Origin of the sequence: Nocardia sp. CA-151230 (genome assembly GCF_050942175.1) — a bacterium.
Taxonomy (GTDB): domain Bacteria; phylum Actinomycetota; class Actinomycetes; order Mycobacteriales; family Mycobacteriaceae; genus Nocardia.
Window position 1 is genome coordinate 6,643,459 of record NZ_CP192061.1, and the last position, 54,126, is coordinate 6,697,584.

General features: G+C 68.4%; 60 protein-coding genes and 1 tRNA gene (2 of these 61 cut by a window edge). 20 read left to right on the plus strand and 41 right to left on the minus strand.

Annotated elements, in window-relative coordinates; genetic code table 11:
- From ACQP1O_RS31315 to ACQP1O_RS31360, 10 genes are all read right to left on the minus strand, one after another.
- A protein-coding gene (locus ACQP1O_RS31315; protein WP_433561990.1) for a lysophospholipid acyltransferase family protein crosses the window boundary here: on the minus strand, positions 1 to 493 show its 5' portion. Its footprint begins 233 nt before the window's first position; 493 of the gene's 726 nt are visible here — the first part of the coding sequence; its start codon is at positions 491 to 493; its stop codon lies off the left edge, out of view.
- 173 nt (positions 494 to 666) lie between these two features.
- The gene (locus ACQP1O_RS31320) at positions 667 to 1,662 is read right to left on the minus strand and encodes an ROK family glucokinase (RefSeq protein ID WP_433561991.1); all 996 of its coding nucleotides are present in this window, start codon (positions 1,660 to 1,662) and stop codon (positions 667 to 669) included.
- On the minus strand, positions 1,659 to 2,561 hold the full coding sequence (locus ACQP1O_RS31325; RefSeq protein ID WP_433561992.1) for a hypothetical protein: 903 nt from the start codon (positions 2,559 to 2,561) through the stop codon (positions 1,659 to 1,661). Before ACQP1O_RS31325 ends, ACQP1O_RS31320 begins: the two co-directional genes overlap by 4 nt.
- Complete coding sequence (locus ACQP1O_RS31330) at positions 2,558 to 3,883, minus strand: ArsA family ATPase (protein WP_433567860.1); 1,326 nt, start codon at positions 3,881 to 3,883, stop codon at positions 2,558 to 2,560. The genes ACQP1O_RS31325 and ACQP1O_RS31330 overlap by 4 nt, the downstream gene beginning before the upstream one ends.
- Before the next feature lie 47 nt (positions 3,884 to 3,930).
- Positions 3,931 to 4,368 carry an SRPBCC family protein gene (locus ACQP1O_RS31335; protein WP_433561993.1) on the minus strand — a complete coding sequence of 146 codons (438 nt, stop codon included), beginning with the start codon at positions 4,366 to 4,368 and terminating at the stop codon, positions 3,931 to 3,933.
- 19 nt (positions 4,369 to 4,387) lie between these two features.
- Positions 4,388 to 4,780 (minus strand): polyketide cyclase / dehydrase and lipid transport, encoded by a 393-nt coding sequence (locus ACQP1O_RS31340; RefSeq protein WP_364616259.1) that lies wholly within the window; start codon positions 4,778 to 4,780, stop codon positions 4,388 to 4,390.
- A 173-nt stretch (positions 4,781 to 4,953) separates the two neighbouring features.
- The gene (locus tag ACQP1O_RS31345; protein ID WP_433561994.1) at positions 4,954 to 6,108 is read right to left on the minus strand and encodes a glycosyltransferase family 4 protein; all 1,155 of its coding nucleotides are present in this window, start codon (positions 6,106 to 6,108) and stop codon (positions 4,954 to 4,956) included.
- A 72-nt stretch (positions 6,109 to 6,180) separates the two neighbouring features.
- On the minus strand, positions 6,181 to 7,191 hold the full coding sequence (locus ACQP1O_RS31350; RefSeq protein WP_433561995.1) for a peptidase MA family metallohydrolase: 1,011 nt from the start codon (positions 7,189 to 7,191) through the stop codon (positions 6,181 to 6,183).
- Between the two features lie 111 nt (positions 7,192 to 7,302).
- A complete protein-coding gene (locus ACQP1O_RS31355; protein ID WP_433561996.1) occupies positions 7,303 to 8,337 on the minus strand; it encodes an NlpC/P60 family protein in 1,035 nt (344 codons plus the stop codon).
- 227 nt (positions 8,338 to 8,564) lie between these two features.
- Entirely contained in the window at positions 8,565 to 9,191 is a 627-nt protein-coding gene (locus ACQP1O_RS31360; RefSeq protein ID WP_433561997.1) for a C40 family peptidase, read from the minus strand.
- Positions 9,192 to 9,860: 669 nt separating this feature from the next.
- On the opposite strand from ACQP1O_RS31360, the gene ACQP1O_RS31365 reads away from it, so the two are divergent.
- Positions 9,861 to 11,600, plus strand: coding sequence for a DEDD exonuclease domain-containing protein (locus tag ACQP1O_RS31365; RefSeq protein WP_433561998.1), 1,740 nt, complete (start codon positions 9,861 to 9,863; stop codon positions 11,598 to 11,600).
- Positions 11,601 to 11,709: 109 nt separating this feature from the next.
- A complete protein-coding gene (locus ACQP1O_RS31370; RefSeq protein WP_433561999.1) occupies positions 11,710 to 12,330 on the plus strand; it encodes a class I SAM-dependent methyltransferase in 621 nt (206 codons plus the stop codon).
- Between the two features lie 24 nt (positions 12,331 to 12,354).
- Here the strand turns inward: ACQP1O_RS31370 and ACQP1O_RS31375 are convergent, their stop codons facing one another.
- The 5 genes from ACQP1O_RS31375 to ctaE form a co-directional block, all read right to left on the minus strand.
- Positions 12,355 to 13,311 carry an AraC family transcriptional regulator ligand-binding domain-containing protein gene (locus ACQP1O_RS31375; protein ID WP_433562000.1) on the minus strand — a complete coding sequence of 319 codons (957 nt, stop codon included), beginning with the start codon at positions 13,309 to 13,311 and terminating at the stop codon, positions 12,355 to 12,357.
- A gap of 113 nt (positions 13,312 to 13,424) precedes the next feature.
- A complete protein-coding gene (qcrB, locus tag ACQP1O_RS31380; protein ID WP_433562001.1) occupies positions 13,425 to 15,044 on the minus strand; it encodes a cytochrome bc1 complex cytochrome b subunit in 1,620 nt (539 codons plus the stop codon).
- On the minus strand, positions 15,041 to 16,189 hold the full coding sequence (qcrA, locus tag ACQP1O_RS31385) for a cytochrome bc1 complex Rieske iron-sulfur subunit (protein ID WP_364616283.1): 1,149 nt from the start codon (positions 16,187 to 16,189) through the stop codon (positions 15,041 to 15,043). Before qcrA ends, qcrB begins: the two co-directional genes overlap by 4 nt.
- Positions 16,186 to 17,046 carry a cytochrome bc1 complex diheme cytochrome c subunit gene (gene qcrC / locus ACQP1O_RS31390; RefSeq protein WP_433562002.1) on the minus strand — a complete coding sequence of 287 codons (861 nt, stop codon included), beginning with the start codon at positions 17,044 to 17,046 and terminating at the stop codon, positions 16,186 to 16,188. Before qcrC ends, qcrA begins: the two co-directional genes overlap by 4 nt.
- 82 nt (positions 17,047 to 17,128) lie before the next feature.
- On the minus strand, positions 17,129 to 17,740 hold the full coding sequence (ctaE, locus tag ACQP1O_RS31395; RefSeq protein ID WP_083868641.1) for an aa3-type cytochrome oxidase subunit III: 612 nt from the start codon (positions 17,738 to 17,740) through the stop codon (positions 17,129 to 17,131).
- A 168-nt stretch (positions 17,741 to 17,908) separates the two neighbouring features.
- Here ctaE and ACQP1O_RS31400 point away from each other — a divergent pair, with 168 nt between their 5' ends.
- Both ACQP1O_RS31400 and trpD read left to right on the plus strand, forming a co-directional pair.
- Entirely contained in the window at positions 17,909 to 18,331 is a 423-nt protein-coding gene (locus ACQP1O_RS31400) for a hypothetical protein (protein WP_433562003.1), read from the plus strand.
- Between the two features lie 69 nt (positions 18,332 to 18,400).
- A complete protein-coding gene (gene trpD, locus ACQP1O_RS31405) occupies positions 18,401 to 19,456 on the plus strand; it encodes an anthranilate phosphoribosyltransferase (protein ID WP_433562004.1) in 1,056 nt (351 codons plus the stop codon).
- Positions 19,457 to 19,470: 14 nt separating this feature from the next.
- Here trpD and ACQP1O_RS31410 read toward each other — a convergent pair whose 3' ends face one another.
- Positions 19,471 to 20,043, minus strand: coding sequence for a phosphoribosylanthranilate isomerase (locus ACQP1O_RS31410; protein WP_433562005.1), 573 nt, complete (start codon positions 20,041 to 20,043; stop codon positions 19,471 to 19,473).
- A gap of 89 nt (positions 20,044 to 20,132) precedes the next feature.
- Here ACQP1O_RS31410 and ACQP1O_RS31415 point away from each other — a divergent pair, with 89 nt between their 5' ends.
- Positions 20,133 to 20,441 carry a hypothetical protein gene (locus ACQP1O_RS31415; protein ID WP_433562006.1) on the plus strand — a complete coding sequence of 103 codons (309 nt, stop codon included), beginning with the start codon at positions 20,133 to 20,135 and terminating at the stop codon, positions 20,439 to 20,441.
- Between the two features lie 9 nt (positions 20,442 to 20,450).
- Here the strand turns inward: ACQP1O_RS31415 and ACQP1O_RS31420 are convergent, their stop codons facing one another.
- Together ACQP1O_RS31420 and ACQP1O_RS31425 are read right to left on the minus strand one after the other, a co-directional pair.
- Positions 20,451 to 20,726, minus strand: a complete 276-nt coding sequence (locus ACQP1O_RS31420; RefSeq protein ID WP_040856541.1) for an Lrp/AsnC family transcriptional regulator — start codon at positions 20,724 to 20,726, stop codon at positions 20,451 to 20,453.
- A gap of 66 nt (positions 20,727 to 20,792) precedes the next feature.
- A complete protein-coding gene (locus ACQP1O_RS31425) occupies positions 20,793 to 21,263 on the minus strand; it encodes a MarR family winged helix-turn-helix transcriptional regulator (RefSeq protein ID WP_433562007.1) in 471 nt (156 codons plus the stop codon).
- 86 nt (positions 21,264 to 21,349) lie between these two features.
- Between ACQP1O_RS31425 and ACQP1O_RS31430 the strand changes: the two genes are divergently transcribed.
- Complete coding sequence (locus tag ACQP1O_RS31430; RefSeq protein WP_433562008.1) at positions 21,350 to 22,201, plus strand: NAD(P)H-binding protein; 852 nt, start codon at positions 21,350 to 21,352, stop codon at positions 22,199 to 22,201.
- A 46-nt stretch (positions 22,202 to 22,247) separates the two neighbouring features.
- Here ACQP1O_RS31430 and ACQP1O_RS31435 read toward each other — a convergent pair.
- Positions 22,248 to 22,322: transfer RNA gene (locus ACQP1O_RS31435), tRNA-Asp, on the minus strand.
- A gap of 207 nt (positions 22,323 to 22,529) precedes the next feature.
- Positions 22,530 to 22,994: a carboxymuconolactone decarboxylase family protein gene (locus tag ACQP1O_RS31440; protein ID WP_433562009.1), complete on the minus strand. Its 465-nt coding sequence runs from the start codon at positions 22,992 to 22,994 to the stop codon at positions 22,530 to 22,532.
- A gap of 299 nt (positions 22,995 to 23,293) precedes the next feature.
- Between ACQP1O_RS31440 and ACQP1O_RS31445 the strand changes: the two genes are divergently transcribed.
- Complete coding sequence (locus tag ACQP1O_RS31445; RefSeq protein WP_433562010.1) at positions 23,294 to 24,058, plus strand: YdcF family protein; 765 nt, start codon at positions 23,294 to 23,296, stop codon at positions 24,056 to 24,058.
- 72 nt (positions 24,059 to 24,130) lie between these two features.
- Here ACQP1O_RS31445 and ACQP1O_RS31450 read toward each other — a convergent pair whose 3' ends face one another.
- The 5 genes from ACQP1O_RS31450 to ACQP1O_RS31470 form a co-directional block, all read right to left on the minus strand.
- Positions 24,131 to 24,583, minus strand: a complete 453-nt coding sequence (locus ACQP1O_RS31450) for a MaoC family dehydratase (RefSeq protein WP_433562011.1) — start codon at positions 24,581 to 24,583, stop codon at positions 24,131 to 24,133.
- A gap of 15 nt (positions 24,584 to 24,598) precedes the next feature.
- Complete coding sequence (locus ACQP1O_RS31455) at positions 24,599 to 26,083, minus strand: long-chain-fatty-acid--CoA ligase (protein ID WP_433562012.1); 1,485 nt, start codon at positions 26,081 to 26,083, stop codon at positions 24,599 to 24,601.
- 24 nt (positions 26,084 to 26,107) lie between these two features.
- Positions 26,108 to 27,265 carry an acyl-CoA dehydrogenase family protein gene (locus tag ACQP1O_RS31460; protein WP_433562013.1) on the minus strand — a complete coding sequence of 386 codons (1,158 nt, stop codon included), beginning with the start codon at positions 27,263 to 27,265 and terminating at the stop codon, positions 26,108 to 26,110.
- Between the two features lie 73 nt (positions 27,266 to 27,338).
- A complete protein-coding gene (gene fabG / locus ACQP1O_RS31465; protein ID WP_433562014.1) occupies positions 27,339 to 28,088 on the minus strand; it encodes a 3-oxoacyl-ACP reductase FabG in 750 nt (249 codons plus the stop codon).
- A gap of 29 nt (positions 28,089 to 28,117) precedes the next feature.
- Positions 28,118 to 29,269: an acyl-CoA dehydrogenase family protein gene (locus tag ACQP1O_RS31470; protein WP_433562015.1), complete on the minus strand. Its 1,152-nt coding sequence runs from the start codon at positions 29,267 to 29,269 to the stop codon at positions 28,118 to 28,120.
- 142 nt (positions 29,270 to 29,411) lie between these two features.
- On the opposite strand from ACQP1O_RS31470, the gene ACQP1O_RS31475 reads away from it, so the two are divergent.
- The 3 genes from ACQP1O_RS31475 (at position 29,412) to ACQP1O_RS31485 (ending at position 31,560) form a co-directional block, all read left to right on the plus strand.
- The gene (locus ACQP1O_RS31475; protein ID WP_433562016.1) at positions 29,412 to 30,083 is read left to right on the plus strand and encodes a TetR/AcrR family transcriptional regulator; all 672 of its coding nucleotides are present in this window, start codon (positions 29,412 to 29,414) and stop codon (positions 30,081 to 30,083) included.
- Positions 30,084 to 30,180: 97 nt separating this feature from the next.
- Complete coding sequence (locus tag ACQP1O_RS31480; protein ID WP_433562017.1) at positions 30,181 to 31,260, plus strand: alkaline phosphatase family protein; 1,080 nt, start codon at positions 30,181 to 30,183, stop codon at positions 31,258 to 31,260.
- Between the two features lie 144 nt (positions 31,261 to 31,404).
- Positions 31,405 to 31,560: a hypothetical protein gene (locus ACQP1O_RS31485; protein WP_433562018.1), complete on the plus strand. Its 156-nt coding sequence runs from the start codon at positions 31,405 to 31,407 to the stop codon at positions 31,558 to 31,560.
- A gap of 16 nt (positions 31,561 to 31,576) precedes the next feature.
- Here ACQP1O_RS31485 and ACQP1O_RS31490 read toward each other — a convergent pair whose 3' ends face one another.
- Entirely contained in the window at positions 31,577 to 31,990 is a 414-nt protein-coding gene (locus ACQP1O_RS31490; RefSeq protein ID WP_433562019.1) for a VOC family protein, read from the minus strand.
- Positions 31,991 to 32,139: 149 nt separating this feature from the next.
- Positions 32,140 to 32,742, minus strand: coding sequence for a dihydrofolate reductase family protein (locus ACQP1O_RS31495; protein WP_433562020.1), 603 nt, complete (start codon positions 32,740 to 32,742; stop codon positions 32,140 to 32,142).
- A gap of 245 nt (positions 32,743 to 32,987) precedes the next feature.
- On the opposite strand from ACQP1O_RS31495, the gene ACQP1O_RS31500 reads away from it, so the two are divergent.
- Entirely contained in the window at positions 32,988 to 33,131 is a 144-nt protein-coding gene (locus ACQP1O_RS31500; protein WP_433562021.1) for a hypothetical protein, read from the plus strand.
- 51 nt (positions 33,132 to 33,182) lie between these two features.
- On the opposite strand, the gene ACQP1O_RS31505 is transcribed toward ACQP1O_RS31500, so the two are convergent.
- Positions 33,183 to 33,884, minus strand: coding sequence for a helix-turn-helix transcriptional regulator (locus tag ACQP1O_RS31505; RefSeq protein WP_433562022.1), 702 nt, complete (start codon positions 33,882 to 33,884; stop codon positions 33,183 to 33,185).
- Between the two features lie 128 nt (positions 33,885 to 34,012).
- Between ACQP1O_RS31505 and ACQP1O_RS31510 the strand changes: the two genes are divergently transcribed.
- Positions 34,013 to 34,543 (plus strand): DUF2231 domain-containing protein, encoded by a 531-nt coding sequence (locus ACQP1O_RS31510; RefSeq protein ID WP_433562023.1) that lies wholly within the window; start codon positions 34,013 to 34,015, stop codon positions 34,541 to 34,543.
- A 33-nt stretch (positions 34,544 to 34,576) separates the two neighbouring features.
- Positions 34,577 to 34,996, plus strand: a complete 420-nt coding sequence (locus ACQP1O_RS31515) for a hypothetical protein (protein WP_433562024.1) — start codon at positions 34,577 to 34,579, stop codon at positions 34,994 to 34,996.
- A 77-nt stretch (positions 34,997 to 35,073) separates the two neighbouring features.
- On the opposite strand, the gene ACQP1O_RS31520 is transcribed toward ACQP1O_RS31515, so the two are convergent.
- The 4 genes from ACQP1O_RS31520 to ACQP1O_RS31535 form a co-directional block, all read right to left on the minus strand.
- On the minus strand, positions 35,074 to 36,429 hold the full coding sequence (locus ACQP1O_RS31520) for a TIGR03118 family protein (protein ID WP_433562025.1): 1,356 nt from the start codon (positions 36,427 to 36,429) through the stop codon (positions 35,074 to 35,076).
- Positions 36,430 to 36,515: 86 nt separating this feature from the next.
- Positions 36,516 to 37,016 (minus strand): nuclear transport factor 2 family protein, encoded by a 501-nt coding sequence (locus ACQP1O_RS31525; protein WP_433562026.1) that lies wholly within the window; start codon positions 37,014 to 37,016, stop codon positions 36,516 to 36,518.
- A gap of 13 nt (positions 37,017 to 37,029) precedes the next feature.
- Positions 37,030 to 37,863 (minus strand): TIGR03619 family F420-dependent LLM class oxidoreductase, encoded by an 834-nt coding sequence (locus ACQP1O_RS31530; protein ID WP_433567861.1) that lies wholly within the window; start codon positions 37,861 to 37,863, stop codon positions 37,030 to 37,032.
- A gap of 2 nt (positions 37,864 to 37,865) precedes the next feature.
- Positions 37,866 to 38,678: an SDR family NAD(P)-dependent oxidoreductase gene (locus ACQP1O_RS31535; RefSeq protein ID WP_433562027.1), complete on the minus strand. Its 813-nt coding sequence runs from the start codon at positions 38,676 to 38,678 to the stop codon at positions 37,866 to 37,868.
- Between the two features lie 105 nt (positions 38,679 to 38,783).
- On the opposite strand from ACQP1O_RS31535, the gene ACQP1O_RS31540 reads away from it, so the two are divergent.
- The 3 genes from ACQP1O_RS31540 to ACQP1O_RS31550 all read left to right on the plus strand — a co-directional run bounded on the left by ACQP1O_RS31540 (position 38,784) and on the right by ACQP1O_RS31550 (position 41,127).
- Complete coding sequence (locus tag ACQP1O_RS31540; RefSeq protein WP_433562028.1) at positions 38,784 to 39,392, plus strand: TetR family transcriptional regulator; 609 nt, start codon at positions 38,784 to 38,786, stop codon at positions 39,390 to 39,392.
- 306 nt (positions 39,393 to 39,698) lie between these two features.
- Positions 39,699 to 40,835: a Rieske 2Fe-2S domain-containing protein gene (locus ACQP1O_RS31545; RefSeq protein ID WP_433562029.1), complete on the plus strand. Its 1,137-nt coding sequence runs from the start codon at positions 39,699 to 39,701 to the stop codon at positions 40,833 to 40,835.
- A gap of 16 nt (positions 40,836 to 40,851) precedes the next feature.
- On the plus strand, positions 40,852 to 41,127 hold the full coding sequence (locus tag ACQP1O_RS31550; protein ID WP_433562030.1) for a ferredoxin: 276 nt from the start codon (positions 40,852 to 40,854) through the stop codon (positions 41,125 to 41,127).
- Here ACQP1O_RS31550 and ACQP1O_RS31555 read toward each other — a convergent pair.
- Entirely contained in the window at positions 41,117 to 41,923 is an 807-nt protein-coding gene (locus ACQP1O_RS31555; protein WP_433562031.1) for an IclR family transcriptional regulator, read from the minus strand. The genes ACQP1O_RS31550 and ACQP1O_RS31555 overlap by 11 nt on opposite strands.
- A gap of 190 nt (positions 41,924 to 42,113) precedes the next feature.
- On the opposite strand from ACQP1O_RS31555, the gene ACQP1O_RS31560 reads away from it, so the two are divergent.
- A complete protein-coding gene (locus tag ACQP1O_RS31560; RefSeq protein WP_433562032.1) occupies positions 42,114 to 42,746 on the plus strand; it encodes a TetR/AcrR family transcriptional regulator in 633 nt (210 codons plus the stop codon).
- A 70-nt stretch (positions 42,747 to 42,816) separates the two neighbouring features.
- On the opposite strand, the gene ACQP1O_RS31565 is transcribed toward ACQP1O_RS31560, so the two are convergent.
- The 5 genes from ACQP1O_RS31565 to cysD are packed head-to-tail and all read right to left on the minus strand — an operon-like array spanning position 42,817 to position 48,726.
- Positions 42,817 to 43,950 (minus strand): sulfotransferase family protein, encoded by a 1,134-nt coding sequence (locus tag ACQP1O_RS31565; RefSeq protein ID WP_433562033.1) that lies wholly within the window; start codon positions 43,948 to 43,950, stop codon positions 42,817 to 42,819.
- Positions 43,951 to 43,968: 18 nt separating this feature from the next.
- Positions 43,969 to 44,766: an SDR family oxidoreductase gene (locus tag ACQP1O_RS31570; RefSeq protein WP_433562034.1), complete on the minus strand. Its 798-nt coding sequence runs from the start codon at positions 44,764 to 44,766 to the stop codon at positions 43,969 to 43,971.
- Complete coding sequence (locus ACQP1O_RS31575; protein ID WP_433562035.1) at positions 44,763 to 45,959, minus strand: hypothetical protein; 1,197 nt, start codon at positions 45,957 to 45,959, stop codon at positions 44,763 to 44,765. Before ACQP1O_RS31575 ends, ACQP1O_RS31570 begins: the two co-directional genes overlap by 4 nt.
- Entirely contained in the window at positions 45,959 to 47,821 is a 1,863-nt protein-coding gene (gene cysC, locus ACQP1O_RS31580; RefSeq protein WP_433562036.1) for an adenylyl-sulfate kinase, read from the minus strand. Before cysC ends, ACQP1O_RS31575 begins: the two co-directional genes overlap by 1 nt.
- Positions 47,821 to 48,726: a sulfate adenylyltransferase subunit CysD gene (cysD, locus tag ACQP1O_RS31585; protein WP_433562037.1), complete on the minus strand. Its 906-nt coding sequence runs from the start codon at positions 48,724 to 48,726 to the stop codon at positions 47,821 to 47,823. The genes cysC and cysD overlap by 1 nt, the downstream gene beginning before the upstream one ends.
- 305 nt (positions 48,727 to 49,031) lie before the next feature.
- Here cysD and ACQP1O_RS31590 point away from each other — a divergent pair, with 305 nt between their 5' ends.
- The gene (locus ACQP1O_RS31590) at positions 49,032 to 49,919 is read left to right on the plus strand and encodes an IclR family transcriptional regulator (RefSeq protein ID WP_433562038.1); all 888 of its coding nucleotides are present in this window, start codon (positions 49,032 to 49,034) and stop codon (positions 49,917 to 49,919) included.
- Positions 49,920 to 50,115: 196 nt separating this feature from the next.
- On the opposite strand, the gene ACQP1O_RS31595 is transcribed toward ACQP1O_RS31590, so the two are convergent.
- Complete coding sequence (locus ACQP1O_RS31595; RefSeq protein ID WP_433562039.1) at positions 50,116 to 51,288, minus strand: FAD-dependent oxidoreductase; 1,173 nt, start codon at positions 51,286 to 51,288, stop codon at positions 50,116 to 50,118.
- A 112-nt stretch (positions 51,289 to 51,400) separates the two neighbouring features.
- Entirely contained in the window at positions 51,401 to 52,228 is an 828-nt protein-coding gene (locus ACQP1O_RS31600; RefSeq protein ID WP_433562040.1) for a helix-turn-helix domain-containing protein, read from the minus strand.
- An 85-nt stretch (positions 52,229 to 52,313) separates the two neighbouring features.
- Between ACQP1O_RS31600 and ACQP1O_RS31605 the strand changes: the two genes are divergently transcribed.
- On the plus strand, positions 52,314 to 53,063 hold the full coding sequence (locus ACQP1O_RS31605) for an SDR family oxidoreductase (protein ID WP_433562041.1): 750 nt from the start codon (positions 52,314 to 52,316) through the stop codon (positions 53,061 to 53,063).
- Between the two features lie 3 nt (positions 53,064 to 53,066).
- Here ACQP1O_RS31605 and ACQP1O_RS31610 read toward each other — a convergent pair whose 3' ends face one another.
- On the minus strand, positions 53,067 to 53,420 hold the full coding sequence (locus tag ACQP1O_RS31610) for a hypothetical protein (RefSeq protein ID WP_433562042.1): 354 nt from the start codon (positions 53,418 to 53,420) through the stop codon (positions 53,067 to 53,069).
- Between the two features lie 243 nt (positions 53,421 to 53,663).
- Between ACQP1O_RS31610 and ACQP1O_RS31615 the strand changes: the two genes are divergently transcribed.
- Positions 53,664 to 54,126, plus strand: the 5' end (the start) of a protein-coding gene (locus ACQP1O_RS31615) for an RNA-guided endonuclease InsQ/TnpB family protein (RefSeq protein WP_433562043.1). It continues 680 nt past the right edge of the window; 463 of the gene's 1,143 nt are visible here — the first part of the coding sequence; it begins with the start codon at positions 53,664 to 53,666; its stop codon lies beyond the right edge, outside the window.

The window sequence follows — 54,126 nt, forward strand, 5'->3', positions numbered from 1 at the left end:
AGCGGAACGGACCGGGCGGGCACACCTCGTCGGTACCGATCAGGGCAACCGGGATCACCGGTACTCCGGTCTCCAGGGCGAGGCGTGCCACACCGGTCTTGCCTTTGTAGAGGCGGCCGTCCGGGGAGCGGGTGCCTTCGGGGTACAGGCCCACCAGGCGACCCTCGTCCAGCAGCTTGCGCGCGGTATTGAGGGCGCTCTCGGCGGCGTCCGCACCGGAGCGGTCGATCGGGTACTGACCGGCACCGGAGAAGAACCATTTCTGCAACCGGCCCTTGAGACCGGGCGTGGTGAAGTATTCGGCCTTGGCCAGATAGGTGATCCGGCGCGGGCTCATCAACGGGGTGAAGAGCCAATCGGTGAACGACAAGTGATTGCCGGCCAGAATCGCTGCGCCCTTGGCGGGAATGTTCTCGACGCCCTCAACCTGGGGTCGGTTGACGAGATGCATCCATGGACCCGGGAACACATACTTCAGCAGCCAGTAGAACATCGCGTCCTTTCCCCTGTTTTCGATACCCGGGACCGGCCTCGTTGCGGGCACCACCACTCGCTTGCCTACCCTACCGCTGAGTCCGCACGGTAACCAACCGGCAGTGGCGCGATTCTCCAATCACGGGACTTTGGTCCCACGCAGCGGAATCCGCGCTCCGATGAGCAGCGCGGTCAGCGGCGCGCCGACATCGCGTCCGAGGGCGACGGGACCGCCGCGCGGGCCAGTTCGGCCGCGCCGATCATGCCCGCCGCCTCACCGAGTTGAGCGGTGCGGATGCGGGCCAGCCGGCGGTGCCGGGCACCTGTGATGGAGGTCGCGTAGTGCTCGCGGGCATCATCGAGGAACAGTGGGGCCGAACTACTCACGCCGCCCGCCACCACGATCAGGTCCGGGTCGAAGATATCGCTCACGAAGGCCAGGCCCAGGCCGAGCCAGCGCGCGAAATCGGCCATCACGTCGAGGGCTACCAGATCGCCGTCCTGCGCCGCACCCGCCACCCGGCGACCGGTCAGCGAGCCCGGATCGCGCCCGGACTCCCGGGCCAGCACCGTGGAGCGCTGCGGATCGGTGGCCAGCAGCTCGATCGCGGTGTCCACCAGAGCCGTTCCGCTGCAATACCTTTCCCAGCAGCCGCGCTTGCCGCACGCGCAGGCGCGGCCGCTGGGCACCACCTGCAGATGCCCGAGTTCCGGTGCGACACCGAAGCTTCCGCGATACAGCTGGCCGTTGATGAGCAGCGCCGCGCCGATGCCGGTGCCGATGGCCACCAGTACCACATTGCGGCCGCCCGCCGCCGCACCGAAGCGATACTCCGCCCACAGCGCGGCATTCGCGTCGTGCTCGAGGATCACCGGCAGGCCGAGACGGTCGGTGAGCCGCTGCGCGACCGGGGCGTCCTCCCACGGCAGATGCGGGGCGAAACGCACGGTGGCGCGGTCCTCGTCGACGAAACCCGCCACCGCGAGACCGACCGCGCCGATGGCATGGCGAGAGCACAGGTCACGCACCGCCCGGGCCAGACCGTCCTCGAGGGCGCGGGCGGAATGCGGGGTCGGCGCGGCCACGGTGTCGAGCACCTCGCCCGCACCGTCCACCACCGACGCCCGAATATTCGTGCCGCCCACATCGATACCCACGGTCAACGGCACGTCCTCACCGCCCGTCATGCCTTGATCGTCACGTCGATGGGCACGTACCCGGCACGCTTGGACCGCCTGCCGCCACCGGGCTGCGCACCGCCGCGACCGGCGGCTGGGCCCGAATCGCGGGCGGGTGCGTGCTGTCCCGTGGATCCGGCGGGACCGGGCTCGGCGTCGGGATGTGCGACCCGCGGGCCGAAGGGACGGTCGGGGGCGGGCTGATCACCCGCCACTCGTCCGCCGGCGGAGTCCGTGCGGAAATCGTTGTGCGGCACCGCGTCCGAGTCACCCGGGTCATCACTGCCCGCGGGGCGGCGAGCCGCGCCCGGACCGGGACCGAAGGGGTCGTCCGACGGCTCGGCGGCCGGGTGGGCGTGGGACCGATTCCGGGCCGCCGCACGGCCCTGCGCACCGGCGAGGAAACGCGCGAACACCGCAGCGAGGCCCGCCGCACCGTGCAGGTCGCCGGATTGCCCTCCACCACGGGGGAACTCGCTCCCATCATCCGGGCCGGCATCGCCGCGCGCGTCGGCGAACGGCAGATCACCTGTACCGGAGCCGGATTCGGCGACGTGCGAAAAATGATGCCAGGCTTGATATTCCGGCGATTCCGGATCCAGGTCCGGCGGTATCACAGGATCCACCGGCACACCGGCGAGCGCCTCGCGCAGCACGGTCACGATGGCGGTGCCGTGTTCGGCGATGGCCGCCACCACATCGTGGTGCTCGCCGCGCACGATGGCCGCGGCCGCGCACACCGGACACCAGCTGCAGCTGGACCATTCGGTGCGGCCGTCGGAGGCGGTGCGGCGCAGCACCGGTTCGACGCGCTCGAGGACGGCCTCGGCCAACAGCCGTAGCTCCTCGGCGAATTCGCCGAGATTCTCGTCGGGGTGGCCGGGACGCGGGTGGTGCGTGGTGGTCATTTCGGCCAGACCTGAGGATCGGGCCGGAAACGGATCACCAGGTGGTCGCCGTCGAGCTCGGCGGCCTCGACCGTGCACCGCCGCAATACCGGGGCCAGCCGCAACCGCCGCCGGACCCCGTCCGCTCCCACGATCAAATCGTCCTCCACTCGTCCCAGCCGCAGGGTCGACGAATCGACCACCGGCAGATGCATGCGCATCGCGAACACCGAGTGCACGCCCGCCCCGGACTCGAGCCGCACCACCGGCTCGACGGCAGTACTTGTCTCGGGGCCGGGCAGCACACCGTCCGCATCTGTGCCAAGCATAGGGACCGGACGCCCTCCCACCCAGTTACCACTCGCGTCCACCGCGTAGGACAACGCCGCCAGCGAGCCGATCCCTACCGGTTCGGCTCCCGCATGCGCCACGACCTGCACCGGAACCCCGCGCAACCGCTTGCGCAGCTCCCCCGCCACATCGAGTTGCTCGCCGCGCCGGTTGAAGTACCACTGAACTGCCGGATGCGGCGGCTCGACCGGATGCGGCGCGGGCATCTCCGGCAGCACCTTGTTCACCAGCACCGCATCCAATCGGATACCCAGCAGCGCCGCCGCCGAACGCACCCGCGCCGACTCGGCCACCGCGACCAGTTCCGCGGCGGTCACCAGGCGGGCGCCGGTGCGGGCCTGATCCGCCAGCAGGTCACGGGCTTCCGTCACCGCCTGCACGATCTGCTCGACGGTCACCGCCAGCACCGCCTTGCGGAAGTCCGCGCCGATCGCCTCCATCGTCCTGGCGTGCGCGGGCCACACCCGCTCCAGGTAACCGAGCACGGTCTCCGGCATGGTGACGATGCGCAGCATGTCCGCCGACGGCGGGCAGTCCACCACGATCACATCCCACCGCGCGTCGTTGGCGAACCGCGTGATCTCCAGCATGGCCAGCAGTTCCTGCACCCCCGGCAGCCCGGTCAGCTCCGCGGGATCCAGTGCCCCCAGGTCGAATCCGTGCTCATGCCCCGCCCCGGACGCCATGACCAGCACCTGCCGGAACCGATCCTCCAGCAGCGCAAGCGAATCCACCTCGATGACATCCAGCGCCGGCTCGGCGTCGGGATCGCGGACGTCCGCGAAAGCCGGTGCCGGGCTGTTGAACATGGGGAGGGGCAGGGTGGCGACCGCGGGGGTCGCGCCGTGGCGCAGGCGGTAGCCCAGGGCATCGCCGAGGGAGTGGGCCTGATCGAGGGAGGCCAGCAGGACGCGGCGGCCGTTGCGGGCGTAGGCGAGTGCGGTGGCGCAGGCCAGGGTTGTTTTTCCGACACCGCCCTTGCCGATGAACAGCTCGACGCGGGTGGCGGGGCGCGGCGAGCGTTCGGTACCGCCGGCGGTCAGCCTTCGACCCGTTTCTTGAGTTCCTTGAGGGCGGTGTCGGTGATGACCTTCTCCGCTTTGCGTTTGAACATGCCGATCATGGGGATGTTCAGATCCACGGTCAGTTCGTAGACCACCTGGGTGGTGCCGTCGGGCAGGGCGATCAACTCGTAGGTGCCGTCCTGCGTCTTCTGCAGGTCACCCGAGACCAGGCTCCAGCTCACCGCGCGCCCGTCGGGCCGCCAGGTGTAGGACAGGGTGTAGGTGTCCTTCACGACGCCGGCGTCCAGCACGAAGCGGGCGGTGCGGGCGCGGCCGTCCGGCAACTTGTCCAGCACCTCGACCGAGCGGGCCGCGGAGACCCATTCCGGATACGACTCCAGGTCGGCGATGACCGCCATCACTCGATCCGAGGGGGCGTCGATCACGATCGACCTCTGAGTTCGATCGGCCATGGGCGGCAACGCTTCCTTTCTAGTGAGCGGCCGCGGGAGCGACCCCGGCCTTGCGCCCCGCCTCGAGGCGGGCCTTGATCTCGAAGGACATGGCCTTGCCCGCGACGCGGCGAGTCCGGTTCAGGGCCAGCAGCTCACGTCCGGACATACCGCCGATGCCGCCGCGGGGTTCGGCGTGCATGAAGTAGTGCATGATGACGCCGTCCAGCATGGGCTCCAGCCAGACCTCCATGGTGCCGTCCGCACCACCGCTGACGGTCCAGCGAATTCCCTTGTCGCCCCGGTCTTCCCGGACCTCCAACTGCAGGTCGGGCCACCAGCGGCGCCAGCGGGCACGATCGGCCAGCACCTCGGCCACGGCCGTGCCCGGCGCGGCGACGAATGTCTGGTCGGCAACCTGGATACTGCTCACGGTGCCTATCTTGCCCTACGCTTCGCTCTGCGCGGGTTCGCGGCCCCGAAGTCTCGATTCTTCCCTCCTCCAAGGCGCAGGTCTCTGGAGCCGTTCGCTCCCCGGCTCCAAGGCGGAGGTCTATCGAGCCGCAGTCCAGAATCGAGACGGCCGCGAACCTTTCAGGTATTGCGTCAGCGCGTCCTTGCCTTCGAATGGCTCGGATCCAGCAGGTGCTGTAGTCGCGCGCCCATCAGGTCCCAGCGCCATTGCTGCTGGACCCAGGAGCGGCCGGCCGCGCCCATGCGCGCGGCGGCGTCCCGGTCGGAGAGGATGTCGACGATGGCGTCGGTGAGCTCTTCGGCGGAGCGGCCGTTCACCACCCGCCCGGTCTCACCCTCGCGCACGGTTTCCGGCGCGCCACCGGAATTGCCCGCCACCACCGGCACTCCCGTGGCGGAGGCCTCCAGGAACACGATGCCCAGGCCCTCGACGTCCAGGCCGAAACCACGGGTGCGGCAGGGCATGGCGAACACGTCGGCGATGGTGTGGTGGGCGGCGAGCTCGCCCGACGGGACGCGTCCGGCGAAGACCACGTCATTGCCGAGGCCCATGACCTCCGCGAACTGCCGCAGCTTCTGCTCGTACGGCCCGCCGCCGGCGATGACCAGCACCGCCCCGTCGATCCGCTTGCGAATCTCGAGCATGGCCGTGATCAGCATGTCCTGCCCCTTGCGCGGCACCAGCCGCGACAGGCACAGAATAGTCGGCCGGTCTCCCAGCCCGTAGCGCGCCCGCAGTTCGGCGCGGGCGGCCGGATCCGGCTTGAACACCTCCGAATCCACGGCGGGGGGCAGGTATTCGAGCGCGGCCTGCGCCCCGAACGCGGACGAGAACCGCCGCCGCGTGTATTTGCTGACATAGGTGACGACATCGGTGTGATCGCCGATGACCCGCAGCGCCTGCCGCGCCGCCGGCAGCATCGACCACCCCACCTCGTGCCCGTGCGTGGACGCCACGATCCGCTCCGCGCCCGCCTGGCGCAGCACCGGCGACAGCAGCGCCAGCGGCGCCGCCGCCCCGAACCACACCCGATCGCACTTCTCGTCGCGCATGAGCTTCTTGGCCCGCCGCGCCACCAGCGGCGTCGGCAGCATCAGCGTCGTCGGATGCCGCACCACCTGAAAGGGCTGCTGCGCATCGAACTTCCAGTGACTGTCGCCCCGCCACCGCGGCGCGTACACCACAAGTTCGTCGGCGGGCAGCTGCCGGGCGAGCGCATGCAGATACGACTGAATCCCACCCGGTCGCGGCGGGAAATCATTGGTAACCAGCAGAGTTCGCCCCATGCCTCAAACCTACTGCACCCGGGGCCCGCGCTCCCCCCACCCCGAAACCTCGCACCCCCGGGCCTCCGAGTGCTACGCGCCTTCGGCGGTGCGGGTGGCGAGCCAGGCGCGCCAATCGGTGACGAGGTCCTGGTAGCCGGTGCCGAGGGTGGCGCGCAGGGCGGTGTCGACGGCGGCGCGGTCCTTGGGGCCCGAGGCCAGCCGGCGGTAGAGGGCGACGAGTTTCGGATCGCCGTAGCGGTCGGCGATGAAAGCGCAGGCGGACCAGCCCTGTTCGTAGGCCAGGGAGGCTTGGCCGCTGGTGGGCTCGAACATGGCGTCGGGCGGGAGGTCGGCGGGGAGGTCACCGGCGCGGGCGCGGGTGGTCAGGGTGGGGGCGATCTGGGTGATGGGCTGGCGCAGGTTGCGATGGGCCGAATATTCGGCGAAGCCCTCGAGCGTCCACATCGGGGAGCCGTCGACCGTCACCGCACGCGAGGCCATGTGGGTGAGTTCATGGCGCAGCACCGAGCGCAGGCCGTCGGGTCCCAGGCGGCGTCCGGCGTCGGGTCCGAAAACCACGCGCTGGCCGGTCAGTTGGGCGCCGGGGCGAAAGGGGTCGGCGACGGTCGAGGCCGCGACCTCGGCGGGCACGTCACCAGCTGCGTGGGTGAGGGCGGCGAATTCGGAGACGCTGGACGCCACCACCACGACGGGGGCCTGATTCCAGTCCGAACCCCACAGCGCGGTGACCGCGGCGGTGCTTGCCGCGAGTTCGCCTGCCAGCACATCGATATCGTCGCGCTGCCCGGAATGACCGAGCACGACGCCGATCCGCCCCGACTCGGTGGCCGTGGTCTCGGCGACCACCCTGCCGTAGCCCGCCATGGTCCGTTTCACCAGCGGCACCTGCGGATCGGAGGCGGTGGCCTGGCCCGAGTCCTGCCCTGGCACCACCGCGCGCAGATTGGGCAGCACCGAGTTCGGCAGCATGAGCAGCGCCCCGCAGGCCGCGGTCAGCGCGCTGACCATGACCAGGGTGGCGACGAACTGGAACCGCCGTCGCGCCGCCAGCCAACCGCGCATCTGCCGCAGAGCGCTCATCGCCACCTCGTCGTGATCATGCTCCGCACATCGGGTGCGAGCTCGGCCCCTACGTGGTCACGCAAGCTGCCTCCTCCGGGTCCTGATCACTCGTGCCGGGTCCGCGGGAGCTCAGAACCGGCGCGCCGAATGGAACGGTGTGGAGCTCATCGGCGCGACCTGAACCGGTACGCCGAAAGTCGAAGCGTGCAGCATCAATCCGTTGCCGGCGTAGATGCCCACATGCGAGATGTCAGAGTAGAAGAAGACCACATCGCCGGGCTGGAGGTCCTTCTCATCGACCGGCGTGCCGTAGCTGGACTGCTGCTGACTGGTCCGCGGCACGCTCTTGCCGACCTGATGGAAGGCCCACTGCACCAGGCCGGAGCAGTCGAACTGGTCGGGACCGGTGGCGCCCCAGACATAGGGATCGCCGACGCGTGTGAGTCCCGCGGCCAGCGCGCTGGTGCCGGAACCGGGCACCAGACCCCGGAGCAGGCTGTCGCGATCGAAGCCGGGCGGGAACATGGAGCCCGCGAGCGCGGACTTGTCACCGGCGGAGAGCTGACCCCAGGCGGCGATCACCTGCGCCATGGATCCTTGCAGCGCAGCACGTTTGGATTCCAGGTCCTTACGGACCGCGTCGGCGGCGGCGCTGGCGGCGCGCGCGGTGTCGGCGGCGGAGCGGGCGGCGGCCTCGGCGACCGAGGCCGCGTCGGTGGCCTTCTCGTACTGGCCCAGTTGGTCATTCGTACGCGCGCCCACGAAGTCCACGATGGACATCTGGTCGAGCAGTTGCTGCGGCGAATTGCTGACCAGTAGCGAAGTCAGCCGGTTGGTGCGGCTGCCGAGCAGCGCCGAGGTCGCGGCCCGATCGATGACCGGTTGGTAGCGACGGATTTCCGCCTTGGCCGCGTCCAGGGTGGCGGCCGCGTCGGCGGCCCGCTGGTCGGCGACGCCGGCGGCGGCGGCCTTGGTGTCCAGATCGGACTGCGCGTCGAGCGCCTGCTGATTGAGCTGTTCGGATTGCCGCGACAGATCGATGAGCCGCTGCACTGCTTCCCCAGCAGATGCCGGTGCGGAGACCGGATCGGCTGTCGCGGATCCGAGGCCCAGGGTGCCGTAGGTGCCGACCATGAGTGCGCCTACCGTGAGGGCTTCACCCACCAGTCGCCTGGTTCGCTGACTGTGTGTCCGATGATGTCGCTGCTGCGCTGCCACCGCTGGTGTCGTCCCGTTCTCTTACCCCGAGCCGGTTCAGAAGGTCTCGATAAGATTACGAAACGGCGACCGCTTGTGTCCAGCAGGCCACGGAATCATCACGGTCACCGTCTCTTCCGCAGGTCGGCCGCCTGCGGTCGGCTACGGGGAAGACTCCCCGGTCGAGCAGCGGATCAGATGCGACGCGCGCCCGCGAACGGCATCGAGGAGACCGGGGCGACCTTCACCGGCTGACCGGAGGTCGACGCGTGCACCACATTGCCGTCGCCGACGTAGATGCCGGAGTGGCTGCCGCCGTAGAACGACACCACGTCGCCGGGCTCCAGATCGTCGAACGACACCGGGCTGCCGGTATTGAGCTGCTCGTAGCTGGTGCGCGGCAGGCTGACTCCGGCCTGCGCGTAGGACCACTGCACCAGACCGGAGCAGTCGAAGGCGTCCGGACCGGCGGCGCCGTACACGTAGGGGTCGCCGACGCGGCTCAGGGCGGCGTTGACCGCGGCCTGACGCGGGCCGCTCTGCGGTCCGGGGGCGGCCGGGCCCCACGGGGTGATGATGCCGGGGATGGCAGGGATGGGCAGCGGCAGGGATTCCGGGAGGCCCGGGATGCCGGCGGGAAGCTGGATCTGGCTGGGCACGTCGATGGTGCCCGCGGGAGTGTTCACCGGCTGGGCCGACGCGGGGGTCGCGGGCAGCAGCAGCGCGCTCAGCGTGGCAGCGCCGACGGCACCGGCAGCAGCGGCACGACGCGCAGTGCGCTGCATGCCCCGGACCTGTCGCTTCACGGTCGTAGTCGCCATGATGAGGTACTTCCAATCTTCCCCGCGACGCCGCACCGGGTGGTGCGTCGGACTCCGCGAGGTCTCAGGAAGATTACGAGTGAATAACGGTGCTTTGTAAAGCCGAGACATTCGGCCCGTTACTCGAAATTGTTACGCGGCACCATTTCGGTGCGATAAGCGTCACAGCAATCACGAAACGATAACAGCGGCCGTTTTCCAGAGGGCGTACCGATAGCTACCGTCGAGTAGCCAGCGCCCATCCGAGGCCCTCCCGACCTCGACAAAATACGCATAACACAAGGTCGGAGCCATGACCGCTGACCTGGGCGACTCCGACACGCCTACGCGACACGCCCGACCGCAGGACAGCGGGGCGGCACACGCCGGAGGCCGGCGCGAACCAACCACTCCACACCCGGGATTGATTCACTTTTTGAATAACTGTGACCCTGGTCACAGTCGTGCATATTTCCGCAATTCGGGGATTTCATCTCGAGAATCTCCACCACATATTCAGGCTTTTCCCCAGGTCGCGCGGAGCAACTCCCCGGGCCCCGCCCGGGTTCCCGGCCCGACCTGCGGAAAGGGCCGGATCACGCGTTCCCGGAGACGGTCACGACCCCCGGATCCGCGGTGCATGCCTTGGCGGGGAAAGGTTGTCGGACCCTGCGCCTAGGCTTGCCGTCCGTGTCCGGACAGCTGGCCTTCGACGAGCTCGAAACCCCGCTCTACGACACGACGTTCGTGGTGGTGGACCTGGAGACGACCGGCACCAGCCCCGAGGGCGACTCGATCACCGAGATCGGGGCGGTGAAGGTGCGCGGCGGCGAGGTGCTCGGCGAGTTCGCGACCCTGGTGAATCCCGGCTGTGCGATTCCGCCGCAGATCGTGCAGATCACCGGGATCACGACCGCCATGGTGGTGGACGCGCCGCGCATCGAGCAGGTGCTGCCCGGGTTTCTGGAGTTCGCGCGCGGTGCGGTGCTGGTCGCCCACAATGCCCGCTTCGATACCGGATTCCTGAAGGCCGCCGCGGCCCGGTGCGAATTGCCCTGGCCCGCTTTCCAAACGCTGTGCACGGTGCAGCTGGCGCGGCGGGTGCTCGGCAAGGACGAGGCGCCCTCGGCCAAGCTCTGGTACCTCGCCCAGCTGCTGGGCGCCGAGACCCGGCCCACGCACCGCGCCCTCGACGACGCCCGCGCCACGGTGGACGTGCTGCACGCGCTCATCGCCCGGGTGGGCAATCAGGGGGTGCAGAGTCTGACCGAGCTGCTCGACTATCTGCCCGAGGTGACACGCCGCCAACGCGCGAAACGTGTGATGGCGGCGGATCTTCCGGCCATGCCGGGGGTGTATCTGTTCCGCGGACCGTCGGACGAAGTCCTCTATATAGGGACGGCGGTGAATCTGCGCCGTCGTGTCCGCACCTACTTCACCGGTTCCGACACCCGCCCGCGCATGCGCGAGATGGTGCAACTGGCCACCCGGGTCGACCATGTCGAGTGCTCGCACGGCCTGGAGGCAGGGGTGCGGGAGCTGCGGCTGCTGCTCGCCCACGCCCCGCCCTACAACCGGCGATCGAAGTTCCCGCAGCGCGCCTGGTGGCTGACGCTGACCGACGAGCCGTTCCCGCGGTTCGCGGTCTCGCGCACCCCGGCCCGGGACGCGCTGGGCCCGTTCACCTCTCGCGCCGACGCTCTGGAGATCGCCGCCACCGTCGCCGAGCAGGCGGGCCTGCGCACCTGCACCACCCGCATCCCGCGCACCGGCCGTCATGATTGCCCGCCGGCGGTGGTCGGCGGTTGCCCCGCGAGCGCCCACAACAGCCCCCTATATATAGAGGAGTACGAACGAGCTCCGGCCGCGGTCCGCGCCCTGTTCGCGGGCGCCGACGACGCCCTGCTGCACGCGATTGCCGAACGACTCGAAAGCCTTTCCACCGCAGAACATTTCGAGGCCGCAGCTCGGCTGCGGGATCGCACCGTGACGGTGATCCGCGCCCTGCGCCGCACCCAGCGCCTGGCCGCTCTGGCGGCCATCCCGGAACTGATAGCTGCCCGCCCCGACGGTGCGGGTGGCTGGGAATTCGCGATCATCCGCCACGCCCGCCTCGCCGCCGCGGGCACCGCCGTGCGCGGTATCTCTCCCATGGCGGTGGTGGACCGCCTGGCGGCCGCCGCCGAAACCGTCATCCCACCCCGCCTCCCCGGCCCGGACGACGACCCCGCCTATCCCCCACTGCGCGGGGCACTTCCGGAGGAGGCGGGCCTGCTGGTCCGCTGGCTCGACCAGCCCGGTACCCGCATCGTCCGCACCACCGACGGCTACGGCGAACCCCGTCTCGGCGCGGGCGCCTGGCTCGACTGGGTCGCCCGCGCCGAAGCCGCCGCCCAGATCACCACCCCGGATCAATCGCCACCGGGCTGATGACCAGCGCGGTGAAAACGCGCGGCTGCGAAGCCGATTCCGGGGTAGGTACGGAGGTGAGTATCCGAACGTGCAGGCGGCGGCAGCGGCGCGCTGCCAGAATGGCTGGATGTATGTGCCAGATGCGGAGCGCTGGAATCACAACATCGAGTACCACCCACTGCTGGCGGCGGCGGTCGCGGGAGCGCGGAATGTGCTGGACGTCGGCTGTGGGGAAGGCATGCTGGCCAGGAGGATTCGACGCGACGGGGCCGCGGTGACCGGCATCGATCCCGATGCGCGGAGTATCGAGCTGGCCCGCGACCAGTCCGGGGCGGACGACATCACCTATCTCCGGGCCGATTTCCTCGAGCATCCCTTCGAACCGGAGTCGTTCGACGGCATGGTGTCCGTCGCGGCCCTGCACCACATGGACACCGTCAAGGCGCTCACCCGGATGCGGGAGCTGTTGCGGCCGGGCGGGACGCTGGCCGTGGTGGGCATGGCGCGCAACGACTTTCCGGCGGATCTACCGTGGGAGGCCGCCGCCCTGCTCACCAGTTTCAAGGATCGGCTGTTCCGGGCCCAGTGGGCGCACCCCTCGCCGGTGGTGTGGCCGCCACCGCACACCTATGCCGAGACACGGCGGACGGCCGCCGAGATCTTGCCGGGCGTGCGCTACCGACGGCACGTATTGTGGCGGTTCTCACTGGTGTGGACCAGGCCGAATCCGGCTGGGCCGCAGGGTTAGCCGCGAGCGGTGCGCGCCCGCACGCTAGCGCGGGATGTCGTGGGTTCGGCCGGGTTGGCCGCCCGGGCGTCGGTAGCCAGGGCCGAAACCGGGCTGGGCAGGTGCGCCGACCATGCGGGCGACGGTCTCGGCGGTGAGTCCGAGGTCGAGGAGTTCGGCAGCGAGCTGCTGCCGGATCTGATCGACCAGGCCGCGAAAGCTGATGTGGTGGTCGGCGAGTCGGCGGTGCAGGCCGCGTTCGGACAGTGCGAGTTCCCGGGCGACCTCGGCGAGTGACGGCGCGGTCGCGGGCGTTCGCAGCAGCACTCGGCGCACCTGCGCTGCCGCGCCGGTATGCCGATGCCGCCGGTCCAATGCCTGCTCGCACTGCTGGATACACAGCGCACCGGTGTGCGCGTCCGGCGGCCGGGCCGGCTGATCGAGCACCTCGGGCGGCACGGTGAACCCGCCTCGGCCGGACTCGAATTCGAGGCCGAGCATCACATCGGTATCCGAGATCAGCGCCGAGACCAGCGTGCAGGCGGCCGTCAGATCGCGGGCCAGCAGGAACGCCCGTACTCCACCGCGTACCTCGCCGTCCCCGGCCGCGACCGCCAGCCCCGCCTCGGTCTCGGTGAACGCCGGCCCGAATCGGACGGAGGTCACCGCGAAGTACCCGGGCAGCAGCCGGATCGCCTCCCGCACGGTCGGACTCGTCATCATGGCGTAGCCCACGATTCCCGCGCCGGGGAGCGCGTACCGCCGCCCGGTCGCGGCCCCCAGTTCGGCCGGGTCTCCCCCGTGCGCGATCAGATTCCGGATGACCCGCAGTTCCTGGCCCGACCGCACCTGCGCGCCCGGTTCTTCCAGGTCGCTGCCGCGCAGCCCCGTCCCGGCCAGACAGGCCGAGGCCGGAATCCCCTGTGCCCGACCGGTCTCCACCGCATAGCGGGTCGCCACCGCGGGCCGGGCGACCGCCCGTCGATCCGGCTGGACAGCCATAGTCCGGAAGCTAACAGGTCCCGGTCACCTTGTCATCCGATCGGCCGAGTCCCGGGAACGGGGAAGGCCCCGAGTCGAATTCGACTCGGGGCCTTCCCGTGTGACGGCGACGATCAGTGATCGTGCTTGCCGGCGGCGGCGTTCTGCGCCTCCTCCAGCACCTCGAGCATCTTGTGCTCTTCCTCGTGGGCGACGGCGACCAGGTCCGCCTGCTCCGACGCGGGGTCGGCACGCAGGAAGGAGCCGGTGCCGGGCTTGCCCGCGGAACCCAGCTTGGCCATCTTCTTGGGCACCGGGGCGCCCTGGTACTCCAGCGGAATCGGGTGGCCGTGCGAGTCGACCGGGCCCAGCGGCTGGTGCACCTCGATGTACTCACCGTGCGGAAGCCGCTTGATGACACCGGTTTCGATACCGTGCTCGAGCACCGCGCGGTCGCTGCGCTGCAGGCCGATGCAGAACCGGTACGCGACGAAGTACGCGATCGGCGGGGCCACCAGCAGGGCGATGCGGAAGAACCAGGTCGTCGCGTTCAGCGAGATGTCGAACTTGAGCGACAGGATGTCGTTCACACACGCCAGCGTCAGCACCAGGTAGAACGCGATGGCCATGGCACCGATGGCGGTGCGGACCGGCACGTCGCGCGGACGCTGCAGCAGGTTGTGGCGGGCGGTGTCGCCGGTGAGGCGCTTCTCGATCCACGGGTAGGCGATCAGCACACCGAACACCGCACCCATGATCAGCGCGACCCAGAACGGCGCCGGGACCGTGTAGCGGCCCAGGTACAGCTCCCACGGCGGCATGAGACGCGCCATGCCGTCGGTCCACATCATGTAGAAGTCCGGCTGCGAACCCGCGGAGACCTGAGACGGGTTGTAGGGACCCAGGTTCCAGATCGGGTTGATCTGGAAGACGCCACCCATGATGGCGACGACGCCCAGGGTGAAGGCGAAGAACGCGCCCTGGTCGGCGGCGAACACCGGGATGATGCGGGCGCCGACGACGTTCTTCTCGGTGCGGCCCGGTCCGGGGAACTGGGTGTGCTTCTGGTACCACACCAGCGCGACGTGCGCGGCGATGAGCGCCAGGATGATGCCCGGCAGCAGCAGCACGTGCGCGATGTACAGACGCGGAATGATGATGGTGCCCGGGAAGTCACCGCCGAAGATCAGCCAGTGCATCCAGGTGCCGATGACCGGGATGCCCATGGTGATACCACCGAAGGCGGCGCGCAGACCGGTGCCGGAGAGCAGGTCGTCCGGGATCGAGTAGCCGAAGAAGCCCTCGAACATGGCCAGGATGAGCAGCAGCGAGCCGATCACCCAGTTGGCCTCACGCGGCTTGCGGAAAGCGCCGGTGAAGAAGATGCGGAACAGGTGGATGATGATCGACGACGCGAACAGCAGCGCCGCCCAGTGGTGCACCTGGCGCACGAACAGACCGCCGCGCACCTCGAACGAGATGTTCAGCGCGGTCTCGTAGGCCCGCGACATGGTGACACCGCGCAGGGGCTGGTAGGCGCCCTGGTAGACGGTCTCCGACATGGACGGGTCGAAGTACAGCGTCAGGTAGATACCCGACAGCAGCAGGATGATGAACGCGTACAGCGCGATCTCACCGAGCAGGAACGACCAGTGGGTCGGGAAGACCTTGTTGATCGATCGCTTGGCGAACGCCGCGAGGCGGTAGCGCTCGTCGATCTCGTTGGCCTGGACGGCCACTTTGCTAGGGCTCATGAACGACGCTCCCAGTAGGCCGGGCCGAGGGGCTCGATGAAGTCGTGCTGGGCGACCAGGTAGCCATCGGCGTTGACGGTGATCGGCAGCTGCGGCAGCGCACGCGCCGCGGGACCGAAGACCGGCTTACCCCACTCGGTCGCGGAGAACTGCGACTGGTGGCAGGGGCACAGGATCCGGTTGGTCTGCTGCTCGAACAGCGAGGTGGGGCAGCCGAGGTGGGTGCAGATCTTCGAGTAGGCGAAGTAGTCGCCGAAGTTGAAGCTCTCCTGGCCCTTGCGCTTGATGGCGTGCTCGGCATCGTGGGTGCGCAAGCGAATCAGCATGACCGCGTTGCGGATGCCGCGCAGCGATTCCAGCGTCTTGTGCTCGTCACCGCGCCAGGATTCCTTCCAGGGGAAGACGGTCTCCATGGCACCGGCGTCCAGATCCTCCGGCTTGACCAGGACGATGTCCTCGGGACGGCCGGTGTCGCGACGCAGATAGATGGTCTCTCCCGGGTAGTCCGGGGTCCAGCCCGAGACCCACAGCGGCGACTTGTCGCGCTTGGCCCACGGGTTCTTGATCATGCCGCCGACGAAGACGAGCAGCGCGCCGACGCCCATGACGCCCACGCCCAGGCCCGCGGTGCGGGTGATGAGCTTGCGGCGGCCCAGGGTCGAGGTCTCGGCGGCGTCCTGCAGCTGCGCGACCAGGGTGCGCCGGTCGACCTCCTTGGACGCGCCGTCGTGGCGGTCCTGGATGGAGATCTCGGCGGGGATGAAGTGCTTGCGGATCAGCACCACCGCGACGCCGACGGCCAGCACGGCGATGCCGAGGGTGAGGCCGTAGAGCGGGGTGGTCAGCGTGTACATGCCGTTGCCGTCCTGGTGACGGCCCTTGTACTCCCAGGGCCAGAACAGGAAGACACCGATCAGCGCGGCACCCGCGAGCGCGGAGATGCCGAACCAGAGCGCCACCCGGCGCTCGGCGCGCTTCTCGGCCCGGGTACCCGGGACCGGCCAGCGCGGGGCGCGGTAGGCGACGTCGACGCCGTCCAGCTCGGTGCCGAGCTTGACCAGCTCGTCCCGCGACATGGCGTCGAGCTGCTCATCGGTGGGTTCGGTGGGGTTGTCCCCCATGCTGTTTCGCTCCTGTTCACTCATGACCGGGAACCGATCCACATCGCGGAGCCGACCAGGACCACGATGCCGACGACCCAGATGGCCAGGCCCTCGGTCGCGGGACCGAAGCCGCCGAGGCCGTAGCCGCCCTCGGACGGGGTCTCCATGCGGTCCTTGATGTAGGCGACGATGTCCTTCTTCTCGTCCGGCGTCAGCTGCCGGTCGGAGAACTTGGGCATGTTCTGCGGGCCGGTCAGCATGGCCAGGTAGATCTGCTGCTCGGTGGCCTCCTCCAGCGGCGGCGCGAACTTGCCGGACGACAGCGCGCCGCCCTTGCCGGTGAAGTTGTGGCAGGAGGCGCAGTTCATGCGGAACAGCTCGCCACCGCGGCCGAGGTCGCGGTCCTCGATGATGGACTCTCGCGCGATCTCGCCGTTGCTGTCGCGCAGCACGGTCGGACCGCCGCCCTGGGACTGGACGTACGCGCCGAGCGCGTCGGTCTGGTGCGCGTCGAACTTCGGGGGCTTGCGCACGATCTGCGCCTCATTGCGGGCAGCGGGCATACGACCGGTCGAAACCTGGAAGTAGACCGCGGCCTCACCGACGCCGATCAGGCTGGGGCCGCGATCCTGGACACCCTGCAGGTTCGCACCGTGGCAGGTGACGCAGGAGGTGTCGTAGATCTGCTTGCCCTCGCGGATCAGCGCGGACTGGTCCTCTTTCGCGGTGGCGACCTGAGCCTGCGGGGTCAGGGCCGACGCCGCGAAGCCGGCTCCGACGAGGCCCATCAGGAGGACCAGACCGCCGGCCAGCTTCCGGCGCATCCGGCGCTGCTTGCGGATCTTGGTGGCCTGGCCGATCCCCTCGGGATCTGGCGCTGACGGGGGAGATGAACTCATCTGTGTCCCTTTGGAGTAGACGGAACCGACTTGTACAAGTTTCTGGGTTGCCGACGCGGGCTGGGCCTCGGCGCGTCCGGTGCTAGCGGACGAAGTAGATCGTGGCGAAGAGGCCGATCCAGACGATGTCGACGAAGTGCCAGTAGTAGGAGACGACGATCGCCGCCGTGGCCTGCGCCGGGGTGAACTTGCTGAGCTTGGTGCGGATCAGCAGGAACACGAACGCGATGAGACCGCCGATGACGTGCAGACCGTGGAAGCCCGTGGTGATGAAGAACACCGAGCCGTACACGCTGCTGGAGATCGAGGTGCCCTCCGAGTACAGGGCGTGGTACTCGGTGGCCTGGCCACCGACGAAGAACGCACCCATCAGGAAGGTCAGCAGGTACCAGCGGCGCAGGCCGAAGACGTCACCCTTCTCCGCCGCGAACACGCCCATCTGGCACGTGAAGGAGGAGGCGATCAGCACCGCGGTCACCGGCACGGCGAGCTTCATGTTCAGCTCGGTCGGCTCCGGCGGCCAGTTTCCGTGCGCCTGCGCGCGAGCAACGAAGTACATGGCGAACAAGCCGGCGAAGAACATCAGCTCGCTCGACAGCCAGATGATGGTACCGACGCTGACCATGTTGGGCCGGTTCAGCGAATGCACACGCTGGGTAATGGCCGATCCTGGGGTCCCTACTGCGGTCGTCACGCCGGTAAGTATGACTTGTCGTAGTACGACAGGCGTAGGCGGGTACGAAACTTTGTCGTACGTGTCGGAAAGCCCAGCGCGAGCGCTCGTCTCGTAGGGCTCTCGGCGTGTCCGGATGAGCCTAGATTGCGCAGGTAAGAGGAAGCTGAGCCCTGTGGAGAGGGATGTATGAGCGTGAAATCGTGGTGGCGGCGGATAGCCGGACGCGGCGGGACAACGGAACTGGATCCGGCCCGGCCGGATCTGGTGGTGGTGGCCTCGAGTTTCGATGACGCCGAAGCCTGTTCGGCGGCCCTGGGCAAGGCTCTGCAGTGGACATCGGGCGATCCAGTAGTCCTTCGGCACCACCTCCGGGTTCCCGCCGACCGGGTCGGTGAGGTGCAAGTCATCGCCGCGCAGATCGGCTATGACACGGCCTCGGTGGATGCGGCAGACCCCGCGAACCTGGTGTTGCAGCGCGTGCAGGTGCTCGACGCCCTGCACTGCTCCCAGGAGCGTTCCCGCATGACGGGAATCGCCCATCGCTACGACGGCCATGTCCTCGGCTGGGACGCCTTGCAGCCCGCCGCCGGTCCTGGCGGAAAGAACTAGCCCCGCACACTAGGCTTGCCCCAACAACACTGGTGTCCGGCGTGGACCGGCAACGGGGAAGAGAAGGCAATGAGCACGCGTAGCTGGAGAGAAATTCTCGGCATCCTCACCGACGGCAACGATCTGTCCTCGGATGAGGCCGCGTGGGCGATGAACGAGATCTTCTCCGACAACGCCACCTCCGCGCAGATCGCGGCCTTCGGCGTGGCCCTGAAGATGAAGGGCCCGACCCCGACCGAACTGAGCGGCCTGGCCACCGGCATGCTCTCGCACGCGAAGCGGGTGCCGTTCGAGGGCGCGGCGGTGGATATCGTCGGCACCGGCGGCGACCGCTCGGGCAGCGTGAACATCTCCACCATGTCCTCGATCGTGGTGGCGGCCAGCGGGATTCCGGTGATCAAGCACGGCAACCGGGCGGCGTCGTCCAAGAGCGGCGGCGCGGACGTGCTGGAGGCGCTGGGCGTGAAGATCGCACTCGGACCGGAATCGGTGGCCGAGTGCGTGCGGCAGACCGGCATCGGGTTCTGTTTCGCGCCGGTGTTCCATCCCTCGCTGCGGTTCGCGAGTCAGGCGCGCGGTGAGATCGGGATTCCGACGGTCTTCAATATCCTGGGCCCGCTGACCAATCCGGCCCAGCCCAGCGCGGGTCTGATCGGCTGTGCTTTCCCGGATCTGGTGCCGGTCATCGCGGGCGTGTTCGCCGAACGCGGCGCCTCGGCGCTCGTGGTCCGCGGCAATGACGGCCTCGACGAGATCACCACAGCCGACACCACCGATGTGTGGGTGGTCGCGGGCGGCCGGTTGCACGAAACCACCATCGACCCAACGAAACTGGGCATCGAGCGGGTGGATCCTTCGGCGCTGCGCGGCGGCGACGCGACGATGAACGCGGCGATCGCGCGCACGATGTTCGACGGCGACCCGGGCCCGGTGCGGGATGCCGTGCTGCTGAATTCGGCGGCGGCGCTGGTGGCGTTCGAACTGTCCGCCGCGGAGGTGGGCGACGATCTGCACACCAAGCTGGCCGCGGCGTTGAAGCGGGTGGCCGAGACCGTGGATTCGGGTGCGGCCTCGGCCCTGCTGGATCGCTGGGTCACCGTCTCCAACGAGCTCGGCGCGAACTGACCCCTCGGGGGGCTTCAGGCCCCCGGTTCGGCCACGGAGTCCACGGCCTGTTTGAAACGGCTCATGGCATCGAAACTCTTGATGCCGGGGGCGGTTTCGACCGAGCTGGAGACGTCGACACCGAACGGCCGGTGAGTCGTGATCACCTCGGCGACATTGTCGGGGCTGAGGCCACCGGCCAGTACCACCTGTCCGGGTACCTTCTCCAGCCAGTCCGGGAATTCGGCGAAGACGCCCGATCCGGTGCTGGCGTCGTAGAAGAAGTATTCGCAGACCTGTTCCGGGGCGGGTGCGACGGCCGAGCAGTAGGCCAGGTTCGGCAGGTCGGTCCAGTTGTAGAGCTGGATGACGTCGAAGTCGCCGATCACCTCGGCGACTTCGGTCCGGTCGAACGCCACCACGAACGAGCGGATCCTGCCGCGCGCGTACGCCGCCAGCTCCCGCGCCCGGGCGGGCTCGACATATCGCTTGCTCTTGGCCGTGCCGACCACGCCGATGGCGGAGTAGCCCAGCTCGACGGCCCAGTCGATCTGTTCCTCGGTGGTGAGCCCGCACACCTTCACGAACATGGGTTCCTGCCCTCTCAAGGAAGAGTTCCTCCGAGTGTCCTGAGAGTTCGGGTCACCCAGCTGTGTGTTTGCCGTTCGGTTCCCCGGGGCGGCGTTACAGTTTCGACATGCGATACGGAGTGGTGCTACCCGGCCTGGTGGCCGTGTTCCTGGGCATCGGCATTCCGGTGAGCGCCGCTCACTGGGCTCACGACGAGACCTCCGATCCCGGCACCCTCAGTGTGGACGGTCACAGCTACGGCATTCCGGGCGACTGCGTGACCATCCGCAGCGTGCCGCGCCGGCTCAGTGTCGACAATGAAACCGCCCTGCGCGCCCAGGTGTACCTGTTCCCCGGTTGCAAGGGCGGCGTCACGCACACCATCGAGCCCGGTCACACCGGCACCGCGCTGGGCGCGTCCGTTCAGACCCGCTGACCCGGGCGGCTATTCGCCGATCGAGAAGCCGGCCTCCACGTCCGCGCGCGAGTAGGACTTGAACGCGATGTGGGTGGCCGTGCGCAGCACGCCCGGCGTCTTGTTGATCCGGCCGGTGACCACGTCGGCGATCTCCTCGTGGTCGCGCACCCGGACCACGGCGATCAGGTCCACATCCCCCGCGCACGAATAGACCTCGGCCACCCCCTTGATGTCGGCCAGTTCCTGCGCGGTCTCCGGAATCCGATCCGGTTCGGCGGAGATCAACACGATCGCGGTAATCATGAGCCCAACTCTAGGTGATGGCCGGGACGGCAGCGCCGGTCCGGGATCGAACGGCGTGGGTCCGGGTCAGTCCGGGATCGAGTCGGTGTGGTCGAGCGGTTCGCCGAGGAGGTCGGCGGCGGCGCGGTGGATCTTCTCCAGCGCCGACATCAGGTGACGACGCTCGGCGTCGGTGAGGTCGGCGGTCACCTTGTCGGACAGCGTCTTCCGGTCGGCTTCGACGGGGCCGCGGAGGTCGCGGCCGCGGTCGGTGAGCCAGAGCCGGACCAGGCGGTTGTCCTTGTCGTCGCGGCGGCGGGTGAGCAGGCCGGCGGCGGCCATGCGGGTGGCCATCTTGACGACGGTCGGCGTGGTGACGTTGAGCACCGCAGCCATCTCCCCCGGCGTGCGGCCGTCCTGTTCCCACAGCACGGCCAGCACGTGATTCTGGCCGAGGTGCAGTCCGAGGCGGCGCATATCGCGATCGGCCAAGGCGCGCAAGGCTTTCGAGGTGCGGCCGTGCAGGTCCAAGAAGTCGGCTGAGCCTGGCGAAGACATGAGACCTCCGGTCGGGTGCGGGTATTGACCATCGATCGTTAGCCGTCTAACGTTTTTCAGTAGACGGCTAACGACCTGGAGATGCCATGTTACTGCTGACGGGAGCGACCGGAAACATCGGCCGCGAACTCACCCGCATTCTCGACACCGACGACCTCGATTTCCGCGCCCTGGTACGTGATCCGGCGCGGGCCGCGACCCTGCCCGCGCATGCCGAGACCTGCCCCGGTGACCTCGATGATCCGGCGAGCCTGGACCGGGCCATGACCGGAGTCACCGGCCTGTTCCTGCTGGTCCCGGGCATCGGGCTGGACCACACCCGCAACCTGTTGCACGCCGCCGCGCGGGCGGGGGTGAAGCGGATCGTCATGATCTCCTCCGCCCACGTGCTGGTCGAACCACTGCCCGCCATGGGCAGCTGGCACCACGAGCGCGAGAATCTGGTGCGCGCCAGCGGAATTCCGTGCACGATCCTGCGTCCGGGCGGATACATGTCCAATGCCCTGGAATGGATTCCGGCATTGCGGGCGGGCGACCCGATCCTCGACCCCGCCGGTCCGGGCCGCTTCGCCCCGATCGATCCCGCCGATATCGCCGCGGTGGCGGCGCGCTGCCTCACCGAGCCCGGTCACACCGGCGCGGCCTATCACCTCACCGGGCCGGAGTGCCTGACCGTCGGCGAGCAGGTCGCGATCCTCGCCCGAATCCTGGACCGCGACCTCGAGATTCGTGAGGCCGCGACACCGGAGGAGGCGGTGGCGGCCCGTTTCCCGAACGGCGCTCCCCCGCCACTGGCCGCGGCGATCGTGGAGGGCTTCGCCCTCATGCGCGCCGACACCGTGGGCGCGCGCACCGATGCCGTGGCCGCGCTGCTCGGCCGCCCGCCGCGCACCTTCGCCGAATGGTGTGCGGCCCATCGTGCCGCGTTCGAGGACTGACCGAGCCGTCGAGGACTGCCGGACCGCACCCGGCTGACATCACCTGCACCAGTGACGGGATTCGAACCCGTGGTTTCTTCCTTGACGGGGAAGCGAGGACTCCGGACTCCTCCACACCGGCTGGACCACCCCACGACCTGCGCGCCAGGGCGTCGGTGGCGACGATGACAGTAATGACACGTCGGGGAAAGCGGTACCGAATTTCCGCGGCGGCCTGAACGCCGAGTGGCACACCACCGAGGGGATTCGACCGATTCCCCCTCGGTGGTGTGCCACTCGAGGAATGCCTACCCTTGCGCCCCAACGTGATTGGGGCGCGGGCAGGTGGTCACCACTGACCGGGGACGTACTGGCCGCCCAGCTGGCCGGAGATGACGTTCAGGCGGTTCCAGGCGTTGATGGTGGCGATGAGGGAGATCAGCGCGCCGATCTGGTCGTCGTCGTAGTTCTTGCGGACCAGGGCCCAGGTGTCCTCGGAGATGACGCCGCCGTCGGCGAGGCGGGTGCCCTCGTCGGTGAGGGCGAGGGCCGCGCGCTCGGGCTCGGTGAAGACGGTGGATTCCTTCCAGGCGGCGACCATGGCCAGGCGGACCGCGGTCTCGCCGGCGTGGGCGGCGTCCTTGGTGTGCATGTCCAGGCACATGCCGCAGCCGTTGATCTGCGAGGCGCGGATCTTCACCAGTTCCTGTGTGGCCTTGGGCAGGCTGGACTCGTCGACGACGCGGGCGGCGGTGACGAGGCGCTTGTTGAACTTGGCGGCGACTTCGTTCTCGTACAGGGCGAAGCGGGTCATTGTTCTCTCTTTTCTCTGTGTCGTTCGTTGCCTTCGTCAGGTTGACGACGCGGCCCGTGCGGGTGTGACATCCGGTTCGATGTGATGCCGGTCACGCCCCCCGGGGCGGTCCGACCGGTCGGGCCGACCTCACGACAATGCCGGTCCGGCTTGATATTTCCGCTGTTCGGACACCGTCTCGCGACGATGTGAATCTTGATTTCGCGAAATCGCCCCCATAGAAGTGGATCTGGCGCGATCATGATTCGGACGATTGTGAACCGACCGGTAGTCACATCCCGGCTACCCAGGGGGTTGCGATGCTCGACGCAGGCAGACATCGGAGAATCTCACCCAGCGGTCAGTGGCAAGGAGTCCGCCCCCAACTGGGGCGCGTCCGGCCCGGCCGCCATCACCGCAGGACATCGAATCAGTTCCGCACCAAGGCCATCCAGGCCCTGCTGCCCGGCGCGACCGTCATCGCACTGGCGACGGCCGCCGCCCCGGCCCACGCCGACGCGCCGCCGCAGCCGGTGCAGATCGATTCCATCGCCGGGCTGTCCGAGAACATGCTGGCGACCATCAACGCATTGCAGACCTTCAATATCCCCGGGATGGATCTGCCGGGCCTGAACCTGCCCGCGCTGTTCACCCCGGACACCGCGATCGTGGTGCTCGGATACGGTCTGCAGCCCGACGGCTCGATGCGCCCCGAACTCATGGCCCGGCTCTACGCCGGCTACGTCTCGGCCCTGCTCTCGCCGCAGGCCCCGGTCATCGTGACCGGCGGCAACCCGCAGAACGGGGTGACCGAGGCGGATGCCATGGCCGACTGGCTGGTCGAGCGCGGCATCGACCGCAACCGCATTCACGCCGAGACCAAGGCGAATTCGACGGTCCAGAACGCGGCGTTCTCAGCGCAGCTGATGGACGTCATCGGCGCGCACGCGGCGATCCTGATCACCTCGGCGAACCACATCGCCCGGGCGCTGATGAATTTCCAGGCGGCCGGGATCTCGGTGGTGGCGACCATGACGCCGGACGCCGCCCCGCTGTCGGCGGTGCCTTTCGGACCACGCAGCTAGTCGCGAAACACCGGTCCGCGAAAAGCAGGGGCCCGCCGATCGATTCGATCGGCGGGCCCTGGTCTGCGCGCCTCAGGCGAGGTAGCGGGCGATGCTCTCCGCGACGCAGGCGGGCTTGTCCCGGCCCTCGATCTCGACGGTGACCGTCCGCACGGCCTGCACGCCGCCGGGGATGTCGGTGACGGCGTCGAGGGTGAAGCGCCCGCGGATGCGGCTGTCCACCAGCACCGGATTGATGAACCGAACCTTGTTGAGCCCGTAGTTGATCGCCATGTTCGCGGCGCTGACGGTCATGACCTGCGCGGTCATCGGCACCACCAACGACAGGGTGAGGAACCCGTGGGCGATGGTGCGCCCGTAGGGTCCGGCGGCCGCTCGGGCGGCGTCGACGTGGATCCACTGGTGGTCGTCGGTGGCGTCGGCGAAGGTATCGATGCGCTGCTGGTCGACGGTGATCCAGTCGCTGACACCGATTTCGGTGCCGGCGGCGGCGCGCAGGCGGTCGAAGTCACTGAAGTCGATCATGCTGTGTTCCTCCGGCTAGGCGTAGCGCTGCTTCAGTTCGCGCTTGAGGATCTTGTGGGTGGGCCCCATGGGCAGTTCGGTGACGAACTCGACGCGGCGCGGGTACTTGTACCGCGCCACATGCTCTTTCGCGTAGTCGATGACGTCCTCGGCGGTGAGCGGTCCGGACGGCACGACGACCGCGAGGATCTCCTCGCCGTAGTTCTCGTCCGGTACACCGATGATCGCCACCTGCGCGATGTTCGGGTGCCGCAGCAGCGCGGCCTCCACCTCGGTCGGATACACGTTGAACCCGCCGCGGATGATCATCTCCTTGATCCGGTCCACGATGCGCAGGTAGCCATGCTCGTCCTTGACGCCGAGGTCGCCGGTGCGGAACCAGCCGTCCACCATGACCTCCGCGGTGGCCTCGGGCTTGCCGGTGTAGCCGCTGAACACATTGTGGCCGCGCACCACGACCTCGCCGATGGTGCCGGTCGGCAGGACTTCGATGCGGTCGCGCACCTCGGCGGCGGCGATCTCGACGTCGACGCCCCACACCGGGTGCCCGACGGTGCCGATCTGCGGGCCGAGCAGCGGCTGGTTCACCGTTGCGGTGGGCGAGGTTTCGGACAGGCCGTAACCCTCGAGGATGTGCGAGCCGAAGACCTTCTCGAACTCCTCGATGATGACCGGCGGCATGGCCGCGCCGCCGCTGATGCACAGCCGCAGCTTCGGCAGTTCCGCCGCGCCCTCGGCCGCCTCGAGCAGCCCGTGGTACATGGTCGGCACGCCATGGAAGGTGTTGATGTTCTCCTTCACCATGAGCTCGAGCGCCTGTGCCGCATCGAATCTCGGCATGAGCACCAGGGTCGCGCCGAGCCGCCAGTGCGAGTTCATGGAGACGGTCTGCCCGAACACGTGGAACAGCGGCAGCGCGCCCAGGGCGATGTCCTCGCGCTGGACCTCGTTGGCGTCGAAGGCGTTCACCGTCGCGCACATGACCATATTGAGGTGGCTGAGCTCCGCGCCCTTGGGACGGCCGGTGGTGCCGCTGGTGTAGAACACCACCGCGGTGTCGAGCGGGCCGCGCGCCACATACGCCGGAATCGCCTCGCCGGCAAGTTCTTTCGGGCCGAGGCAGTCGATGCCGACCCGGCCGGCCGCCTCCTTGCCGACGGCCTCCACCATCGGATGGCAGATCATGACCTTGGCCCCGCTGTCGCGCAGCACGTATTCCGCCTCGTCCGCGGTGAGCAGCAGGTGCACCGGCACCACGGTCGCTCCCGCCGCCAGGATGGCGAAGTACGCGCGCGGGAAATCGGCGGTATTGGGCCCCATGAGCGCGACCCGGTCACCCGGCCGCACCCCGAGTTCGATGAGGGCACCGGCCTGTTCGCGGGCCTGCCGCCACAGGTCACGGAAGGTGATGCGCAGGTCGCCCTCGATCAGGGCGATGTGGTCGGGCCGCCGCCACGCCGGTTCGGCGAGGATGCCGGCCAGGGAGAGAGTCGCGTTCATTGAGACCTCGGTTCGATCGGTTGGTCAGAGACCCATGTCCTTGGCGATGATCATCTTCATGACCTCGCTGGTGCCGCCGTAGATCCGGTTCACGCGGTTGTCGGCGTAGAGGCGGGCAATGGGGTACTCGTTGATGAAGCCGTAGCCGCCGTGCAGCTGGAGGCAGCGGTCGATGACGCGGTGGGCGACCTCGGTGCAGAAGAGCTTGGCGGAGGCGGCATCCGCCGGGGTCAGGGTGCCCTCGTCGAGGGCCTCGAGGCCGCGATCCACCACGGCCTCGGCGGCGTCCACCTCGGCCTGGCAAGCGGCGAGTTCGAACTTGGTGTTCTGGAATGCCGCGACCGGCTGACCGAAGACGTTGCGCTGCCGGGTGTATTCCTTGGCGAAGTGGATGGCGGCCTTCGCCTGCGCGTACGCGCCGACCGCGATGGACAGCCGCTCCTGCGGGAGGTTCTGGCCGACGTAGGAGAAGCCCATGTGTTCCTCGCCGAGCAGGTCCTCGACCGGCACCTCGACGTCGGTGAAGTTGAGCTCGGCGGTGTCGGAGACCTTGAGGCCCAGCTTGTCCAGCTTGCGGCCGACGCTGTAGCCCGGGGACTTGGTGTCCACCACGAACAGCGAGATGCCGTGGCGGCGATCGGTTTCGCTCGGCGGGGCGGTGCGGGCGCAGACGATGACGCGGTCGGCGAGCACGCCGCCGGTGATGAAGGTCTTGGACCCGTTCAGCACGTAGTGCGTGCCATCCTCGGAAAGCTTTGCGGTGGTGCGCATTCCGGCCAGGTCGGAGCCGGTGCCGGGCTCGGTCATGGCAATGGCGAACATGATCTCGCCGGAGACGAAGCCGGGCAGCCAGCGCTGCTTCTGCTCCTCGCTCGCCAACTTCTTCAGGTACGGCAGGCACAGCCCCACGTGTACCCCCGAGCCGCCGAGATGCACTGCGGCACGGGCGACTTCCTCCATGAGGATGGCTTGGAACTTGAAGGATTCGATGCCCGCGCCGCCGTACTCCTCGGGCACCTCGATGCCGAAGACGCCGAGCTCGGCCAGCTTGTAATAGAAGTCGCGCGGCGCGATGCCAGCGGAGTACCACTCCTCGTAGACGGGGACGACCTCGGACTCGATGAAGGCCCGCACGGTCTCGCGGAAGGCGTCGTGGTCCTCGTCGAAAACTGTTCTCTGCATGGTGACGATCTCTCTGAGCTGGTGACAGCCCGCGCCTGTAGCGAATCATCCGGTGCGGACCGAAGTTTCGTGATTAAAGGCGGCGTCCGCCGTCGACGTAGATGGTCTGGCCGGTGACGAACGACGCCTCGTCGGAGACCAGGAAGGAGACGACGTTCGCGATGTCGGCGGGCTCGCCGACGCGGCGCAGCGGGGTGATCTTGGCGGCCTCGGCGCGGAATTCCTCCGGCGAGACGCCGACGCGGGCGGCGGTGGCATCGGTCATCTCGGTGACGATGAAGCCCGGCGCGACGGCATTCACATTGATACCGAACGGGCCCAATTCCATGGCGAGCGTTCGGGTCAGGCCCTGAATGCCCATCTTGGCGGCCGAGTAGTTGGCCTGCCCGCGGCTACCGAGCGCGGACACGCTGGAGGTGTTCACGATCTTGCCGGACTTCTGCTTCACCATGTACTTCTGTGCTTCCCGCGAGCACAGGAAGGTGCCCTTCAGGTGCACGGACATGACGATGTCCCAGTCGTCCACGGACATCTTGAACAGCAGGTTGTCGCGGAGCACGCCGGCATTGTTGACCAGCACGTCGACCGAACCCAGTTCCGCGGCAATGCGTTCGAACGCGGCGGCGACCTGCGCCTCGTCGGTGACATTGCAGCCCACCGCGATGGCCGTGCCGCCCTGGGCGGCAATGGCGTCCACGGCGTCCTTGCAGGCGGCCTCGTCGAGATCGACGATGGCGACGGCGAAGCCGTCGGCGGCCAGGCGGGCCGCGGTGCCCGCGCCGATTCCGCGGGCCGCACCGGTCACGACTGCGACTTTCGACATGACTGAATCTCCCTGTCTGTGAATGACGTTCAGAGGAAGGCGTTCACGCCGGTGAGGGCGCGTCCGATGAGCAGTTTCTGGATCTGGCTGGTGCCCTCGTAGAGGGTGAGCACGCGGGCGTCGCGCAGGTACTTCGACACCGGGTACTCGTCGATGTAGCCGTATCCGCCGAACACCTGGATGGCATTGTTGGCGGCCTTCACCGCGGCCTCGCTGGCGAACAGCTTGGCGACCGAGGCCTCGGTGCCGAACGGCTTGCCCTTCCCGACCAGGTCGGCGACCCGCCAGGTGAGCAGCCGCGCCGCCTCGACGTCGACGGCGATATCGGAGATGAGTTCCTGGACCAGCTGATAGGAGGCGATCTGCTTGCCGAACTGCTCGCGCTCCCGAGCGTATTTCACGGCGGCCTCCAGGCAGCCGCGCGCGACGCCGACACACCCGGCGGCCACGCCCATGCGGCCCTTGTCCAGGGCGGCCATGGCGATCTTGAAGCCCTGGCCGAGCTCGCCGAGCCGGTTGGCGTCGGGCACCCGGACCTGGTCGAGGACCAGTTCGGCGGTGGCCTGGCCGCGCAGGCCGAGCTTGCCCTTGATCTCGGTGCGCGCGAAGCCGGGGGCATCGGTGGGCACCAGGAAGGCGGTCACGCCCCTGGGGCCGGGGCCGCCGGTGCGGGCGAAGATGATGGCGACATCGGCCCAGGTGCCGTTGGTGATGAACATCTTGGTGCCGGAGAGCAGCCAATCCTCGCCGTCGGCAACGGCTTTGGCGGTGAGGCTGCCCGCGTCGGAGCCGGTCCCGGGTTCGGTGAGGCCGAAGCAGCCCAGTGACTGCCCGGCGCACAGGCGCGGCAGCCATTCCCGCTTCTGGGTCTCGGTGCCGTAGGTCTTGATCGACTTGGCCACCAGACCGAGCGAGACGGACACGATGCCGCGCACCGAGCTGTCGCCGCGGCCGAGTTCCTCGAGCAGGACGCAGTAGTCCAGAGCCGTGCCGCCGGAGCCGCCGTACCCCTCCGGGATCTCGATGCCGAGGAAGCCCATCTCGCCGAGCTTGCCGACGATCGCGGTATCGACCGCCTCGGCCCGATCCCAGGCGGCCGCGTGCGGAACGACCTCTTTGTCCACCCAGGCCCGGGCCAGATCGCGCAGTTCGCGCTGCGACTCGCCGAGTTCGAAGTCCATGGTTGTGATAGCTCCTAACCAAACGTTGTTAGGTTTATGACCCGAAGTTATCCTAACAGCGTTCGGTTAATCAAGGATCGGGTGATAAGTTCGACGTCCGCCGGGGGATCGCTGGGGTCTTCCACCGAAGGAGGTGAGCCGGATGGCCAGGCCGAAGGTGCCGCTGCTGAGCCGCGAACGGATTCGCGACGCGGCCCTGACCCTGATCGACCGCGATGGTCTCGCCGAGTTGTCCATGCGCAAGCTCGCCGCCGAACTGGGTGTGCAGGCCGCCTCCCTCTACACCCACTACCCCACCAAGGACGCCGTCCTCGACGACATCGCGGGCGGTCTCATGTCACGGGTCGATGCGTCGGCCTTCGACCAGGGCTGGCGCGCGGGCCTCACCTCGTGGGCCCACTCCTACCGCGATGCCCTGGTCCGGCACCCCAACTTCGTCGCCTACCTGGCCGCTGGACCCGGCACCCGCGACGAGAACCTGCGCGCCGCCGACGCCGTCCACGGCGGCCTGGTCTCCGCCGGCTGGCCCCCGCGCGACGCCACCATGATCGGCGCGGCCACCCGCTACCTGGTCATGGGCGCCACCATGGGTTCGTTCTCCCGCGGTTTCGTCGACGACGTGCAGGTCTACCGGGACCGCTACCCACATCTGGAACAGGCCCACCTGCTCCGCGCCAAGGCCGACGAGATCGACGCCGAGAGTTTCGAATTGGCCCTGTCCGCCTTCACCGACGGCCTGCAACTCCGCTTCGACGCCATCGAGAAGGAGCGGGCCCGCCGGCGGCAGACCCGCTCGAACCCCCGCTCCGGCTAGGGGGATGCGTCCCGCCGACGTTTCACTCCGCGGGACAGTTCTGGTCAATTGTCCGAATTTGCCGCGAAAGTGCCGAACCCCGGCTAGGTTGCCGCGCATGTCTCGTACTCGTGCAATGGTGGCCGCCGCCGCGCTGGCCGCACTCCCGCTGGCCACGGCCGCCCCGGCAACGGCCGCACCCGTGGTGAACAAGGTCGTGGTGATCGGCATCGACGGCACGCTGTGGAGCGAGGTGCAGGCGGCCAATGCCCCGAACCTGGGCCTGCTCGCGGCCCAGGGCACCCTGGCGCGGACGTCCATCGCTCCGCACACCACCATGTCGTGCGTCTCCTGGGCGACGGCCCTGACCGGGGTGTGGGATACCAAGCACGGCATCAAGGACAATGACTCCACCTGCACCCCTGCGCCTTTCGCACAGTATCCGACGGTGTTCGCGCAGCTGGAGCGGGCGAAGCCGAGCCTGGCCACCGCGTCGCTGGGTACCTGGGACAAGATCGGCATGATCGCCCGGACCGGAAATCCCGCGGCGGACAGGGTGTCCGTGACGCAGGTCGATCCGACCGGCGCGGGAGTCTGTGAGACGACCGCGGATTCGAATGCCGCGGCGCAGGTGGTGTCCGCCATCACCGACGACGGCACGGATTTCGTGTTCACCCACCTCGATCAGGTCGATATCGTCGGCCACACCCTGCGTGGCATCTGGCCGCAGGCGTACCGGGATGCCATCGGCCGGGTGGACGCGCTGGTCGGCAAGATCACCAAGGCGGTCGACGATCGCGCCCGTACGCACGCCGGCGAGCGCTGGACGATCCTGGTGACCACGGACCACGGGCACAAGCCCGAGGGCGGCCACGGTGGCCAGACCGCTTACGAGACAGCCAGTTTCATGATCGCGCGCGGGCCGGACTTCGCCGCGGGTGCGCAGAACAACGGCTACACCCTGGCCGACATCACCCCGACGGTACTGGACCTGCTGGGTGCACCGGCGGATCCGGACTCCGACGGCCGCTCGGTGCGACTCGGCGGTTCCGGTGATCCCGCTGCCACACCGCCGAACACACCCGCCATCGACTCCGGCATCACCGGTTCGTCCTCGGGCTCGGCGCAAATGCTCATGGTCAACAATCCGCTCTGCCTGGTCGCCAGCGGCTCGGCCGGTGGATCTTTCGGCAAGTAACCGATCAGAGCGCCGCTGCTGGACAAGGAGCGGGCCCGCCGTCCGCGGACCCGCTCCGTCAACTCCCGCTCCGCCGCCAGGCCGCCCTTGCCCCGCCGCCGTGGCGCGCCAGAATCCACCCCTCCTGCGGTTGAATTCCAGCCTGTGGAGCCCAAAGCGAAGCGCCTACTATTCCTCGCCGCCGCGATCGTCCTCGCCGCATCCACCTACACCTACGCCCTCTCCCCCGGCCACTACGGCGCGGCAATCGCCCTCGGCGCGGCCCTGACCCTCTTCTTCGTCGGCAAGGCCATGGGCTAGCCCCGGCCCCGGGCACCTACTTCGGCGCAACCAACTCCAGCGCGATGTTGTCCGGGTCCCGGAACTCCAGGATGTAGCTGACGCCGATGTCCTTGATGTCCTCGTGCGCGACCCCGCAGGCATCGAGATGCGCCGCAGCAGCCTCCAATTCGGCCAGTGAACCGACCGGGAAGGCGAGATGGTCGAGACCGACACGGTCCTCGTCGAACCGATCGGTTCCGACCGGCCGCAGACCGATCAGCCCGTGCGCCATCCGGTAGATCACCCCACCGTCCAGGAAGCTCAGCCGCTGCCGGGTTTCGTCGTCCGCATCGGCCGCGAGCTCCAGCGCCACAGGCCACCCGAAGACCGCATCGTAGAAGGCTCTCGACCGCCCGATGTCACCCACGGTGAGCCGGATGTGCGCAACAGACTCCACAGAGATCGCCATGCGGCCGATGCTGGCATACCTCTGCCCTACTCGCTGGTTCGACACCGCGCGGCTGCGCCGTATCGGCCGAGGGCCGAGGATATCTCGGACGAAGCCCCCGCACGGGCAGGTGGCTGCTTCGGGCGGAGGCTGCCGAAGAGACCTTCCTTTCAGGCGAGGTGCGCCCGCGCGTCCTCGTAACCGGCCTCCTCGGGAGCGTCGGCGGGGCCGTAGATCAGATGCAGCACACCGGTTTTGAACGGCGTGGCCGACAGCAGCCGCAGCGGGATGGGAGTGCCCTCGTCGAAGAGCCGCAGGCCGTCGCTGCGCAGGGCGATCGGGTGCACGAACAGGTGCAGTTCATCGATGAGCGCGGCCGCCAGCAGCTGGCGCACGATCGAGGTCGAGCCGCTGAGCGAGATGTCGCCGCCCGGTTCGGCTTTGAGGGCGGCCGCAGTCGCCACCAGATCACCGCGGAGCTGTTCGGAATTGCGCCAGGTGAAGTCGAGTTCGCGACGGGAGAACACGATCTTGCGCAGATCGCCGAGCGCCTTCGCGAAACCAGCGTCCTCGGCTCCGGCCGCCTCGCGTTCGGGCCACGCGCCCGCGAACGAGTCGTAGGTGACGCGGCCGAACAGCAGGGTGTCGGCGGTGGCGATCAGGGCCGAGACCGCCTCGCCCATCTCGTCGTTGTAGTAGGGGAAGTGCCAGTCCTGCGGGTCGGCGACGATGCCGTCGAGGGAGATGAACAGTCCTGCGGTGATCTTGCGCATCGGTGTGCTCCTTGCGAATGGGTCGAGGTGGGCCGCGCGGTTACCCATAGGACGGTGCGACCGTCTCGGATTCATCGGTCGCGCACCCGGATTCCGCGGTGACCGCTGCCCGGTTTCCACCCCGACGCGCCCCGTTCGGGCGGTTCGGGCAGGCCGCCGCCACTGCGCTGCCTTTCACCCATTACGCTGTGGCACAACCGAATCCACCGCTCGTACGGTTGGGAACGAGCCTGTGGGAGTCCGTGGTGAAGCGCCTTCTTTTCCTGATCATGACGATCGTCGTCGCCGCCTCCACCTATGACTACGGCCGGTCGGCCGGCCACTACGGACTGGTCGTGGTGATGGGCGTCGTCCTCACGCTGTTCCTGATCGGGAAGACCATGGAATAGCGAATAGCGAGGCCGACACCGATCGGACCACCGGCGGAGCACCCGGCCTCGCTATCGGCCGTCGGCTGCCGGGCGCAGTTCGACGCAGCATTCACCGGGAGCCGGGGACAGGACGGCTCCGACGGTGTTCGCACCCAGACCGTCGAGAATGCCGGAGAGGTAGGCGTGGTTGAGGGTGCAGACGAGTTCGGGGGCGGAGGCGGCGAGGGGGTGGAAGGGACAGTTGTGCAGGCGGATGCAGGACGGGGTCGGGCGGCCGGGTTCGAAGCCGTGGTCGGACAGTAGGGCTTGCAGGAGAGTGAGGGCGCGTTCGAGGCCGAGGCGGCCGGGTTTGCGGAGGTCGCGCTCGGCGGCGCCGAGGGCGGTGCCGCGCTCGGTGGCGACGCGGACGGCGACGTCCCGGGCGGTCTCGTCCGCGCCCTCGCCGAGGACCGCGCCCATCAGGATTTCGGCCAGGACCTCGTAGCGGCGTTCCGGAATACTCACGCGCACATCGGTTTCGGCGGGTTCGTAGACCTTGGGGGTGCGGCCGACCCGGCGGGGGGCGCCGACGGCCTCGTAGCGGGCGCGCAGCAGGCCGGCGGCGACGAGCTTGTCCAGGTGGAAGGCGGCGAGTTTGCGGGAGATGCCGACCTCGGCGGCGGCCTCGTCGCGGGTGACGGGGCGGCGGGCGCGCCGAATGTACCAGTACATGCCGCGGCGCAGGTCGTCATCGAGAACGGCGACGGCACCGATGGCGGAAGTGCTGGTCACGTGACCACATTAGCGCCGATCGCGTTGCCCGAAAAGTAGTGGGTACTCCTCCAACGTGCAGTCCTTGACCCACCGGGTAATTACGCCAAGAATTATTTCCTCAATTCAAGGCTGGTTGGGAGGTTGCCGTGACCGCTGATCCGCAGCAGGCCGCGCCTGATCCATACCAGGCCAAGCGCCCGGTGAGCGCGGCGCTGGCCGGGCCGTACGGCCATCCGTTCCACCCGATCCTGGTCACCGTGCCCATCGGGACCTGGGTGGCGAGCCTGATCTTCGACCTCGCCTCACACGTGGTCGATGATCCGGAGTTCCTGGCGCGCGGCGCACTGTGGCTGATCGCCATCGGCGTGCTCGGCGCGCTCGCGGCGGCCACCGTCGGATTCCTGGACTTCCTGGCCATCCCGGCCGGCACCCCCGCCTTCCGCACCGGTCTGGTCCATCTCAGCCTCAACCTCGCGGTGACCGTCGCCTTCGCACTGGATTTCGTCTGGCGGCGAGCCGAGGGCACACACGGTGCGGTGCCGTGGGGCCCGCTGCTGCTGTCGATGGCGGCCCTCGCGACCCTGACCGTATCCGGTTATCTCGGAGGCAAACTCGCCTATCGCTACGGCGTCCGGGTCGCCGACGAGACCACCCAGGCCGCGGGTTTCCAGCGCTGAATCCCCAGCCCCCTCTCTCGACAGGAGTTGATCATGGCCATCGCGGCACTCATCACCTGGCTGCTCACCGCGGCCGGCGGTTTCGTTCTGCTCGGCACCTGGATCGCCAAAGGCGGTGTCCGGCAACCGAGTTCCAGCCATCTACCCCCGCCCGTCATCTTCGGCCACTTCCTGCTGGCCGTGGCCGGGCTGGTGCTGTGGATCATCTACCTGGTGGTCAGCACCAAGGCTGTTGCCTGGGTCGCCTTCGCGCTGCTGATTCCGGTGGCGCTGCTGGGCTTCTTCATGCTGCTGCGCTGGCTGCCGGTCTATCGGGGCCAGGCAGCCGGTGCCCCGCAGTCCGAACCGGCCGAACGCCACTTCCCCGTCTTGGTCGTGGGCGGGCACGGCGTCTTCGCCGTCGTCACCGTGGTGCTGGTCCTGCTCACCGCGCTCGGTGTCGGCGCGAACTGACGTCGGCGCCGAGCCGGGCCCCGGAAAAAGCGTGAGCCCCGAGCCGGAATCGACTCGGGGCCCGGAGCTTTCGCGGGTTACTTCAGGCGGAGGCTGCCGAAGAGGCCTTCCTTCTCATCGTTGGGGCCCGCGGTGAAGTAGAGGGCGTCGGCGTCGCCGAGGCTCTCGCCGTTGCCGAACATGAGACCCCAGAGGCCCTCGATCTCGGCGGGCTTGCCGTCGGCGTCGCGCAGGTAGTCGACGAACTTGCCGGACTGGTCGTCGAGGGCCAGGATGTGGCCCGCGCCGCCGAAGTTGCCGACCAGCAGCTTGCCCGACAGCGGGCCGAAGCCCTGCGGGGCGATGGTGACGGCCCACGGCGCGTTGAGACGGCCGTCGGCGTCGAGGGTGCGAACCAGCTTGCCGTTCTTGTCGAATTCGGCGACCTGGCCCTTCTTGGCCTTGTTGCCGGCGTTCTTCTCCTGGTCCTTGTCGAGCTTGTCCTCTTCGCCGGCCTTCAGCTTGTTCGGGTCGCCGCCCTCGGACTGGGTGGCGGCGTAGGTGACGAAGACGCGGTCGCCGATGGTGGCGACATTGAAGGGGGCCGGGTCGCCGACCTTCAGCTTCTTGCCCTTGGAGGCGTCGGCCGGGTCGATGGCGTCACCGGTGGCGAAGGGGTTGGCGAAACCGGTGGTGGGCACCAGCTTCCAATCCTTGTCGAAGGTGCGGACCTGCGGGTCCTTGCCGAAGTCGGCGGCCAGCAGCTTGGAACCGGACGGGTCCAGGGCGATGCCCTTGAACTTCATACCCGCGGCGGTGCCGTCGTATTCGAGCACGGCCGGGCCGTCGTGGCGCACGATCGCGCCGCCCGCACCCTGCTCGGTCCAGCCGGAGATCTTGCCGGAGTCGGTGGCGAAGATGAATCGCGCGGAGCCGGTGAGCTTCTCGTCCTTGCCGTCGTAGCTGACCGGCTGGTCCTTCACCGCGAAGATGTCGGAGGTGATGGGGGCCGGGTTGAAGATGACGCCGGTGGTCTTGCCTTCGCTGTCGTCGCCGTCGTCGTCCGGGATGGAGTCCGCGCCGGGGATGGTGACCAGCTTCAGCGGGTCCTGGAATATCTTCTGGTACTTGGCATCCGGCGACTTGGTGACATCACCGACGAACTGGAAGGAGTAGCCGCCCGCGCCGACCCAGAAGTGCCCGCCGGCACCCTTGGGACGGTCCGCGATGCCCCAGGCGTTGATGAACTTCGGGTCGGTGAACTGCGCCTTGTCCGACTCCTTGTTGGAGGCGATATTGACCTGGGCGTAATGGTTGCCGTCGAGCGCCTTCACGTCGTCGCTTGCCGACTTCGAATTGCTGCATGCCGCCGCGACCACCAGCGCCGCCCCCAGTGCCGACACGCGCAGCAGGGTCTTGCGCACCGGCGGCATGCCGCTCGAGCGTCCGTTCATCTCAGGTCCTTCCAGCAAACGCCCAGGTTCGGCGTTAGGTGATGCTAACCATAACTGGAAGAACCGGCGGTGTCGTTAGGGGACCCTCATTTCCATTCGGAAACGACATTTTCGCTGCTCCAGGGCGCAGCGAGCAGTTTTCGGGCGGCCTCGGAGCCGTCCAGAGCCCGGGTGATCCGCTGCGCGATCCGCCAGCCTTCGGGAGTGCGGACCAGGCGGAAGTGATTCGCTCCGGCCCGCCACACGAAGAATCCGCCGTCCCGCCGCCGGACCAGCAGCGATTCGCACACCGCCGCCGCGGTGTCCCCGTCCACGGTGACCGACACCGGGCCCAGGAAGTGCGCCGATCCGGCGGCGATGAGCGATTGGTGTGCCTGCGATTCGACCATGTCGCGGACCTGCCCGCGATCGCGCATGTGCCAGCCCTCGACGTCGTATTCGCCGTCCTCGGTCCACAATTCGGCGACCGCCTCGGCGGCCCCGGCATCGACCAGCGGGCCGTAGGAGGCGATCAGACGGGTGATGGCGAGCTCGTCCTCGACCCGGCGCAGCCGGTCCTCGAGGACGGCGAGACGCTCTTCGATCATGGAAATCCTTCCGCTACAGGAGATTACGGTCGACCAGATCGCGCAGCGCGCCGAGCTGATCGCAGTAGTGGGCGGCATCGGCGGCCCGGACCGTGCAGGTGAGGTGGGTCGCCCCGGCTGCCCGCAGCGCTGCCAGCCGGCGCAGGGAATCCTCGGCGTTCCCTTGCGGATCCAGCGGCACGCCGGGCGAGAGCACCACATCGAAACCGTCGGGCACGGTCACCGTGGCGAGCAGGTCCGCGATCTGGTCGGCGTGCAGACCGAACGGCACCCAGCCGGTGCCCAGCGACACCGCGCGGCGCAGCGATCGGCGAGTGCGCCCGCCCACCCAGATCGGCACGGTGGTGGCGGTGGCGTGCGGTTCCAGCACGAAGCCTTCGACATCGCGGCGACCCCAGGCCCGTCGCAATCGGGTCAGCGCCGCATCGGCCCGCGCGCCCCGGTCCCCCCAGGCCGCGCCGAGCAGTGCGAATTCCTCTGCGAGAGAGCCCACTCCGACCCCGAGCACCACCCGGCCGCCACTGAGCCGATCGAGGGTGCCGTAACTCTTGGCCAGCGCCAGCGGATGGTGATACCCGAGCACGAGCACCGAGGTGGCGAGCCGGATCCGGGTGGTGTGCGCCGCCAGGTACGACAGTGTCGCCAGCGGGTCCCAGTAGGTCGCGCCGCGAACCGCCGCGGCCGCCGCCGGCACGCCGACGTGGTCGGAGCAGGTGAGGTGGTCGAAGCCGAGTTCATCGGCGGCCGTGGCGATCCGGATGAGTTCCCCGGGGCCCGCGGTGGCCTCCCAGGGCGAGGCGACGCCGGGCACCTGCACCACGATCGGCGTGGACAGACCGAGCCGGATACTCATCGTGCCACCCGTTCCGGCAGACCCATGAGCCGCCGCATGCCCTTGTCGGCGCGTAGCACGGCGGCCGCCCGATCGGGGTCGTTACGCTGGGCGGCTCCCGCCTCGTTGCCGGACATGATGTGCACGGGCCCGTGCCCGAGCCGTGAAAGTCCTTCGCGCGCCACGTCATCGGGCTCTGACACCGTCATCCCCGGCACGGTGAAGTCGAGCCCGACCCGTTCCATGGCCGGCGTCCGGGTCACTCCGAGCACCAGTTCGAGCACATCGACCCCGTATTCGCCGAGCTCCAGCCAGAGGCTTTCCGCGAAGATCCGCCCGAAGGCCTTGACCCCGCCGTACACGGTGTGATGCTGCGAGCCCAGATACCCCGCGAGCGACCCGACCAGCAGAATCCCGCCCCGCCCACGATCTTTCATGGCGCGCCCGAAGTAGTGGATCAGCCCGAGCGGCACGGTGACGTTCAGATCGATGACCCGCTGGAAGGCGTCCAGATCCCCGTCCACGAACGGCGCGCTGTGCGTGTTCGCGCCCGCGTTGAGCACCAGCAGCCCGACCTCGACATCGTCCACCGCGGCCGCGATCTCCCCCACCGCGCCGGCCGCGGTCAGATCCAGCGCCAGTGTGCGCACCTCGACTCCCAGCGCCCGGCACTCGTCGGCGGTGGCGGCCAGCGGTTCGGCCCGCCGCGCCACCAGCAGCAGCGCGATGCCCGCCCGCGCCAGTTCCAGCGCGAACGACCGCCCCACCCCCTCCGATCCCCCGGTGATGACCGCCCATGGCCCATAACGCTGCGGATCCACACCGCTCATCGTGACTTCCTCACCTGTGAGAACGAACTCGGTACCCTCCAGTTCTACAAACTTCCGGCCGGAAAAACTAGAGTGAATTCTAGTTTCTCGACATAAGGTGAGGTCATGCCCCGAGTTCCCGAGTCCCGCACGCCCGGCCGCGTGTCGACCGCCCGCCAGCAGGAGCGCCAGCACGCGATCCTGCGCGCGGCCGCCCGCCTCGGCGCCGAGCACGGCCTGGACCGGGTTCAGATGAGCGAGGTCGCCCAGACCGCCGGCGTAGCCCTGGGCACCCTCTACCGCTACTACCCGTCAAAACACCACCTGTTCGCCGGCGTCCTGGATCGCGCCATCCGCGAAATGCCCAGTCCTCCTGAACTTCCCGCCGACCCGGTAGTCGGCGCAACCGACTTCCTCAGCACCGCCATCGGCGAACTACTCCGCCACCCCCGCCTGGCCCGGGCAATGCTGGTGTCCATGAACGCCGTCCGAGCCGAGGACCCGGCCCCTGCCACCCCCCTCGCCCAGGACTACGCCATGCCCGACCGCATCCTCGCCGCCGCCGCGATCCCCGACCCCACCCCCGAGGACCACCGCCTGGCCCGCCTCCTCGAACAATGCGTCTTCGGCATCCTCACCTGGACCACCGCCGGCCGCCTCACCACCGACCAGGCCCTCTCCGACATCCACCGAGCCTCCGAACTCCTCCTCGCCCCTTGGCGATCGGCACGATAACCGCCGAGCCCGGATCTGCTCGAAACAAATGCGGCCCGACACCGGCGGCGGCAGCACGCTGGTAGACGGCGTATTCCACGTAGCGAAACTCTCGTCCCGCAGCATGATCGGCGCGTCGGCCGAGGGCAATGCGGAATTCCGGTCACCGAAACCCCTCGCGCGAATTCCCCGCACTCTTCCAGTCAGTGAAATCATTTGCGCGGCATGGGTTTTACCACCGCTATAACAGGGACTGCGCGGGACCTGCTCCGATGACGGGGCCCGTGAGTTGGTGTTCTGCATTCACGCCGAACGAGGACGGTACCTATGACAACGACGCATGACGAGTTCCGCCGGGTCGAAGCCGAGCCGGCACCGGCCCGCTTCGCGCGAGGCTGGCACTGCCTGGGGTTGGTGCGCGAATTCGCCGATGGCAAGCCGCATTCCATTCGGGCGTTCGGGACCAAGCTGGTGGTCTTCGCCGGGACCGACGGCACCCTGAATGTGCTGGACGCCTACTGCCGGCACATGGGCGGGGACCTGTCCGACGGCAAAGTCGAAGGCGACGAGATCGCATGCCCGTTCCACGACTGGCGGTGGGGTGGGGACGGCCGCTGCAAGCAGATTCCCTACGGCCGCCGCGTCCCGCGACTGGCACGTACCCGCGCGTGGACCACACTCCAGCAGGACGGAATGCTGTTCGTGTGGAACGACCCCGAGGGCAATCCGCCGCCGCCGGACGTCACGATCCCCCGCATCGAGGCCGCCGGCAGCGAAGGCTGGACCGATTGGCACTGGTACACCACCGTCGTCGACACCAACTGCCGGGAAATCGTCGACAATGTCGTCGACATGGCGCACTTCTTCTACGTGCACGGCTCGCTGCCCACCTATTTCCGCAACGTGTTCGAAGGGCATGTGGCGACCCAGTATTTCGACAGCGGCGCGCGCGAGGATCTGCCGGGACCGGTCGGCGAGCCGAAGCTGCTCGGCACCCAGTCGGTGGCCTCGTACTACGGGCCCTCGTTCATGATCGACGACCTGCTCTATCGCTACGAAAACGGTGACCACAAAACAGTTTTGATCAACTGCCACTATCCGATCGACGCGAATTCCTTCGTCCTGCAGTACGGCATCATGGTCGAAATCCCCGCCGGTCTCGACGCCGAGGAAGCCATGGCCGGCGCCCGCGCGATGGGCGACTGGGTCAAGCTCGGCTTCGAGCAGGACGTGGCGATCTGGAAACGCAAGGCGCGCATCGACAATCCGCTGCTCTGCGAGGAGGACGGCCCGGTCTATCAGTTGCGCCGCTGGTATCAGCAGTTCTATGTCGACCAGGCCGATGTCGAACCGGCGATGGTCGATCGATTCGAATACGAACTCGACACCACCCGCCCGGCCGAGGCCTGGACTGCCGAGGTGCAGGCCAATCTGGCCCGCGCCGCCGCAGCGCCGGTGTCCTGAGCTGCGAGGACGAGCGATGATCAGCCGTCAGGGCGACCGGCTGCGCAGCGTACCGATGACCCCGGTGCGCTGCCACGCGTGCGCCGCGCAGGTCGAGGTGCGCAAGAGCAGCCGGGAGCAGACCAGCATTCAATGGAATGCCGTGGCAAGCCTGGCCTGCCTGGAGCGGCCCGCGGGCGACCCGCAGCGTCCCGAACCGTTGTTCGCCGGCTGTGGCCGGCTGCGTGATTCGGTGGCCGGTGCGGTCCGCGACGGCTCGCTCCGGCTCGCCGACCGGACCGTCACGGACTGAGCGCGCCCGCACCGGGGGCTTTCCCGGTGCGGGCCTTCGGCCGCAGCCCCACCAGGCGTCGCGAGATGTCGCCCGCGGCGATTCGTACTGCGGCCGTGGCGTTTTCGACAGGCACCGACCGGGTCGGGCCCGACAGCGATATCGCGGCCGGTGCGCTCTCGCCCAGCCCGCCGATGGCCGCGGCCACGACCGTGACCCCCAGGGCACAGCCCTGTGCGTCGACCGCGACACCGCCACGGTCGTGAACCGTGCCCAGTTCCCGCGCCAGCTGTCGCGGCGAGCGCACGCTGTAGCAGGTCGGCGCCTGCTGGAACGACAGTTCGGGCCACCGCTGCGGGTCGAGCCCGGCCAGTAGTGCCCGCCCCGGCGCGGTCAGGGCCGCGGCCTGGCGTGCCCCGACCGACCACCCCGCCCCCGGCCCGGGCGGTGGACCCAATCGATCGAGATGCAGCACATCCGGGCCGGCCAACATGCTCAGGTGCGCGGTCAAACCCGTGCGCAGGTGCAGTTCGGTCAGCACCGGAGCGGCGGTCTCGCGCAACCGGCGCTGCCGGGCCACCTGCGAACCGAATTCGAACATCCGCATGCCGAGCCCGTACTCGAAGCCCTCACGCTCCACCCATCCCAGTTCCACCAGACGCCGCAGAATCCGATGCGCCGACGACCGTGGCAGCCCGGCTCGCTGCGCGATCTCCGCCAATGTCAGCGATCCCGGTCCATCGAAGGCATCGAGCAGTGACGCCACCCGATCGATCATGGCCGCCGGGGCGTCGTGAGTTCGTGTCGTCGTTGCCACGTTCCACCTACCTTCGAGCAAATGTCAGAATCTGCCATTTGTGGCAGAATATGACACGCGGTGCGTAAGCACGACCACATTGCCCGGTAAAGGCACCACCAGATCGGTTTCTCCGGATTCCCGCCCGTCGCCCAGGGGGCCGTCGGCACGGCGTTACGGTAGGCGCGACCAGGAATGAGGAGGACTCGTCGTGAGCAACCCGGCCAAGGCGAAACTGGCCCATAAGCGCGCCGAAGACCTACGCCTGACCATCGCGCACGCCGCCCACACCCTGTTCGTCGCCGACGGCGACACCTCCGCGACCGTCGAACGCATCTGCGAGACGGTCGGCATCGCGCCGCGCACCTTCCACCGCTACTTCGCGACGAAGGAGGACGTGGTGCTCCCCCTGTTCCGTCGCAGTGAACAGCTCGTCCGCGACGTGCTCGCGAAGGCGCCCCTCGACGCCGACCCGGCCCACGTCCTGACCCACGCATTCACCACCGAGGTCCATCAACGGCAGTCGTTCGACTTCGATCGGACCTTCATGACCCTGATGATCAACACGCCCGAATACCGGCGCCGATGGCTGGAGTGGGGCGAATGGCTCTACGAGCCGATCACCGAATTCCTCGCCGCCCGTATCGAACTCGGCACCGATCCGTTCCTGCGCGAACTGCCCGCCCAGCTGGTGGTACAGACCAGCCGGCAGGCCTATACGCACTGGATCGTCAAGGCCGATTCCACCGATTTCGCCGAGGTCGAGGCGATCATGCAGCGCGGATTGACCGTGCTGTTCACCGGACTCGGCGCCGTGACCTCCCCCGTCGCGCACGCGACGTGAGGGAGGACCGCCGAACACGGCGAACGGCCGGGCACGCAAGGTACGCGCCCGGCCGTTCGAGAGCCGTTGATCAGAGCTGGAATTCGGCTCGGACCTGGTCTTCGGTGAGACCGTAGTCGGCGAGCGAGTACCTGTGGACCGGTTTGCGGTCGCCGGACCTGCTCTCCTCGTCGAGGGCGGTCATGGCGGTGCGGGCCGAATCCGTGTAGTCCAGGCCGAACTTCGAGTAGATCTTCTCCACCGCGGCGAACGGGTCGGCGCGCAGTTCGTCGAAATCGATGTCGAGGAACTGGTCCGGGTTGTATCGGGCTCGCGCGGTGTTGAATTCACGCAGGCCGCGCGACCACAGCTCGAGCTGCGACTCTCCGATCTTCTCGCCGACGAAGGTGGTGGACCAACCCTGCGTGGCCTGCTCCGACAGGCTGCACGACGAGCCGACGATGGTCACCGGATCGCGGTGGGTCTGGATGATCAGCGCGTCCGGGTACACCTTCATCAGGGCGTCCAGGGCGAACAGGTGACTGGGGTTCTTCAACACCCAGCGCCGGTTGTCCCCCAGCCCGATCAGCTGCAGGTTCTTCCTGTGCCGCGCATAGGCATCGGTCCAGTCCTGCTTGCGCAGCCACTCCGAATAGCTCGGCAGATAGGCCAGCGACTCGTAGGAGATGGATTTCACCGTCTGGCGCAGCAGCTGCCAGCACTCCTCGACCTCGGCGGCGGTCATGTAGTGCACGCCCATGAATTCCGGATTCTCGATCCGGTGCTGGGCGAACCCCTTGTCGACCGCCTGGTAGACCGGATTGTCGGCCCAGGTCTCGCGCGGCGGCCGCGGCTGCGGGAAGTCGGCGAGCCACATCTCCAGGGCCTGGTGCTGCGGGTCGGCGGCGAGCAGCCGGTGCAGGGCGGTGGTGCCGGTGCGGGGCAGACCGGTCACGAAAATCGGCCTGGTGACCTGGGTTTCGGTGTAGGCCGGGTTGGCCTGCCAGGAGGCTTCGCTCAGGGCGCGGGCGACGAGCGCACCGCGCAGGAAGTACCGGCTCATCTTGGAGCCGAGCTCGGTGAGCCCCGCGTCACGCTGGTAGGACTCCAGCAGGACGCCGAGCGCCTCCAGGTAGTCGTCGGACCCGAAGTCGGTGAGGCCGCAGACTTTCGACGCCGAGTGGTGCAGATCCTCGACGGTGCCGACGTTGGTACGTCCGCTCATAGTGGTGAAACTCCTTGCTCAGACGTGGTATTCGCCGCAGTTGACGTCGATGGTCTGCCCGGTGATGGCATTGGCCCACGGCGACATGAGGAAAACGATGGTCTGGGCGATCTCGTCGGGCAGCGGCAGCCGCTTCAGGTCGGACTTGGACGCGGTCTGCTGGTAGACCTGCTCCTCGGTGATGCCGTACTTCTTGGCGATCTCGCTGAAATACCACTTCAGCTGGTCGGTCCAGATGTAGCCGGGCAGCACGCTGTTGACGCGAATCCCCTTCTCGCCCAGCTCGGTCGCCAGGGTCTGCGACATGGCCAGCAGGGCCGCCTTGGCGACCTTGTAGCTGCCGTAGCGGGGTTCGGAGTGCCGCAGCACCATGGAGTTGACCATGACGACCGAGCCCTTGGTCTCGGCCAGCCCGTCGGTGAACGCCTGCGTCATGTGGAGATTGCCGAGCACGGTCAGGTCCACGCTCTCGCGGATCTGCTCGAAGTCGGTGCGCGCCAGCGGCTTCATGGACGGCACCTGGAAGGCGTTGTTCACCAGCGCGTCGACCCGGCCGAAGGTGTCGAGGGTCTGCGTCGCCAGGTTCTGGACCGTGGCCTCATCGGTGATATCGGTGGGCACGCAGAGCGTTTCCGCGCCACCCTCGGCCGCGATCTCGTCGGCGACCTCCTTCAGCCGCGACTCGGTGCGCGCGGCCAGCACGACCTTGGCGCCGGCCGCCGCGGCCTCCAAGGCGATGGAACGGCCCAGACCGGGTCCGATGCCGCTGACCACGACCACCTTGTCGGCCAGCAGTCCCGTCTTCAGTCGGGTCATCCCAGCATCCTTTCCGCGAAGGCGCGCTGGCGAGCGGCGATCCGCTCGCGCCATCCGGCCTCGTCGATCCGATTGTGTTCGAAGTTGGGCAGTCGTTCAGCCACTTTGTCGAAGGGAACGAGCTCGATGGTCGGCCCGTCCTCGGGCGTCATCGGCCGCGCGACCCGCTGCCAGCGGAACTGGAGGATGCCGAGCTTGCGCCCGGTGGTCTCGATCCAGTTGGCGACGCCCGGGTTCCGCGCCGAGACGACCATGCGGATCATCCCGTCCGGATCCACCTGCGCCTGCCGATGATTCAGTGAGGTCTGGTGGTTGACGTAGTCCAGGGAGATGTACCAGCGGCTGCCCAGCTGGAAACCCTGATACGGCGCATCGGATTTCGGCACGGTGATGATGAGCGCCTGGTCGTCCTCCAGCTCGAAATGCCCGACGGAGGAGTACTGGGTGCTCAGCCCGCCCGGCGTGAGCCGAGGCTCGGTCAGCGTATTGACCGGCAGGTTCAGGTAGAACCACTTCGGGAAGTTGAACCAGGTGTGCACCCGGGTCAGCAGCATCCGCCCCGCGGCCCGGTACCGCTTGCGCAGCTGTTCCACGCCCGCTTCGGCCGGCGCGGTGCCGATGGTGTCCACCCGCTCGATGCGAATGCTGCCCTTGCGCTCGGCATTCCAGTCGCCGTACACCTCGCGTACGGCCAGCATGGACGCGCCCTCGGGGAGTACGAAGTAGTTCGGCTCCGGATTCTCCTTGGGCGGCCCGAAACGCAGCTGGTAGCTGCCGTCCGAGTTGATCTGCAGCCGCCGGTCGTCGAACGCGTCGTCACCGTTCGGTACATCGGAAGCGGTGTAATCACCCTTGAGGACCTGGAAACTCAGGTCGACGGTGGTCCCGCGCACGCCGGTGAGCAGGTATTCCGCATTCGGCTCGATATTGGCGCTGTAGTACAGCGTGTCCGGGTTGTCGAGGCCCATCTTGGTGTAGGGCCCGGTGGCGGTCACGAGGTACGGGTGAGAGGTGCCGTGTGCCCGCGACAGCTGCAGCACCGCGGCGATGCCGGCCTGCAGGTAGTCGTAGCCCTCCGCGAGGTCGTGCGGGTCACGGATGAAATCGGCGGTGGCGATGAGCTTCTCGGCCTCGGCGACGGCCGCGAGGAACGGCTCGGTGAGAGGCAGCTCGGCCTTTTCCATGTCTGTCATCAGCTTTCAGCGATCCCTAGGGTTTCTCGAATTCGATGGGCGATCTCGGCCGGCGTCCCGGTCGAGGGGGTGATGGTCAGATCGGCGAACTCCGGCCGCTCGTACGGCGAACTGATGCCGGTGAATTCGCGCAGCTCCCCGGCACGGGCCTTCTTGTAGAGGCCCTTCGGGTCGCGCAGCTCGCACTCCTCGAGCGGGGTGTCGACGAAGATCTCGCGGAACGGCAGATTCCGGCCGTCGTGCAGCTTGCGCGCCTCGCGCCGCTCGGCCCGGAAGGGGCTGATGAGCGACACGATGGCGACCACGCCGGCGTCCGCGAACAGCGCCGCCACCTCGGCCACGCGGCGAATGTTCTCGCGGCGGTCCTCGTCGGTGAAACCCAGGTTCTTGTTCAGCCCGTGCCGCAGATTGTCGCCGTCGAGCAGGTAGGCGGGCTGCCCGGACTCGATGAGCTGCCGCTCCAATTCGACTGCGATGGTGGACTTCCCGGAGCCCGACAGCCCGGTCAGCCACACGGTCGCGCCGGTGCTGAGCCGCTGCCCGCGCTCCACGGCGGAGCTGTGCCACACCACATTCGAGGCCTTCTGCCCGATCCGCGGTGCGCCCGTGGAGCGTCCGGTGATCATGCCCGCGGCCACCGTCTGATCAGTGGTCTCGTCGATGAGGATGAAGCTGCCGGTGGCGCGGTTCTCCCGGTACGGGTCGAACAGCAGCGACTGCCGGCTCTTGATCGTCACGCGCCCGATGTCGTTGAGCCCCAGCCGATCCGCGTCCGTCTGCCGGTGCAGGGTGTTGACGTCGAGCCGGTAGTCCAGCTCGCTCACCTCGACCTTGGAGGTCTGGGTGGCGGTGCGGATGGCGTAGGAGTTACCGGCCCGCAGTTCGGTGTCGTCGGAGAACCAGCACACCATGGCGTCGAGCTCACGATCGGTGTGCGGCTGGTTGCCGGGCCGGGCGAGCATATCGCCACGGCCGATATCGATTTCGTCGTCCAGGGTCAGCGACACCGCCATGCCGCTGAATGCCTCGTCGACCTTGCCGCCGCCCGGGCCCCAGATCTGGTTGACCCGGCTGGTGCGCCCCGACGGCAGCACCACGACCTCGTCACCCGGCTTGAAGATGCCGCCCGCCACGGTGCCCGCGTAACTGCGCTGGCTCTCCCCGTGCGGCCGGATGACGTACTGCACCGGTAGCCGGTTGTCGATGAGGTTGCGGTCGGAGGCCACGTGCACCTCTTCCAGGTGCCGCAGCAGCGGCGGACCCGGATACCAGCCGGCCGAGTTCTCGGACAGGTCGACCACATTGTCGCCGTGCAGCGCCGAGACCGGGATGAAGCTCAGATCGCCCACGTCCAGCTTGGTCGCGAAATCCGCGAATTCCGAACGGATCTCCTCGAACCGCTGCTCGGACCAGTCGACCAGGTCCATCTTGTTCACGCACAGCACCAGGTGCCCGACCCCCAGCAGCGAGGACAGGAAGGCGTGGCGGCGGGTCTGCTCGGAGACGCCCTTGCGCGCGTCGACGAGGATGAGCGCCAGGTCGGCGGTGGAGGCGCCGGTCACCATGTTCCGGGTGTACTGCACATGCCCCGGGGTGTCGGCGATGATGAATTTCCTTCGCGGCGTGGCGAAGTAGCGGTACGCGACATCGATGGTGATGCCCTGCTCGCGTTCGGCACGCAGGCCGTCGGTCACCAGCGAGAGGTCCGGCCCGTCGCCGCCGCGCGAAAGGCTCGCGCGCTCGATGGCATCCAGCTGATCGCTGAACAGGCTCTTGGAGTCGAACAGCAACCGCCCGATGAGGGTCGATTTGCCGTCGTCCACGCTGCCCGCGGTGGCCAGTCGTAACAGGTTGCGACGCATCAGAAATAGCCCTCTCGCTTGCGATCTTCCATGCCGGACTCCGAGATGCGGTCGTCGGCGCGGGTGGCGCCGCGCTCGGTGAGCCGGGTGGCGGCGGTTTCGGCGATCACCTCGGCGGGGTCGGCCGCGGTGGATTCCACGCAACCGGTGCAGTCGGCATCGCCGAGGGTCCGGAAGCGCACGGTGGCCTCGAAGCGCTTCTCCTCCGGGCCGAACTTCAGGAATCGGTTGTCCGCCAGCAGCATTCCGTCGCGCGCCACCACGGTGCGCCGGTGCGCGTAGTACAGCGACGGCAGCTCCACCTCGGCCTGGTCGATGTACTCCCAGATGTCGAGCTCGGTCCAGTTCGACAGCGGGAACACCCGGATGTGCTCGCCCTTGCGGTGCCGGCCGTTGTAGAGGTTCCACACCTCGGGGCGCTGGGCCCGCGGTTCCCACGCGCCGTACTCGTCGCGGAAGCTGAACACCCGCTCCTTGGCGCGCGCCTTCTCCTCGTCGCGGCGCGCCCCGCCGAATACCGCGTCGAAGCGGTGCTCGCGAATGGTGCGCAGCAGGGTGGTGGTCTGCAGCCGGTTCCGGGTCTCACCGGGCCGTTCGGTGACCCGGCCCGCGTCGATATCGTCCTGCACGCTGCCGACCAGCAGTTGGGCTCCCAGCCGCGCCACGGTGCGATCCCGGAAGTCGATGACCTCGTCGAAATTGCGCCCGGTATCGATGTGCAGCAACGGGAACGGCAGCGGCGCGGGCCAGAACGCCCGCCGCGCCAGCTCCAGCATGACCGCCGAGTCCTTACCACCGGAGAACAGCAGCACCGGCCGCTCGAAGGTGGCTGCCACCTCCCGGATGATGTGCACCGATTCCGCCTCCAAGGCGTTCAGGTGCGACAGCTCATATCCCGTGCGCATCTCTCGTCCCATTCGCCGCGTCATCCGATCCGTCCGGTCATTCGACCCTGCGGTGTCGAATGCTTGTGGTGTCGAATATTCGACGCTATTGTTCGATAATGTGACACCGACGATAGGTCGGTACCCGGCGACGGTCAATACCCGCGCCCGAATTGCCGCGCATCGGAGTAGCTCGGGCACACCGGATCCGGGCCACTCCGGTGCGGATGACCGATACCCCGGCCGATACGATCGGGCGCGAACCTCCCGCAGCGCCGGGACCGACACCAGCAGGGATCGAGTTGCCTGAATCCACCACCGCCCCTGTGGCTTCCGAACCGGGAACGGCGGCCGGAGCAGGTTCCACGCCCGCCTCACCGCCGACCCACCGGGTCGTGCAGGCGATCGAGCTGCTGTCGCGACATTCCGGGGAGCGCCTCTCACTGGCCCGCATCGTGCGCGCCACCGGCATGTCCCGGGCCACCGCGCACGCCGTGCTCACCCAGCTCACCGCCGACGGCTGGGCCGTGCGCGACAGCGAGGGGAACTACAGCCTCGGTCTCGGGCTGCTGGCCGTGGCGCGGCGGGCCGACACCGCTTTTCCGCTGCGCCGCCTGGCCGTGGAGCCCATGCACGCGCTGGCCGCGGCGCACGGCGTCCCCATCTTCCTGGCCGAGCGGGAACAGGACGCCATCGTCATCACCGAGGTGCTCGGCACCCCGTCGGTCCCGTGGATCCGCCCCGCCCGCCGCATGCCGTTCGCCCCGCCGGTCTGCCGCGAATTCATCGCCTGGGCACCGGAATCCGAGCGGGAGACCTGGCTCCAGGCCGCCGACCCGCGCCACCGCCCCCGCCTCACCGCGGTCCTCGACGTCATCGCCGCCCGCGGCTATTCCGTCGAACGCCTGGCCGACGAGTCCGCCCCGATGCTGGAAGCCCTGGGGGCCCTGCGCCATTCCCCCGTCACCGATCCGCTGCGGCATCGACTCAGCGCCATGATCGCCGACCTCATCACCATCGACTATCTCCCCGACGAACTCGGCGACCACAATGCGGTCGTCTCGGTGGCCGCCCCGATCTTCGCCTCCGACGGCTCGGTCATCGCGTCGATCGTCTCCTGCCCCGACACCAATCTCCCCGCCGCCCGCCTGCACGAGCTGGCCACCGCCACCATCGCCGCGGCCGACACCGTCACCACCGCCCTGCGAGCCTGAGAGCGCCCCGTCCCGCACAGCTGAAAGCCCGGTCGCAGGGCAGCTTCCGGGGCACTGTTGGGACCGCCGGTGATCGACACCGAATCATCAGGGTGATCGGCACCGCATGATCGGGTCGGGCACGAGCAGGCGGCCCGCACCTCATGGCGCGGGCCGCCGAATCATGCTGGGAGACACCGAATCACGGTTGACCGCTTCAGCGATTGGCCAGTTCCGAGAGCTGGTAGGCCAGGTTGCGGCGGAACGCCGGGATGCGGGCGGCGGTACTGATGACCAGGTTGCGAACCAGCCGTGCCGGCAGCGGACGCAGGGTGGCCATGCGGGTCATGCGATCGGTGAAGCCGACCACGCCCAGTGCCACCGGGCGACGGGTCTGCTCGTACTCGTCGAGGGTGGACTCGGGGGCGCCCGCGACCACCGCGGCGAGCAGGCGGCCGAGCATGGCGGCGTCCTGGATGCCGGTGTTCATGCCCTGGCCACCCGCCGGGCTGTGCACGTGCGCGGCGTCCCCGGCGAGCAGGATGCGCCCGGCGCGGTAGTGGTCGGCGACGCGGTGGTGCACGCGGAAGCGCGAGCTCCAGACGATCTCCTCGACCTTCGCGTGCGCGCCCGGCCGGCGGGCGTCGACCAGCGCCTGCACGTAGGCCAGATCCTGGTGCTCGGGGGCGTCGGCCACGGTGGCGACGATGCGGAAGCGGTCGGGCCGCGGGTCGGGCAGCGGCGCGACGACCGTGACACCCTCGGGCGACAGGTGCAGGGAAACCTCGTCGCGCGGGTCCGGCCAGGTCATGCGGACATCGGCGAGGACGAAGGACTCGGGGTAGGTGGCGCCGGTGAAGCCGATCCCGGCGGCCTCGCGGACCGGGCTGTGCATGCCGTCCGCACCGATGACCCAGTCCGCGCGAACGGAATTCGCGGCGCCGTCGGCATCGGTGAAGGAGACGGTGACACCGTCGGCGTCCTGGACGACACCGGTGACCTCGGTGTGCCGGTGCACCTGCGCGCCCGCCTTCTCGAGGCGCGCCAGCAGGATGGACTCGGTGGATTCCTGACCGATCATGACGGTGTAGGGGTAGGCGGTGGGCAGCCCGTCGAACGAGATGCGGGCCAGCGCGTGGTCGCCGTCGCGCATCACGAAGTGCGGCACCACGATTCCGCGTTCGAGCAGGGTCGCGGTGACGCCGAACTGCTCGAGCACCTCCAGGGTGCGGGCGTGCACGACGACCGCGCGGGAGGTGTTGGCGCCCTCGGCCAGCTTGTCGAGCAGCACCACGTTCACACCCGCGTCGGCGAGCGCGATGCCCGCGGTCAGTCCGGCGGGACCGGCACCCACGATGACGACCGAAGCGGTGGCGGGGACGGTGTTCATGACGACTCCTGAGGCTCTGCCAACATTTGTTGGCCAACGTCTGTTGATTTAGACGGTACGACCCGGTCGACGGCATGTCAACACTTGTTGGCCAACGAATGTTGGCAAACCTTCAGCGGTCGGTGGCGGCGGCCAGCGACTGGAAGACGGCTGCGGTCCGGGTGTGCGGCGTCGCGCAGTAGACGATGACCCGCTGATCGGTGTCGGAGATGTGCAGCACCTGGCAGTGGAAGTCCAGCGGCCCCAGCTCCGGATGACGGATGCGCTTGCGGTGGGTCCGGCGCACCTCCACATCGTGGGCGGCCCACATGTCCGCGAACCGCTTCGATGTGCCCAGCAGTTCGGTGACCAGCGCGGCCAGCGCCGGATGCCCCGGATACCGGGCATAGGCCGCGCGCAGATCGGCAATGAGGGCGCGGGCGAAGTCGCGGGTATCGGCGTCGGACCACTGCGGATGGTCGGCGGCCTCCCGGAACATCCAGCGGATCATATTGCGCTCGTGGCCGGGCACGGTGTCGAGATCGCCGACGAAGGGCGTGGCCGCGCGGTTCCAGGCGAGCACCTCGTAGGTCGCGTCCACCACGTACGCCGGGGCAGCGAGATTGTCGAGGATGGACCGGACCGCCTGCGGCACAGTCGTGTTCGGCCCGGCCGTGACCGGCGGCGACTCCCCCGCCATCCGGAACAGGTATTCGCGCTCGTCCACGGTGAGCATGAGCGCGCGGGCCAGCGCCGCCAGCACCTGGTGCGACGGTTTCGCACCGCGGGCCTGCTCGATGCGGATGTAGTAGTCCACCGAGATCCCGGCCAGCTGCGCCACCTCCTGGCGGCGCAATCCCGGTGCGCGGCGGTTGATTCCGTTCGGCAGCCCGACCTCACCGGGGGTCAGCCGATTGCGCCGGGCCCGTAGAAAGGCCGCGAGTTCATTCCTGTCAGCCATGGCTCCAGTGTGGGGCCGCTGCCTCGATTTTGGGTGGTACGACTTGGTCCTCCCACCGCAACCCGCGCGGCGTGATGCTTCTCCCATGACCATCACCGCATTCATCACCGGCGCCAACAAGGGCATCGGCTACGAAACCGCCCGCCGGCTGGCCGCGCGCGGCATGACCGTCCTGCTGGGCGCGCGGGACCCCGAACTCGGGCGAGCCGCCACCGCCCAACTGCGGGCCGAGGGCGCGGACGCCCACTTCATCCGGATCGATGTCGCCGACGAACAGTCCATCGCCGCGGCCGCCGCCCAGATCGAAGCCGACTTCGGCCGGCTCGACATCCTCGTCAACAATGCCGCCATCAGCGGCGGCCTCGACGGCGACGGCAAGCCGTCATCGGGCACCCTCGCCACCCTGCGGCACGTGTACGAGACCAATGTCTTCGGCCTGGTCGCCGTCACCAATGCCCTACTGCCGCTGCTGCGGCGCGCCGAGGCGGCCCGAATCGTCAACGTGTCCAGCGAGGTCGGCTCGCTGGCGGGCCGCACCGATCCGAACAGCCCCATGTCGCAAATGGTTTCGGCCATCCCCTACACCTCATCCAAAACCGCCGTGAACATGGTGACGGTCCTCTACGCGCTCGAACTGAAGGACACCCCCATCAAGGTGAACGCCGCCAACCCCGGCTACACCGCGACGGATCTCAACGCCAACAGCGGTTTCCGCACCGCCGACCAGGGCGCCGAGCCCAGCATCCACCTCGCGACCCTGCCCGCCGACGGCCCGACCGGAACGTTCTGGGGTTACGTCTGGGGACAGGAAGAGTACGGCCGTATCGAATGGTGAGGCCTACCAGCTGCCGTTCGGCTGCGGGTCACCGCGGTGCCACATATCGGGGCCGTCGCGCCGGCACCGCTGCTGCCACCACTCGTGCTGCTGGACGCAGTGGTGGACGAACCACCAGTCACCCTGGTCGCGCGGTCCGTTCCGATCGCCGAATCCGCCCTGGCCACCGCCGGATCCGCCTTGGCCGCCGCCGGATCCGTCCTGATCGCCGTTCCCGTCCTGATCCTGATCGCCATCGTGGTGGCGGGCCGCGGTGACGCCCGCCGCGGGCACGGCGTGAGCGGTGGCCAGGCCGGTCGCCAGGGGAGCCGTGAACAGGGCGACCACCATCACTGCCGGTCGGAGTTTTCCGCGCATATCGATCACTCTTCGTATCGTTGTGTGCACCAATACGATCCATGATCAATCCCCCGGCCCTTCGATGCGTGGACCGCGACGCCGATTAAACGCCATTCCCGGCACGACGCGAGGGGGATCGCGGTTCACCTTCAGCGGATCTTCAGGTTTCGACTGTGATCATGAGACGTAGCGCGCAGACCCCCGCCCTTCGAGGCGGGGATAGCGCATTCTGTGACATACTGATGTGCTATCATGTCAAGCATGGAATCTCGGGTGGTGAAGCGGGCGTACAAGTACCGCCTCTACCCGACCCCGGAGCAGGCGCAGCAGCTCGCCGTGACGTTCGGATGCGTCCGGTACGTGTACAACCGGGCGTTGGCGGAGCGTTCCCGTGCCTGGACTCAGCAGCAGCGGCGCGTCAACTACGCGGACACATCGCTGATGCTCACGCAATGGAAGCGTGACCCCGAAACCGCATGGCTGACCGAGCCGTCGAAAGGCCCGTTGCAGCAGGCATTGCGGAACCTTCAGGGCGCGTTCGACAAGTTCTGGCGCAAGCAAACCGGTTACCCGCAGTTCAAGAAGAAAGGCCGCTCGAAGGACTCGGCAACTTATTTCTCGAACTGCTTCACCTACCGCGACGGCCAGATCAAGCTGGCCAAACAAGCCGAGCCGCTGGACATCCGCTGGTCGCGTCCGCTGCCCGCAGGGGCCGTGCCGTCGC

What these genes read in the sequence shown, in the direction of transcription:
- ACQP1O_RS31320 (WP_433561991.1), bottom strand. Translation starts at nt 1,662, where the DNA reads ATGACGGGCGGTGAGGACGTGCCGTTGACCGTGGGTATCGATGTGGGC.
- ACQP1O_RS31325 (WP_433561992.1), bottom strand. Translation starts at nt 2,561, where the DNA reads ATGACCACCACGCACCACCCGCGTCCCGGCCACCCCGACGAGAATCTC.
- ACQP1O_RS31335 (WP_433561993.1), bottom strand. Translation starts at nt 4,368, where the DNA reads ATGGCCGATCGAACTCAGAGGTCGATCGTGATCGACGCCCCCTCGGAT.
- ACQP1O_RS31345 (WP_433561994.1), bottom strand. Translation starts at nt 6,108, where the DNA reads ATGGGGCGAACTCTGCTGGTTACCAATGATTTCCCGCCGCGACCGGGT.
- ACQP1O_RS31350 (WP_433561995.1), bottom strand. Translation starts at nt 7,191, where the DNA reads ATGAGCGCTCTGCGGCAGATGCGCGGTTGGCTGGCGGCGCGACGGCGG.
- ACQP1O_RS31360 (WP_433561997.1), bottom strand. Translation starts at nt 9,191, where the DNA reads ATGGCGACTACGACCGTGAAGCGACAGGTCCGGGGCATGCAGCGCACT.
- ACQP1O_RS31370 (WP_433561999.1), top strand. Translation starts at nt 11,710, where the DNA reads ATGTATGTGCCAGATGCGGAGCGCTGGAATCACAACATCGAGTACCAC.
- ACQP1O_RS31375 (WP_433562000.1), bottom strand. Translation starts at nt 13,311, where the DNA reads ATGGCTGTCCAGCCGGATCGACGGGCGGTCGCCCGGCCCGCGGTGGCG.
- qcrB (WP_433562001.1), bottom strand. Translation starts at nt 15,044, where the DNA reads ATGAGCCCTAGCAAAGTGGCCGTCCAGGCCAACGAGATCGACGAGCGC.
- qcrA (WP_364616283.1), bottom strand. Translation starts at nt 16,189, where the DNA reads ATGAGTGAACAGGAGCGAAACAGCATGGGGGACAACCCCACCGAACCC.
- qcrC (WP_433562002.1), bottom strand. Translation starts at nt 17,046, where the DNA reads ATGAGTTCATCTCCCCCGTCAGCGCCAGATCCCGAGGGGATCGGCCAG.
- ACQP1O_RS31400 (WP_433562003.1), top strand. Translation starts at nt 17,909, where the DNA reads ATGAGCGTGAAATCGTGGTGGCGGCGGATAGCCGGACGCGGCGGGACA.
- trpD (WP_433562004.1), top strand. Translation starts at nt 18,401, where the DNA reads ATGAGCACGCGTAGCTGGAGAGAAATTCTCGGCATCCTCACCGACGGC.
- ACQP1O_RS31415 (WP_433562006.1), top strand. Translation starts at nt 20,133, where the DNA reads ATGCGATACGGAGTGGTGCTACCCGGCCTGGTGGCCGTGTTCCTGGGC.
- ACQP1O_RS31420 (WP_040856541.1), bottom strand. Translation starts at nt 20,726, where the DNA reads ATGATTACCGCGATCGTGTTGATCTCCGCCGAACCGGATCGGATTCCG.
- ACQP1O_RS31425 (WP_433562007.1), bottom strand. Translation starts at nt 21,263, where the DNA reads ATGTCTTCGCCAGGCTCAGCCGACTTCTTGGACCTGCACGGCCGCACC.
- ACQP1O_RS31430 (WP_433562008.1), top strand. Translation starts at nt 21,350, where the DNA reads ATGTTACTGCTGACGGGAGCGACCGGAAACATCGGCCGCGAACTCACC.
- ACQP1O_RS31440 (WP_433562009.1), bottom strand. Translation starts at nt 22,994, where the DNA reads ATGACCCGCTTCGCCCTGTACGAGAACGAAGTCGCCGCCAAGTTCAAC.
- ACQP1O_RS31445 (WP_433562010.1), top strand. Translation starts at nt 23,294, where the DNA reads ATGCTCGACGCAGGCAGACATCGGAGAATCTCACCCAGCGGTCAGTGG.
- ACQP1O_RS31450 (WP_433562011.1), bottom strand. Translation starts at nt 24,583, where the DNA reads ATGATCGACTTCAGTGACTTCGACCGCCTGCGCGCCGCCGCCGGCACC.
- ACQP1O_RS31455 (WP_433562012.1), bottom strand. Translation starts at nt 26,083, where the DNA reads ATGAACGCGACTCTCTCCCTGGCCGGCATCCTCGCCGAACCGGCGTGG.
- ACQP1O_RS31460 (WP_433562013.1), bottom strand. Translation starts at nt 27,265, where the DNA reads ATGCAGAGAACAGTTTTCGACGAGGACCACGACGCCTTCCGCGAGACC.
- fabG (WP_433562014.1), bottom strand. Translation starts at nt 28,088, where the DNA reads ATGTCGAAAGTCGCAGTCGTGACCGGTGCGGCCCGCGGAATCGGCGCG.
- ACQP1O_RS31470 (WP_433562015.1), bottom strand. Translation starts at nt 29,269, where the DNA reads ATGGACTTCGAACTCGGCGAGTCGCAGCGCGAACTGCGCGATCTGGCC.
- ACQP1O_RS31475 (WP_433562016.1), top strand. Translation starts at nt 29,412, where the DNA reads ATGGCCAGGCCGAAGGTGCCGCTGCTGAGCCGCGAACGGATTCGCGAC.
- ACQP1O_RS31480 (WP_433562017.1), top strand. Translation starts at nt 30,181, where the DNA reads ATGTCTCGTACTCGTGCAATGGTGGCCGCCGCCGCGCTGGCCGCACTC.
- ACQP1O_RS31490 (WP_433562019.1), bottom strand. Translation starts at nt 31,990, where the DNA reads ATGGCGATCTCTGTGGAGTCTGTTGCGCACATCCGGCTCACCGTGGGT.
- ACQP1O_RS31495 (WP_433562020.1), bottom strand. Translation starts at nt 32,742, where the DNA reads ATGCGCAAGATCACCGCAGGACTGTTCATCTCCCTCGACGGCATCGTC.
- ACQP1O_RS31515 (WP_433562024.1), top strand. Translation starts at nt 34,577, where the DNA reads ATGGCCATCGCGGCACTCATCACCTGGCTGCTCACCGCGGCCGGCGGT.
- ACQP1O_RS31520 (WP_433562025.1), bottom strand. Translation starts at nt 36,429, where the DNA reads ATGAACGGACGCTCGAGCGGCATGCCGCCGGTGCGCAAGACCCTGCTG.
- ACQP1O_RS31525 (WP_433562026.1), bottom strand. Translation starts at nt 37,016, where the DNA reads ATGATCGAAGAGCGTCTCGCCGTCCTCGAGGACCGGCTGCGCCGGGTC.
- ACQP1O_RS31535 (WP_433562027.1), bottom strand. Translation starts at nt 38,678, where the DNA reads ATGAGCGGTGTGGATCCGCAGCGTTATGGGCCATGGGCGGTCATCACC.
- ACQP1O_RS31540 (WP_433562028.1), top strand. Translation starts at nt 38,784, where the DNA reads ATGCCCCGAGTTCCCGAGTCCCGCACGCCCGGCCGCGTGTCGACCGCC.
- ACQP1O_RS31545 (WP_433562029.1), top strand. Translation starts at nt 39,699, where the DNA reads ATGACAACGACGCATGACGAGTTCCGCCGGGTCGAAGCCGAGCCGGCA.
- ACQP1O_RS31550 (WP_433562030.1), top strand. Translation starts at nt 40,852, where the DNA reads ATGATCAGCCGTCAGGGCGACCGGCTGCGCAGCGTACCGATGACCCCG.
- ACQP1O_RS31565 (WP_433562033.1), bottom strand. Translation starts at nt 43,950, where the DNA reads ATGAGCGGACGTACCAACGTCGGCACCGTCGAGGATCTGCACCACTCG.
- ACQP1O_RS31570 (WP_433562034.1), bottom strand. Translation starts at nt 44,766, where the DNA reads ATGACCCGACTGAAGACGGGACTGCTGGCCGACAAGGTGGTCGTGGTC.
- ACQP1O_RS31575 (WP_433562035.1), bottom strand. Translation starts at nt 45,959, where the DNA reads ATGACAGACATGGAAAAGGCCGAGCTGCCTCTCACCGAGCCGTTCCTC.
- cysC (WP_433562036.1), bottom strand. Translation starts at nt 47,821, where the DNA reads ATGCGTCGCAACCTGTTACGACTGGCCACCGCGGGCAGCGTGGACGAC.
- cysD (WP_433562037.1), bottom strand. Translation starts at nt 48,726, where the DNA reads ATGCGCACGGGATATGAGCTGTCGCACCTGAACGCCTTGGAGGCGGAA.
- ACQP1O_RS31595 (WP_433562039.1), bottom strand. Translation starts at nt 51,288, where the DNA reads ATGAACACCGTCCCCGCCACCGCTTCGGTCGTCATCGTGGGTGCCGGT.
- ACQP1O_RS31600 (WP_433562040.1), bottom strand. Translation starts at nt 52,228, where the DNA reads ATGGCTGACAGGAATGAACTCGCGGCCTTTCTACGGGCCCGGCGCAAT.
- ACQP1O_RS31605 (WP_433562041.1), top strand. Translation starts at nt 52,314, where the DNA reads ATGACCATCACCGCATTCATCACCGGCGCCAACAAGGGCATCGGCTAC.
- ACQP1O_RS31610 (WP_433562042.1), bottom strand. Translation starts at nt 53,420, where the DNA reads ATGCGCGGAAAACTCCGACCGGCAGTGATGGTGGTCGCCCTGTTCACG.